Origin of the sequence: Streptomyces phyllanthi (assembly GCF_009377205.1) — a bacterium.
In the GTDB taxonomy this organism is placed as follows: domain Bacteria; phylum Actinomycetota; class Actinomycetes; order Streptomycetales; family Streptomycetaceae; genus Streptomyces; species Streptomyces phyllanthi.
On record NZ_VJZE01000026.1, the window covers coordinates 1 to 41777 of the forward strand.

The 41777-nt window shown below is 68.1% G+C and carries 33 protein-coding genes and 1 pseudogene; 22 read left to right on the forward strand and 12 right to left on the reverse strand.

Features of this window, described 5'->3' with window-relative positions:
• The 4 genes from pqqD to pqqA form a co-directional block, all read right to left on the reverse strand.
• On the reverse strand, positions 1-261 hold a 261-nt coding region (pqqD, locus tag FNH04_RS47410; RefSeq protein WP_322722670.1), incomplete at its 3' end, for a pyrroloquinoline quinone biosynthesis peptide chaperone PqqD.
• Positions 258-980, reverse strand: coding sequence for a pyrroloquinoline-quinone synthase PqqC (gene pqqC / locus FNH04_RS06540; RefSeq protein WP_194236581.1), 723 nt, complete (start codon positions 978-980; stop codon positions 258-260). The genes pqqD and pqqC, both read right to left, overlap by 4 nt.
• Positions 977-1894, reverse strand: coding sequence for a pyrroloquinoline quinone biosynthesis protein PqqB (gene pqqB / locus FNH04_RS06545; RefSeq protein WP_322722671.1), 918 nt, complete (start codon positions 1892-1894; stop codon positions 977-979). Before pqqB ends, pqqC begins: the two co-directional genes overlap by 4 nt.
• Before the next feature lie 9 nt (positions 1895-1903).
• Positions 1904-2017: a pyrroloquinoline quinone precursor peptide PqqA gene (gene pqqA, locus FNH04_RS48930; protein ID WP_386575739.1), complete on the reverse strand. Its 114-nt coding sequence runs from the start codon at positions 2015-2017 to the stop codon at positions 1904-1906.
• A gap of 396 nt (positions 2018-2413) precedes the next feature.
• On the opposite strand from pqqA, the gene FNH04_RS06555 reads away from it, so the two are divergent.
• Positions 2414-3541, forward strand: a complete 1128-nt coding sequence (locus tag FNH04_RS06555; protein WP_152781238.1) for a PQQ-dependent sugar dehydrogenase — start codon at positions 2414-2416, stop codon at positions 3539-3541.
• Positions 3542-3863: 322 nt separating this feature from the next.
• A complete protein-coding gene (locus FNH04_RS06560) occupies positions 3864-5051 on the forward strand; it encodes an aromatic ring-hydroxylating oxygenase subunit alpha (protein WP_152781240.1) in 1188 nt (395 codons plus the stop codon).
• 29 nt (positions 5052-5080) lie between these two features.
• Here FNH04_RS06560 and FNH04_RS49600 read toward each other — a convergent pair.
• A pseudogene (locus FNH04_RS49600) lies at positions 5081-5188 on the reverse strand (IS21-like element helper ATPase IstB); the annotation flags it as partial.
• A 386-nt stretch (positions 5189-5574) separates the two neighbouring features.
• Here FNH04_RS49600 and FNH04_RS06570 point away from each other — a divergent pair.
• The 3 genes from FNH04_RS06570 (at position 5575) to FNH04_RS06580 (ending at position 11581) form a co-directional block, all read left to right on the forward strand.
• Positions 5575-6009: a VOC family protein gene (locus tag FNH04_RS06570; RefSeq protein ID WP_152781242.1), complete on the forward strand. Its 435-nt coding sequence runs from the start codon at positions 5575-5577 to the stop codon at positions 6007-6009.
• Positions 6010-6688: 679 nt separating this feature from the next.
• On the forward strand, positions 6689-8005 hold the full coding sequence (locus FNH04_RS06575) for a cation:proton antiporter (RefSeq protein WP_228031186.1): 1317 nt from the start codon (positions 6689-6691) through the stop codon (positions 8003-8005).
• A 675-nt stretch (positions 8006-8680) separates the two neighbouring features.
• Positions 8681-11581, forward strand: coding sequence for a BTAD domain-containing putative transcriptional regulator (locus FNH04_RS06580; RefSeq protein WP_228031191.1), 2901 nt, complete (start codon positions 8681-8683; stop codon positions 11579-11581).
• A gap of 667 nt (positions 11582-12248) precedes the next feature.
• Here the strand turns inward: FNH04_RS06580 and FNH04_RS06585 are convergent.
• From FNH04_RS06585 to htpG, 3 genes are all read right to left on the reverse strand, one after another.
• Complete coding sequence (locus FNH04_RS06585; protein WP_322722673.1) at positions 12249-13373, reverse strand: ParB/RepB/Spo0J family partition protein; 1125 nt, start codon at positions 13371-13373, stop codon at positions 12249-12251.
• A 693-nt stretch (positions 13374-14066) separates the two neighbouring features.
• Positions 14067-14189, reverse strand: coding sequence for a hypothetical protein (locus FNH04_RS48570; RefSeq protein WP_265580009.1), 123 nt, complete (start codon positions 14187-14189; stop codon positions 14067-14069).
• An 86-nt stretch (positions 14190-14275) separates the two neighbouring features.
• Complete coding sequence (htpG, locus tag FNH04_RS06595; protein ID WP_152781265.1) at positions 14276-16216, reverse strand: molecular chaperone HtpG; 1941 nt, start codon at positions 16214-16216, stop codon at positions 14276-14278.
• Positions 16217-16593: 377 nt separating this feature from the next.
• Between htpG and FNH04_RS06600 the strand changes: the two genes are divergently transcribed.
• From FNH04_RS06600 to FNH04_RS06635, 8 genes are all read left to right on the forward strand, one after another.
• A complete protein-coding gene (locus FNH04_RS06600) occupies positions 16594-17910 on the forward strand; it encodes an aminotransferase-like domain-containing protein (protein WP_228031187.1) in 1317 nt (438 codons plus the stop codon).
• 102 nt (positions 17911-18012) lie between these two features.
• Positions 18013-19140 (forward strand): 3,5-dihydroxyphenylacetyl-CoA synthase DpgA, encoded by a 1128-nt coding sequence (gene dpgA, locus FNH04_RS06605; protein WP_228031192.1) that lies wholly within the window; start codon positions 18013-18015, stop codon positions 19138-19140.
• On the forward strand, positions 19137-19808 hold the full coding sequence (gene dpgB, locus FNH04_RS06610) for an enoyl-CoA-hydratase DpgB (RefSeq protein ID WP_322722674.1): 672 nt from the start codon (positions 19137-19139) through the stop codon (positions 19806-19808). The genes dpgA and dpgB overlap by 4 nt, the downstream gene beginning before the upstream one ends.
• Before the next feature lie 23 nt (positions 19809-19831).
• Positions 19832-21166: a (3,5-dihydroxyphenyl)acetyl-CoA 1,2-dioxygenase DpgC gene (dpgC, locus tag FNH04_RS06615; RefSeq protein WP_386575628.1), complete on the forward strand. Its 1335-nt coding sequence runs from the start codon at positions 19832-19834 to the stop codon at positions 21164-21166.
• A 181-nt stretch (positions 21167-21347) separates the two neighbouring features.
• The gene (locus FNH04_RS06620) at positions 21348-21560 is read left to right on the forward strand and encodes an MbtH family protein (RefSeq protein ID WP_322722675.1); all 213 of its coding nucleotides are present in this window, start codon (positions 21348-21350) and stop codon (positions 21558-21560) included.
• Between the two features lie 11 nt (positions 21561-21571).
• Positions 21572-22372, forward strand: coding sequence for an alpha/beta fold hydrolase (locus FNH04_RS06625; RefSeq protein ID WP_152781273.1), 801 nt, complete (start codon positions 21572-21574; stop codon positions 22370-22372).
• A gap of 146 nt (positions 22373-22518) precedes the next feature.
• Positions 22519-23403 (forward strand): fatty acid desaturase, encoded by an 885-nt coding sequence (locus FNH04_RS06630; RefSeq protein WP_194236576.1) that lies wholly within the window; start codon positions 22519-22521, stop codon positions 23401-23403.
• A 61-nt stretch (positions 23404-23464) separates the two neighbouring features.
• Positions 23465-24172 (forward strand): B3/B4 domain-containing protein, encoded by a 708-nt coding sequence (locus FNH04_RS06635; RefSeq protein ID WP_152781311.1) that lies wholly within the window; start codon positions 23465-23467, stop codon positions 24170-24172.
• A 52-nt stretch (positions 24173-24224) separates the two neighbouring features.
• On the opposite strand, the gene FNH04_RS06640 is transcribed toward FNH04_RS06635, so the two are convergent.
• Together FNH04_RS06640 and FNH04_RS06645 are read right to left on the reverse strand one after the other, a co-directional pair.
• Positions 24225-24920 (reverse strand): response regulator transcription factor, encoded by a 696-nt coding sequence (locus tag FNH04_RS06640; RefSeq protein WP_322722676.1) that lies wholly within the window; start codon positions 24918-24920, stop codon positions 24225-24227.
• On the reverse strand, positions 24917-26155 hold the full coding sequence (locus tag FNH04_RS06645) for a sensor histidine kinase (protein ID WP_152781277.1): 1239 nt from the start codon (positions 26153-26155) through the stop codon (positions 24917-24919). Before FNH04_RS06645 ends, FNH04_RS06640 begins: the two co-directional genes overlap by 4 nt.
• A 217-nt stretch (positions 26156-26372) precedes the next feature.
• Here FNH04_RS06645 and FNH04_RS06650 point away from each other — a divergent pair, with 217 nt between their 5' ends.
• Both FNH04_RS06650 and FNH04_RS06655 read left to right on the forward strand, forming a co-directional pair.
• Positions 26373-27413: a pyridoxal-phosphate dependent enzyme gene (locus FNH04_RS06650; RefSeq protein WP_322722677.1), complete on the forward strand. Its 1041-nt coding sequence runs from the start codon at positions 26373-26375 to the stop codon at positions 27411-27413.
• A 45-nt stretch (positions 27414-27458) separates the two neighbouring features.
• On the forward strand, positions 27459-28694 hold the full coding sequence (locus FNH04_RS06655; protein WP_228031188.1) for a cytochrome P450: 1236 nt from the start codon (positions 27459-27461) through the stop codon (positions 28692-28694).
• Between the two features lie 513 nt (positions 28695-29207).
• Here the strand turns inward: FNH04_RS06655 and FNH04_RS06660 are convergent.
• Complete coding sequence (locus FNH04_RS06660) at positions 29208-30446, reverse strand: cytochrome P450 (protein ID WP_152781283.1); 1239 nt, start codon at positions 30444-30446, stop codon at positions 29208-29210.
• Positions 30447-30479: 33 nt separating this feature from the next.
• Positions 30480-31976 (reverse strand): tryptophan 7-halogenase, encoded by a 1497-nt coding sequence (locus FNH04_RS06665; RefSeq protein ID WP_152781285.1) that lies wholly within the window; start codon positions 31974-31976, stop codon positions 30480-30482.
• A gap of 269 nt (positions 31977-32245) precedes the next feature.
• On the opposite strand from FNH04_RS06665, the gene FNH04_RS06670 reads away from it, so the two are divergent.
• The 7 genes from FNH04_RS06670 to FNH04_RS06700 all read left to right on the forward strand — a co-directional run.
• A complete protein-coding gene (locus FNH04_RS06670) occupies positions 32246-32521 on the forward strand; it encodes a hypothetical protein (RefSeq protein ID WP_152781287.1) in 276 nt (91 codons plus the stop codon).
• Positions 32522-32562: 41 nt separating this feature from the next.
• Positions 32563-32904, forward strand: a complete 342-nt coding sequence (locus FNH04_RS06675) for an MbtH domain protein (RefSeq protein ID WP_152781289.1) — start codon at positions 32563-32565, stop codon at positions 32902-32904.
• A gap of 30 nt (positions 32905-32934) precedes the next feature.
• Entirely contained in the window at positions 32935-34518 is a 1584-nt protein-coding gene (locus FNH04_RS06680) for an MBL fold metallo-hydrolase (protein ID WP_152781291.1), read from the forward strand.
• A complete protein-coding gene (locus FNH04_RS06685; RefSeq protein ID WP_152781293.1) occupies positions 34506-36110 on the forward strand; it encodes a tryptophan halogenase family protein in 1605 nt (534 codons plus the stop codon). Before FNH04_RS06680 ends, FNH04_RS06685 begins: the two co-directional genes overlap by 13 nt.
• Before the next feature lie 2 nt (positions 36111-36112).
• Positions 36113-36607 (forward strand): flavin reductase family protein, encoded by a 495-nt coding sequence (locus FNH04_RS06690; RefSeq protein ID WP_152781295.1) that lies wholly within the window; start codon positions 36113-36115, stop codon positions 36605-36607.
• A 37-nt stretch (positions 36608-36644) separates the two neighbouring features.
• Positions 36645-38588 carry an ABC transporter ATP-binding protein gene (locus FNH04_RS06695; RefSeq protein ID WP_152781297.1) on the forward strand — a complete coding sequence of 648 codons (1944 nt, stop codon included), beginning with the start codon at positions 36645-36647 and terminating at the stop codon, positions 38586-38588.
• Between the two features lie 28 nt (positions 38589-38616).
• Positions 38617-41777 (forward strand): non-ribosomal peptide synthetase (locus FNH04_RS06700; protein ID WP_194236579.1); only part of this gene is annotated, 3161 nt, incomplete at its 3' end.

Sequence of the window (41777 nt, forward strand, 5' to 3'; positions counted from 1 at the left end):
GCCCTCCTCGCGCACGCGGTCGAGGAACCGGGGCACCTCGTCCGCGACGGGGGCGCCGGGGAAGCGGGCCGCCAGCTCGTCGACGATCTCGCCGACCTGCCGGTGGCCGTCGCACAGCCTGAGGACATCCGCGGCCCGGCCGCCGAGGACCACCACCCGTTCCGGCAGGACCAGCAGGTCCGCCCGGCGTACCCGGTCGTGGCGGAGCACGACCGAGCGTGCCAGGGCCGGCCGCCATCCGGTCACGGCCGTGCCTTTCACGGCCGCTCCTTTCCGTCGGCGTGGTCGACGGCGTCGAGCAGTGACCACAGCACGTCGCACTTGAAGGCGAGGGCTGCCACGGCGCGCTCCTGTTCCGCCGCTGTGCGCGCCCAGTCCAGGACGAGGCCCAGTGCCTCCCCGCTGTCCTGGCGGCCCTGGGTCTCGCGGGAGCGGAAGTACGCGAGCCCTTCGGCGTCGATCCACCGGTAGTGGCGTTCGAACGCGGCGACACGGGTGCGCATGATGCCCGGTGCGGACAGCTCGGTGAGGGACGCAGCGACGGCTTCCAGTGGGGAGCGGAGCCGGCAGAAGTTGACGTATCCGTCCACCGCCAGCCGTACGCCGGGCAGCACTCCCTCGCCGGACAGCAGCCGGGACCGGTCGAGTCCCGCGGCTTCGCCCAGCCTCAGCCACCGCTCGATGCCGCCCTCTCCCTCGGCCCGGCCGTCGTGGTCCTCGATGCGCCGCAGCCACATGCGGCGGAGCCGCGGAGTGTCCAGCTTGGCGAGGACCAGGGCGTCCTTGACGGGGATGTGCCGCTGGTAGTGGAAGCGGTTGAGGATCCAGCGGCGCAGCTCGTCGGGGGTCAGTTCACCCTGGTGCATCCGCACGTTGAAGGGGTGGCGGTCGTGGTAACGGTCCCGGGCCACCGCTTTCAGCCGGTCCTCGAAGGCCGTTGTCGTTGCCGTTGCCGTACTCGTGCCGGTACTGATGCTCACAGATCGATCACCATTCCGTCGCCGGCCACCTCGATGCCCCGGTCGGCCAGCCGCTCGTGCTGCGGCGCGCCGGGATCGACGAGGGGATTGGTGTTGTTCAGATGGGTGTAGAGACAGCGGGCACGCAGGGGCGCCAGGCGCTCCGCGGTGCCGCCCGGTCCGTCGATGGGGAGATGCCCCATACCCGTCGCGGTGCGTGTGGAGACGCCCGTACGCCGAGGCTCCTCGTCGTCCCAGAACGTACCGTCGACGATCACGCAGTCGGCCTCGGTGACAGCGGACTGCAGGGCGTCCGGCCAGGCTGCCAGCGCCGGGGCGTAGACCGCGGTCGCCCCGGTGGCACGGTCCGTCAGACACAGGGCCACGACCCACGGGTCCATGGGATCGACGCCGGAGCTGGAGGAGCCCGCCGCGTATCGCGGGCGTTTGCCGGAGACGGGGATCGCGCTGATCGCGACCGTGGAGTCCGCGGTGAGCGGTTCTGGCCGCTCGCGGGGCAGGTTCCGCCAGGTGAGCGGGGTGTACGGGCCGATGACGGCCTCCAGCCGCAGCCGGGTGAGCAGTGCCTCGCGCACGGCGCCGGTGGCGAGCAGTTCCAGGCCGCCCGCACCGGCTTCGCGCAGCCGGGCGATGCCGAGAGTGTGGTCGAGTTCCGCGTCGGTCAGGACCAGCCCGGCGATCGGGGTGCGCCGCGATCCGGGGCCCGGGTGCAGTGCCGGGCAGTCCTCGATCTGGTCCCCGATGTCCGGGGTGGCGTTGACGAGGTACCACCGGCCCTCGGAGGCCTGTACGGCGAGGGAGGCGTGGCGGCGACGCCAGTGGGGGTGGGCGCGTGCCCCGGAGCACCCGGGGCACGCGCAGTTCCACTGAGGTACGCCACCGCCGGCCGCGGTGCCGAGCACCTGCAGCAGCACGGCGGCGGACTAACGGTTGTTCACGAAGTAGGCGGTGACCTCCAGCGCGGTCTCGACGACCACGTAGTCGGGTGTCTGCCAGGCCGGTGCCTCCTCGGTGCCGGGCTGTGCCTGGGCTTCCACCGCCTGCGGTACGGATTCGGTCACGAGCGGACCTGCCTCTCTGCGTGGGGGACCGGTGTGCCCGGTGGTTCGGCTGCGACACCGGCTGACGAAGCGCGCTCTGTTGCAGAATCGCGAGACGAGCCTTCCGGGTCAATGGGGCGACATGGAAATGATCCGACCTCTTCTGGTCGCGGGTCGGGCCTCGAAGTCGTCTGCCGGCGGATGTTCCCCCGTAGATCCTGGTGAGCGGCTGAATCTCGCGAGCTTGCCAGCGTGGTACGGACCTTTGGCTTTATCTCTACTTGACCCCTTGGGGGCACACCTCCTACCTTCTCGAGGAACTGACGTGCCGTCATGTTCCTGCCAAGGATGCTTTGACTCCCGCGCGTCATCCCCCCACGCAAGGAGCTCGCCATGGCAAGCCACCCCCGCGTCACCACAAGACGACTGCCCCCTGCCCTGACGGCGGCAGCGACCGCCGCCGCGCTGGCCGCCGGTCTGCTCGGCACGGCCGCCGGAACCGGCAACGCCACCGCCCGGAGCTCTCAGGGAGTCGACAGAGGCGTCGACTCCGTCCCCTCGGCCATCCGCACGGTCTCCTCCGGCTGGACCGTTCCATGGGGTCTGAGCTGGCTGCCCGACGGTTCGGCGTTACTCACCGAGCGGGACTCGTTCAAGGTCTTCAAGCTCACCCAGTCGGGCACCAGGACCCAGGTCGGTGCGGTGCCCAACGTCGTGACCACCAACGGCGAGGGCGGCCTCCTCGGCATCGCGGTCTCACCGAACTGGAACAGTGACCACTACGTCTACCTCATGCACTCGGCGGCCTCCGACAACCGCATCGTCCGGATGACGTACGACGGCTCCTCGCTCAGCGGCTACAAGGTCCTCGTCACCGGCATCGCCAAGAACAAGTACCACAACGGCGGACGCATCAAGTTCGGCCCGGACGGCTACCTCTACGCCACCACGGGCGACGCGCAGAACAGCAGCCTCGCCCAGGACCGGAACTCCCTCAACGGCAAGATCCTGAGGATGACGACGGACGGCAGGGCCGCGCCCGGCAACCCGTTCGGCACGCTCGTCTACTCCCTCGGCCACCGCAACCCCCAGGGCATCACCTGGGACGCCCAAGGCAGGCTGTGGGAGGCCGAGTTCGGCAACAGCAAGTACGACGAGCTCAATCTGATCGAGTCCGGCAAGAACTACGGCTGGCCGACCTGCGAGGGCAGCTGTTCCACCTCCGGCATGACCAACCCCAAACGGCAGTGGACCGTCAGCGAGGCCTCCCCGAGCGCGGTCGCGTACGCCGACGGCGCCCTCTACCTGGCGGCACTGCGCGGCGAGCGGCTGTGGCGGATCCCGGTCAGCGGCACGAGCGCCGGGACCCCCGTGGCGTACTACACCGGCACGTACGGCCGACTGCGGACGGTGGAGACGGTCCCCGGCAGGAACGCTCTGTGGCTGTCCACCACCAACGCCGACAACAACGGAGGCGAGCCGGACGGCGCGGACAAGGTGTTCCAGGTCGATCTGGGATAGCAGCCGAGTCCTGGCCGAGCAGCCGAGTCCTGGCCGCGGCGAGCGCCCGTACGGGTGGCAGCCCCCTGTCACGCCGTCCGGTGCCCAGGCACTGGTGACAGCGGCTTCAGACGGCCGAGAGGGCGGGCTGGGCGTACTCCCGGCCGTGTGGGGAGGCCGCCTTCGGCGATGCGTCGGCGAGTGCCGGGCGCGAACCGTGGGCCGCACCGAACCCCCTGTCACTCTTCGGGGCGAGCCTGATCCATACGGCTCCAGGGGAAAGGCGAAGAGTGAGCAAGGAGTAGGGCGCAGCTCCGCCCGCGCCAGGACAGGGGAGCAGCACATGACCGGAGCCCACTCCGGAAAGGACGGCGAGAGCGCAGCCGGGTCGGCGAGCGGCTCGTATGCGTTGCCGGATCACCGCTCCACAGTGATCGCCGACCTCCGGCGCACCGGAATCAACCCCGATTTCTGGTACCCGGTCGCGGTATCGGGGAGCGTGCCGAGGAACAAGACGTTCGCTGCCGTGTTCGCAGGGCAGCGGATCGCGTTGTACCGCGGTGAGGGCGGCGCGGTATACGCATTGGAGGACCGGTGCGCTCACCGCCAGGTACCGCTGAGCATGGGCGTGGTGGAAGGTGAGGCGCTGCGCTGCTGCTATCACGCCTGGACCTACCGCGGGAACGGCCGCATCTCGCAGATCCCCTATCTGCCCAAGGGGGGAGACCGGCCGCCGCGCGGTGTGCGCGCCTATCCGGTTCGCGAGGCCTACGGCCTCGTCTTCGTCTTTCCCGGAGATCCTGAGAAGGCCGCGGAGAAACCGCTGCCCGAGCTGCCCGAGTTCGATTCGGCCAAGCACAAGACCATGACGTTCTCGCGCACCGTGCAGTGCCACTACTCGTTCATGCACGAAAACCTGCTCGACATGAACCATCAGTTCCTGCACCGGGGCCTCCTCGGCAGGATCCAGCCCAAGCTCCTCGGGTACGACACCGGCCCGCACTTCGTGGAGGCCCGGTACCTGTTCGTTCCTGTCGGCGGGAGGAAGGACCGCGGCGCCGGTCTGCTGTCCGCCGAAGGTATGAGCGGCGGCTCATCGCCCGACGTCATCACCGTCCGCACCCAGTACCCGTACCAGACCCTGCAAGCGGTTCCCGAGAAGGCCGAACTCCCGGCGTTCTCCCTCTGGGCCGCCTACGTACCCCAGGACGTCGAGCAGCGCACCAACCACACGTTCGGTCTGCTCATGATCGCGAAGCCGCCGATCCCTGGAGCGATTCATCTGGCCTGGCCGTTCATCCGGAGATTCGCCGAGCGGGTCTTCGCCGAGGACCGGATGGCTGTCGAGGCCGAGCAGCGGGCCTGGGACGAGCAGGGCGAGGACTGGAACCAAGAGGTGTTCCCACTGATCCTGCGTGTCCGTGACGTGCTGCGATCCAACGGTGTCCCTCTCCGCCTCGCCCCTGGGGGTACCGGGGGCCCCTGTGAGGGCAGTACGAAGCTCTCGGCAGAGCGGGGTTCCAGAGACTGAGGAGCGCGTGATCGCGGTGGTGGTGTCTGTCAGCAGCCGTCCTGCTGGGCCTTCGAGTGGGCCAGGCAGTAGGAGTCGGCGCCGGTGTCGATGATGTTCCCGCCGAAGGTGAGCCGGTCGTCGATGGCCGCGAACAGCGCCGCGCCGGGAGTCGGTCGGCGAGGTACGGCCGCTGTCGGCGCACCGGGGCCGCACCGTCGCGCCGGGCATCCGGCTGTGCACTCTCGTCGAGGCCGTCCAGCACCTGGGCGCCAGCGGTCGGACCGGGATGAGACCGCCCAGGGCAGCGGATGCACCCCGGCCCGGCCGTCGCGGCGAAGCCCTTGCCCGGCGTGGCTGCCCGGTGTGACGCCGACTTGGCGGCGTCCGGCAGCCGTTGAGGAGGAAGACTCGTGATCCGGACCGCACCGGGACGGTTGCCCGTCCGCATGACACAGCAGCGGCTCGCAAGGGCCATCCTCTGGTCAACATGCCGATTTCGACCGGGAATTGAGCAACAGGCCCCTCCTGCTACGGTGGGCCGATGGCATCGGTCAAGCAGTTCCAAGTCACCTTCGACTGCGCAGAACCTGAGCGCGTCGCTCGTTTTTGGTGCGAGGTGTTGGGGTACGTCGTACCGCCGCCACCGGAGGGGTTTGCCACTTGGGACGATTTCAATCGCTCGCTGCCGCCCGAGCGTCAGGGTTCATCGTTTGTCTGCATGGATCCCTCAGGTGTGGGCCCGCGAATGTACTTCCAGCGCGTTCCCGAAGGCAAGGTCGTCAAGAATCGGCTGCATCTTTGCGTGCGGGTCGGCACCGGACTCGTGGGTGAAGAGCGCCTGGCCACGCTCGAGGCCGAATGCGCACGACTGGTCCCGCTCGGCGCGGTACGCGTGCGACTACTGACTGCTGATGACGACAACGAGTCGTGCATCGTGATGCAGGACATCGAGGGCAACGAGTTCTGCCTCGACTGAGCATCCTCCGAGACGGCGAGGCAGCTTCCAACGCCTACAACTGGTCGCCGGACGCCCCGCCGGCACCAGTTGTGGGCAGATGAGGACAGATGCGGGATAGCCTTTAGGGCCGCGTCCGGCGTGTCAAGTCCGACGTGGCCGGCCGTACTTCCTCCGTTTTCTCGAACGTCGGCTTGAGCGGCATGGCTCGCGGCGGTCGCGGATCTCGGCTCCTGCTCTTGGCTGAGCTTGAACATGCCGTCGGCTCGGGACACCATGATGGGGAACGCCCCAACGCCGGGGAGGATCCTGCGGAAATAGTCGACCGGCTCCTCCATGAGCCAGTCGGCGCCGAATTCCGCCTCGAAGTCCGACGGCGAGGTCTTCTGGTACACCGTCGGGGATGCATGGGCATGCGGGCCGGTAAAGACGCACATCACCGGATCGCCGTTTGCGGAGGCCCCAAGTGGGTTCTGGGCATTCGTGTCAACGCCAACGGATTTCGTCTGATCAGGTCAACCATTCCTGTGGTGTTCGATTCCTGTGTATGGGTCAAGAACGAACATGGCAGCCTCTTTTCTTTCCAATTCACTTCTGCTCACGTGTCACTTTCCTTACTTGGCGCACGGTAGCGGGCGGCCGGTGTGCGGTTGAGGCCGCTTTCCGTCTGTGCCCCTCGGGCACCACTGAATGGAGAGAGTTGATCACCTTGGACCACTCTTCAATTGCCGCCCGCTCCGGCGACGCCATAACCGGAGATATACTTGCGGGTCTTGCCCTGATCTTCGCCGTGGCATTCGTCTTCGCCCGGCTCGCCAAGCGCATCCGGCAACCCGCGGTGATGGGGGAGATCATCGCCGGTCTCGCCCTGGGACCGAGCCTGTTGGGCCTGTTGCCGGGAGACCCCGGCGAAGCGTTGTTCCCGGCGGACGCGCGGCCGATTCTTCAGGCGCTCTCGCAGCTCGGACTGGTCCTGTTCATGTTCGGCATCGGCTATGAATTGGACTTCGCCCGTCTCCGGGGGACCGGCCGCCGGGTCACCTTGGTCTCGCTCAGTTCCATGGCGCTGCCGTTCGCGCTGGGGGCCGGGCTCGCCATTCTCCTGTTCCCCTGGTACGACAAGTCGCAGCTGAGTACCGATGGTGTGCTCGCCCCGGCGCTCTTCCTCGGGGCGGCGATGTCGATCACCGCGTTCCCGGTGCTGGCCCGGATCATCGCAGAAAGCGGTATGCAACGCAGCCGCATCGGTGCCATGGCGCTCGCCTGTGCCGCTGTCCAGGACTTCCTCGCCTGGTGCGTGCTGGCCGTGATCGTGGTCATCGCCACCGCGAGTGGTCTGTGGCCGCTGGCGCAGATGGTGCTGGAGTCAGGTCTGTTCCTGGTCGTCCTCCTGTACGCGGTGCGCCCGGGGCTGCGTTGGCTGCTGGCTCCGGAGCGGCCGTGGAGGGTCGGCGGCTCCCTCATCCACACCATGCTCGTCACCGGACTGCTGGTGTCCGCCTGGGCGACCAACGAGATCGGTCTGCACGCCGTCTTCGGTGCCTTCGCCTTCGGCGCCGTGATACCCCGCGGCCACATCGAGGCGCAGGCTCCTCAGGTCGCCGAGCGCATCGAGCAGACCAGTCTCTTTCTGCTGCCGGTCTTCTTCACCGTGACCGGGCTGTCGGTGGACCTCGGCGGGCTCGGTGGGCACGGCGTGATCATGACCGTCGCCGTTGTCCTGGTGGCTTGCGCGGGGAAGTTCGTCGGGGCCGCCACTTCGGCACGCCTTTCCGGTGCCTCGGGGGCCGAGTCGATGACACTCGGCGTCCTGCTCAACGCCCGAGGGCTCACGGAACTGGTCATCCTGAACGTGGGCCTCGGGCTCGGCGTGCTGGACAGCCGTCTGTTCAGCGCCATGGTCGTCATGGCGCTGGTCACCACGTTCATGACGGGACCGCTGCTTCAGTACCTCGGATTTCATGAGGAGCTCCGACCGGCTCCGGTTCCCAGGAAGAACGCGGATAACGGTGTCTGACGCGAGGCCCGCCCGTGGGCAGCTGTACCTTGCCGCGTCCCGTCCGGCGAAAGGTCTCCGGCGCCCTGTCAGCGGGACAACGTGTCGCAGTCAAGGGGCTCTTGAAGGGATTGCGGCAAGCGCCATGAGGTGAGAGCGGGGCCGTCCAGCCGGCCGCCGGCCGTGGCTCTCCGGGAGTACAACTCCCACATCGGGACAGGTCGCTCACGGCGGTGTTCCCCCCTCTCGCCGCCTTTCGCACTCCGGCGTCCCGCTGCAGCTTCGTCGCGAGGAGCCGCGCCTCGGTTGCTCCGCGATGTTGCGGACGAGCTCGATCCCGTCCGCCGTGCATAGTGACTCCAGCAGGCGTTGTAGGTCAGACTGGGACAAGGTCATCGGGCACTCCCGGGTTGAACTGGCCGTTCACCAGGGACAGTTGCACGGTGGCCTGCCCTATGCGCAGGGAGCGGAGACCGTCACCGGATGCACGCCCCGGGCACCCGCCCGCACACACCCGCACGGTGATCGCCTACATCATCACGCGGGACACCATCCGTGGCCATAAATTGGGCGTCAAGTGACTGTCTTCGGGGGGCCTGCCGCGACCGCCGTCATCCATAGTGGGTCCAGGTGCAGCCGACGCCGACAATATGGAAGCTGCGTCGCCTGTGTTGCATCATGACGATACGGGGGCAGATGTTGGACGGGGACAGTGACAAGAACCCTCATTTCGGGTCGTTGGTGCGTGCGTACCGTCGCGAAATGGGGTTGACCCAACGGGAACTAGCAGCAAGAGCAGGACTCAGTCTCGCCGCGCTGCGCGACTTCGAGCAGTCTCGGCGAAGGCGGCCGCGAGCACATTCGTTGGCCGCGCTGACCGACGGTCTGGGCCTTGACACAGACCAGGCGGCCAGCCTGGCCCGTGCGGCCGCGCTACCACGGCGACACCCCGATGCGATGCCATCGGCACATCGCCCGCAGGACGATTCCGATTCCATGCGGAGCACGCACTCGCCCGAGCATGACAAAGGACTGTGGCTGTCGGTCCTTGGCCCACTCGAAGCCTGGTCGGACGAGAAGCTGCTGCGCTTCGGTTCCCCCGCGCGGCGCGCGGTGCTCGGGCTGCTCCTTCTGGACCCCGGTGTCCTCGTGCACCGCGACGCGATCGTCGACCTGCTGTGGGGTGATTCGCCGCCTCGCACTGCGGTAACCCTGGTACAAGCACATGTCAGCAGGATCCGCAGGGCCCTGAAAGGCGGCCGCCGCTTCGGTGGCAATGACGAGGTGATCGATTCGTCCGGGGGCGCCTACCGGCTGAGCCTTTCGGCCATGGAAGTCGATCTGCTGGACTTCAGGGACATGGCCGCCCGTGCCGCCGCGGCGAGGGGCGCCGGAGAGGACGCGACCGCAGCCGAGTACTACGAGCGGGCGGTGAGCTTGTGGCGCGGTGAGCCATTCGCCGACGTTGCCGTACTCCGGGGACACCCAGGCGTCACTGCGCTCAGGCAGGAACTCGCCGGGGTGCTCTTGCAGTATGCGGAGGTCACCCGCGAGTTGGGCCAGCACAATCGGGTGCTGGTGCGGCTCCAGGCGCTGGCCGACGCCGAGCCGCTCAACGAACGAGTCCATGCCTCTCTCATGATCGCGCTGGCCGGTTCCGGACAGCAGGCGGACGCCATCCGGGTCTACGAGGGCGTGCGGTCGCGCCTCGACCGCGAGCTGGGACTGTATCCGGGCGAGGAGTTGGCCGATGCCTACATGCGAGTGCTACGGCAGGACCTTCGCGCGCCGGACCGGGAGCAGACCCACGCCCGGCTGCCCGCACTCGCCGCCGCTGGGCATCCGGTGCCGAGGCAGCTTCCCGCCGCGCCGCGATGCTTCACCGGGCGTGCCGGCGAACTCGCCTGGCTTTCCGCCCTGGCGGAACAGGACTTGACGCATGCGAAGGGCGTGGTCATCGCGACGCTGACGGGGATGGCCGGGATCGGCAAGACCGCGCTGGCCGTGCACTGGGCGCATCAGATGGCCGCCCGGTTCCCTGACGGGCAACTGTTCGTCAACCTGCGCGGCTCCGGGCCGTCGGGAACACCGGTCGCGCCGACTGACGCGGTGGGTGGCGTCCTGACCTCACTCGGCGTGCCGCCTGCGCGGATCCCTCCGGACATCGACGGGCGGGCTGCCCTGTACCGCAGCCTGCTGGCGGACTGTCGCATGCTCATCGTCCTGGACAACGCTCACGACGCGGAACAGGTCCGTCCCTTGCTGCCGGGATCACCGACCTGTCTGGTGGTGGTGACCAGCAGGAGCTGGCTCACCGGCCTGGCTGCGGAAGGTGCCCATCTGAAGACGCTGGGAGTCCTGCCGGAGGGCGAATCGCGCAAACTGCTGGCCCTGCACCTGCGTGCCAGATCGACGACGGCCGATCCTGTGGTGATCGATGAACTGGCTGCTGCGTGCGGCGGCCTGCCGCTGGCCGTGTGCGATGCCGCGGCTCGTGCCGTCGCGAGTCCCGGCCTGCCACTGGCCACGCTCGCGTCCGAGCTGCGGGACAGCCGGAGGCGGCTGGACGCGCTGGATACGGGGGAGCCGGTCACCAGCCTGAGGGCGGTGTTCTCCTGGTCGCGCGCCAGGCTCGGGAGCCTGGCGTCGCGCCTGTTCCGGCTGCTGGGCGTTTATCCCGGCCCGGACATCACCGTTCCGGTGGCAGCGAGTCTGGCAGCGCTGACACCAGGACAGACGTACCTGGCACTGGGGGAACTGTGCGCCGAGCACCTGCTGACGGAGCACCTACCTGGTCGCTACACCTGTCATGAGCTGCTGCGTTCCTACGCGGCCGAAGAGGCCGGCATCCGCGAGAACCAAGAGGACCGGCGGGCCGCGGTACAGCGCGTGCTCGATCACTACCTGCGTGCCTCCGCCGTGGCGTCGAGCTTCCTCTGCCATGGTCAGGCAGAGGTCCCGTCCATCCCGCCGCGCCCCGGGGTCGCACTCGAGGAGATCGAAAGCCCCGAACAGGCGGCCGACTGGTTCGAGAACGAACAGCACGTCCTGCTTGCCCTCATCAGGCAGGCCGCAGACGGCGGCTACGCCCCGTACGCCTGGGAGTTGCCCTGGACCGCCGGGTGGTTCTTCCGGGACGAGGCATGCTGGCAAAGGCTCGCTACCGCTCAGGAGGCCGCACTGGCGGTCGCCACCAGTCAGGATGATCTCGTCGGCCTGGCGATGGCTCGTCAGCAGCTTGGCTGGCTGAGGTTTCTGCTCGGTGACGTCACCAGCGCAAGTCACCACCTGGACGAGGCCGACGAGCTGACTCAGCAGCTTGGTGACGGTCGGCTCCGGGCACTGTCGGGTCTCAGTCGCGCCCACGTCCTGCCGGCGCAACATCGCATCCTGGAAACGACGGCCCAGGCACGGCAGGTGCTGCGGCTGTCCCGTGGTGTCGGGGACCTGCAGGATGAGATCCGAGCCCTCTACACGATCGACTGGTGCCTCATCCAGCTTGGCGAGCGCCGGCAGGCAGTGCATCTCAGCCGTCGTGCGCCCACGGCATACCGGGAATTGAGGTTGCGCTGCTGCCCCTATTACCGGGGAAGCTGACTTCCTCGTCCCGACCCCCGTGCACCTGCCGGTCCGCGCGATCAAGCCGACCCCCGGGGGTGAACGTACGGAACGCAGGCCGGGAGAAGCGGCCCTTCAGCCTGTCCAGCACGGCGGGCAGTGACACGGGTACGGACGGATCGACGGGAAGCATCGGCGGGGCCCCTCCCCGTGAGGCGGCTACAGGCAGCGCCGATGCTTCTCTCATCTCCCCGGCCCCACAGCAGAGTTGGCCAACCGTCCGGACGCGGCTCCCTCCCAGGTCTGCAAGAACGGCGAAAGTCGAATGCGGCTGCGCTTGGCCGCAGGTTCCCCGCATGTGAGCGGACCACGAGTGCGGACGTGGCCGCCGCCCCACATTGCTGCGGCGGCCACGTCCCGGGGGAAGGCGGCAACCCGTCCCGCGTAGCGGGTGCCCGTCCGGTTCGAGATCGGCTCGCGCGGACCGATCGAGCAGGTAGACCCAATGCCACAGCAGCGGCAGCCCAACGCCGTCCTAGAGGTCCGGTACGCGCGCACCCAGCAGCGAGTCCAGCGCACGGGCCGCTCTGGCAGCGGTGATTCCGTGCGTTCACTGGTGCTCTTCATTCGCGCAGCCCTTTCCTCGGGGTAGCCGCGGCGAGCGGGGACGTCCGGCCGACTGAGGCCACCTCAAGCCGCCCAGAACTCAGGCGGATCTGGTCGGCGGGCGACTCGCGAAGGGGTCGACGATGCGTGCTCGCCTGTCCAGTTCCCGAGCGCAGTCCTGCCACATGCTCGCGTACTGCTGGGCGAGCTGCACGATGATGGCGACACAGTGCGGCGGTACCGTTTCGGCCGCGTCCGGTAGCTGTTTCGCACCGACCGCGTTGATATGCAGGAGCCGGAGCATGCTCTTGCCCTGCTCGTTGTTCCGCAGAGACGGGTCACGCATGAGCTTCTCCACCGTGGCGGCAGGATCCGGCCCTGTCGTCCCAGAGGCCGACCGCGGTTCGATGCGGAGGGGCGGCACGGGGACGGCGGTGCCGTTGTCCTGGTCGGCATCGGCGCCATGGTCGGCTGTCTCGTTATCGGGGTTCGCGCCGGTACTGGCAGCGCTTGCCCGGTCTGTGCGCCCGGCTGCCTTCTCCGGAACAGGTGACTCGCCGCATTCCAGGCGCTTGCGGACGTCGAACGCTGTCGCTGGGGATATGCCCGCAGCGCGTGCCACATCGCGTAAGGACGCGTCCGGCTGTTCGGCCAGCAGCTCCGCGGCTCGTCTTCGACCCGCCCGGCCGTCCAGCGGGCGGACCCTGCCGTCCCTGCCGACCCGCACACTCGGCTGAGGTGCGCTTTCGCCGGAGAGCTTCCTGATGGCGGCGACGGTCTTCGCCGCCAGCCCGGCGGTCTGGCCGATGGCCCGGTCGGACAGGTGGGGATGCGATGCGATGATCCGCTCCGCCGCGGCGCGGCGGTCGGCCCGGGACAGCGGCAGGCCGTGCGTGACATTCTCCTGGACGGCACGCAGGAAGATGTCGGCCTCGTTGCCCTCGAAGAACATGACGTCGATGGTCTCTTGGCCCCGCAGGGACGCGGCCATCAGGCGGTGCATCCCGTCGATCACCTGCATGGAGCGCCGGTCCACCAGGATCGGCGGAAGAGGCGTCTCAGCCTCGGCGAGGCGCATGATGTGGGCCTTGTCTTCGCCGTTCAGCCGTGGGGAGTCGGCCGGTCTGAGCGAGAGCATGGGAACGGACACCACCGTGGTGTTGTCACCGCTGGTGTGCGCGGCCAGGTTGTCGACGGGTGGATGAGAGGGTGCTGCATTGCTCACCGGCTGGGACACACGAGCACCTGGATGAGCCACGGCTGAGCTCCTTCGCATGGTTCGGTTGAGCGTTACTGGTGTTGACGCTACGCGGCGGTGCTGGCGGTCTACTGGTGGTCGGCTGACACCGAATTGCCGTACCTGCTCTTCGGACCGGCAATGTCTTCCCTCTTCAGCAGTGGGCTGTCGTGCGACATGGGCAGCCTGGTTGCCGTAGTACGTAATTGGTCACGTGTGGTTCCACTTGGGGAACGGCTGACCTGGGAAGACGTTGATGAGTGTGTGTCGGGGACGGCTTGCTTTCACCGTGGCGTGTGGAGGAGAGGCACCACGGTGTCGTTGTCGGAGGAGCCGCGGGCACCAGAGGTCGCGGCTCGACGAAGGGTGGAGCAACTTCGGGCGGCGGCAGAGGAGTTGCCCGTCCGGTTGGAGAGTGCCCGGGGGATCTGTCGCGGCTGGTGATCACGCGGGAGACGGTCGCGGTGGTGCCGGCGGAGTTGTTGGCTGCGGAGCCGGAGCCGGAGCCGGAGCCGGAGCCGGAGCCGGAGCCGGAGCCGGAGTTCGGGCCGGAGCAGGATGGGCCGGCGAAGGACGCACCGGAGGCTCGTGCGCCACGGCTCCGGCGCCTGCGGCAGGCCCTGGCACAGCCTGACATCCGCCCCTCGCCCCACCGGTGGCCTTGCCGTAGCGGACCGGCCATCACGCGTGCTCGTCGAGGGTGTGGTCGTCGGTGGTGAACTGCACGGAGCGGCGGGGCTCGGCCGGTCGGGCCTGAAGACCGGGGTGTGTCCAGGAGCGGTGGGCAGCGCCGACGCCGACCACCGCCCCACGGTCCGCGCGCCGATCGGCTGCTGCCCGATCGCGTCGAGAATCTGGTTCGGACCAGCAGCTGCCGTGGAGGGTCGGGCTCAGCCTGCGTCCTCGTGCGTTCCCGGGACTTGCTCATCGGTGAGGGCTGTGAGCAGGCTGTTGAGCTGCTGAACGAACGTGGTGGGATCCTCGATCCGGGCGCTGAGGGTGAGCACCGCCTGGTTGAACAGGACCTGTGCCCACTCGCGGAGATGCTCGCCGCCCTGCGCGCGGTTGAGTCGCTGGATGAGCGGGTGGGTCGGATTGAGTTCCAGTACCGCCTGGCGCGGCAGGCCGGTTCCGCGCATCCGCTGCATGAGGTTGATGTCGATCTCGGGTTCGTTGCTGACGATGCAGGCCGGTGAAGTGGTGAGGCGGGTGGACAAGCGCACGTCCCAGGCCTGCCCGGCCAGATGGGCCTTGAGTTTGCCGAGCAGGTCGGCGTACTCGGCGTCAGCCTGCTCCTTGGTCTGTCTTTCCTCCTCGTCCGCCAGAGCGCCCAGATCCCCGGCGCCCTGGGCGACCGACTGCAGTTCCTTGCCGTCGTACTCGCGCAGGCTGGACACGACCCAGTTGTCGACGCCCTCGCTGAGAAGGAGCACTTCCACGCCCTTGGTGCGGAACGCCTCCAGGTGCGGGCTCGACTTGGCCGCGGTCGACGAGGGAGCCAGCAGGTAGTAGATGTGCTCCTGGCCCTCCTTCATCCGTGCCACGTACGCGTCCAGTGAGGTGTCCGGGTCATCGGTGGCGGACTTGGTGGAGGTGAACCGCAGGAGCTTGGCGATCTCGTTCCGGTTGGAGTAGTCGTCGGCGATGCCCTCCTTCAGGGCGGTGCCGAACTCCTTCCAGAACGCGGTGTACTTCTCCGGCTCGCTCTCGGCGAGCTCGGCGAGCCGTTTCAGCACCTTCTTCACCGCGGTGGTGCGGATGTTGCCCACCGCGCGGCTGCCCTGGAGGATCTCCCGGGAGACATTGAGCGGAAGGTCGGTGGAATCGATCACGCCGCGTACGAACCGCAGGTAGTTCGGCAGGATCTGCCCGGTGTCCTCCAGGATGAAGACCCGCTGCACATGGAGCCGCACCCCGCGGCGTGCCTGGGGCACCCACAGGTCGTGCGGCGCGCGGGACGGGATGAACAGGAGCAGCGTGTAGTCGTAGGTGCCCTCGATCTTGGCGTGCACCCAAGTCAGCGGGTCGGTGGGCTCGCCGGCGATGTGCCGGTAGAAGTCGTTGTACTCGGTGTCGGTGAGCTCGCTCTTCGGACGGGCCCACAGCGCCGACGCCCGGTTGACTGTGATGTCCGTTCCTGCCGTTCCCGCTGCCTCCTCCGCCTTGTCCTCGCGTTCGCCGGGCATCAGGATCGGTACGCGGATGTGATCGGAGTACTTCTCGATGATCGACCGCAGCCGCCACCCGTTCGCCAGGTCGTCCTCACCGTCCCGCAGATGCAGCACGATGGTGGTGCCCCGCTCGGGCCGCTCAATCGTTTCCAGCGTGTACTCGCCTTTTCCGTCCGATTCCCAGCGCACTCCCTCGCTCGGCTCGAGGCCGGCGCGCCGGGTGGTCAGCACCACCCGCTCGGAGACGATGAACGAGGAGTAGAAGCCCACCCCGAACTGGCCGATCATGGCGGCGTCCTTACGCTGGTCACCGGTCAGCGAGCGCAGGAACTCCCCGGTCCCGGACTTGGCGATCGTGCCAATGTTCTGGATCACCTCCTCCCGGCTCATACCGATGCCGTTGTCCGCGATGGTGATGGTCCCGGCGTCCTTGTCGTATCCGATCCGGATTCGCAGCCGCCCCTCCGCCTCGGGAAGCTCCGAACGCGCAAGCAGTTCCAGCCGCAATCGGTCAATCGCGTCCGAGGCATTCGAGATGAGCTCACGCAGGAAGATCTCCTTGTTGCTGTACAGGGAATGGACCATCAGGTCCAGAATCTGTACCGCCTCCGCCTGGAAGTTGAAGACTTCCTGCTCTACCTGCTCCGTTTGGACCGACATCCGACACCTCCATGATCCCCTTGGGAAAGCGCCGAGCGTAACCCGCGTCGCGCTGGGCGGCAAGCATGGGGACCTGCGGCCCGGGAGTATCGGAGCAGGTCGGCGAAAAGTCAATTCGTGCATTATTGATTACTGTGGCGGCGTGTGAGTCGAAGGCGAGTGTATTAAGGATGCCCGAGCGGTGTTCAACTGAGGATTTGCGGCAGTCGAACATTGCCGAGCCGGTCTTGACAGGATATTGCTGGAACGCGACGCTGATCCCAGCGTGACCGGCTGGATCGACCTGCGACCCACGGCCTGATCGAGGCCATGGAAGAAGATGCGGCGGTGAGGGCAGCAAATAGCTTACTTCGATTTGCCGAGGTGGTGGCGGTCCAATGTCGGCGCAGGACATCCCGTATGTTGAGCTGAGTATCGGTGATCTGCACGGCAGTCTGTCTGATCCGCTGCTGGACACGATGAATTTTCTGAACGAGGTCACCTTTCGGTATCCGGAGGCGATCTCGTTCGCGCCGGGCAGGCCTTATGACGGATTCTTCGACGTCGATCAGGTCTTCGCCTATCTCCACGAGTACATCGATCATCTGGCGGCGGGCGGGAGCTCCGCCGACCGGATCCGTGACGCGATCTTCCAGTACGGCCCGACAGCCGGGCGGATCCAGGAACTGATCGCGAACTCGCTGCGCGAGGACGAGGGCATCGACGTCGGGCCGGAGTCGATCGTGGTCACCGTGGGCTGCCAGGAGGCCATGTTCCTGGTGCTGCGGGCACTCATCGCCGGTCCCGGCGACGTTCTCCTGGTGTCCAGCCCGTGCTACGTGGGGATGACGGGCGCTGCCCGGCTGCTCGACATCGAGCCGACGGCGGTGGAGGAGCGCGAGGACGGGCTGTGCTGCGCGGACCTGGAGGAGGCCATCCGGAAGGAGCGCGCGCGGGGCCGGCGTCCCCGTGCCTTCTACGTAGTGCCCGACCACTCGAACCCGGCGGGGACCACGATGCCGGTGCACACGCGCCACGAACTTCTCGACCTCGCCCGCCGCGAGGACATCCTGATCCTGGAGGACAGCCCCTATCGCCTGGTCAGCCCCGCGCCGTACCTGCCGACGCTGAAGTCACTGGACCGCGATCGCAGGGTCGTCCATCTGGGCTCCTACTCCAAGACCGCTTTCCCCGGTGCCCGGGTGGGCTTCGCCGTGGCCGACCAGCTGGTCGCTGATCGGACGGGCGGCACCGGCCCGCTGGCGGCCGAGCTCGCCAAGATCAAGAGCATGGTGACGGTGAACACCTCACCGCTGAGCCAGGCCGTCGTGGCAGGGATGCTCCTCACCTGCCAGGGGCGAGTCTCGGAACTCAACGCCAAGGCGGCCGACTACTACGCCACCGCGATGCGGTCCACCCTGCGGCAACTCGAGCGATGTTTCCCGGCGGACCGGCGAGCGGCCCTCGGGGTGCGGTGGAACACCCCTGCCGGGGGCTTCTTCCTGACCATGCGTGTCCCGTTCCGGGCGGGCAATGCCGCCTTGGCGCGCTCGGCCGAGGAATTCGGGGTCATCTGGACGCCGATGTCGTACTTCTATCCGGGTGACGGCGGGGAGTACGGCATCCGGCTGTCCGTCAGCTACCTCTCCGAAGAGGAGATCACCGAAGGGATCCTCCGGCTCGCCCGCTTCATCGTGGCCGAGACCGAAAAGTGATGAGCAACCAGGTGCCGCCTACGGGAAGGGAAGGCCAATGATCAAGGCAGAGCCGCCTGTGCGGAGTCAGCGGCGCAGATGGGGGTGGACGTACCGATGACCATGTGCGTGGGCCCCGCGAGTTCCGGCGTCCGGAATCCAGCGGCGACTGGTACCGCGAAGATCGCCGGCATCGGGACCGCCGTGGCCGGGGAGGCGTATTCCCAGGAGGAGGTGCTGGAGGCATTCGGCATCGACGACACCAAGGTCCGGTCCGTCTTCCTGAACAGTGCCATTCAGCGGCGCTACCTGACGCTCCCCGCACCCGGGGACGATCGGGCCCGCGTCCAGGAGACCCAGGGAGAGCTGCTCGGCAAGCACAAGGCGCTGGCGGTCGACATGGGAGCGCGGGCCATAGACGCGTGCCTGAAGGACATGGGTGCCGCGCTGGCCGACGTCAGACACCTGTGCTGCGTCACCTCGACGGGATTCCTCACTCCAGGCCTGAGCGCCCTGCTGATCCGCGAGATGGGCATCGCGCCGTCGTGCAGCAGGGTCGATGTCGTGGGCATGGGGTGCAACGCCGGGCTGAACGCGCTCGGCGTGATGGCCTCATGGTCGGCGGCTCACCCCGGCGAGCCGGCCGTCATGCTGTGTGCCGAGGCATGCTCCGCTGCCTACGTCTTCGACTCGACGATGCGGACCGCGGTCGTGAACAGCCTGTTCGGGGATGGCGCGGCCGCCATCGCGATAGTCAGCGGAGACCAGGCGGACGGCCACGCCGACGACCCGCCGGCGCCCGCCGCCGGAAGGCCGCGGCTTCTTTCGTTCGCCAGCCACGTCATCACGGACGCCCTCGATGCCATGCGCTACGACTGGGACGGTGATCAAGGGAAGTTCAGCTTCTTCCTGGACCCGGGCATCCCCTACGTCGTCGGCGCCCATGCCGAGCTCGTCATCGACCGGCTCCTGTCGGGAACCGGTTTGCGCCGCAGCGATATCAGTCACTGGCTGGTCCATTCCGGCGGCAAGAAGGTCATCGACGCGGTCCGTGTCAACCTGGGCCTGACCCGCCATGACCTACGGCACACCACCGGCGTGCTGCGGGACTACGGAAACCTGTCGAGCGGCTCGTTCCTGTTCTCCTACCAGCGGCTGGTCCGCGAGGGCGTCACCAGGCCGGGCGATTACGGAGTGCTGATGACGATGGGGCCGGGATCGACGATCGAGACGGCGTTGGTCCAGTGGTGACACGGGAGAGGGACGACCTGGTCATCCGGGTCGACGGCAGGCGCCCCCTGTCGGCTGAGCTCGTGGCGGCCTTCGAGGTCCTGTGCGACCGCGTGGAGGACCGCGCTGACCGCAATACGGTCATCATGCATGTGTCAGGCGCCCCAGGAGAGCCCTCGAACGAGGCCCTCACCATAGCCCTGGTGAGCAAGTGGGAACGCGCACTGCGACGCTTCGAGCGCCTCCCGGCCGCCACGGTCGCGGTGGCCTCGGACGAGTGCGGCGGGGTAGCGCTGGAGGCGCTCCTGGCCACGGACTACCGCATCGGGACCGCCTCGCTGCGGCTGCTCATGGCCAGGCGGGCGCTGGTGACCTGGCCCGGTATGGCCTTGTACCGGATCGTGCGGCAGGCGGGCTCCGCGGCGGCCCGCCGGGCGGTACTCCTCGGCATCCCCATCACGGCCGCCGACGCGGTCGCGACAGGCCTGATCGACGAGCTGACCGTGGACACGCAGGCCGCGCTGACGGCCGCGATGGAGCTGGCCGAGGCCATTCCCGGCCCAGAACTGGCCATCAGGCGGCAGCTGATGCATGACGCGCCCGCGGTCAGCTTCGAGGAAGCACTGGGCGCGCACCTGGCGGCTTGCGAGCGCGCGCTGCGGCTTTCCTCTGCCGAGGCCGGCCGATGACCGGGCCAGGGAGCCCGCCGGCCGTGCGCGAGAATCCTCAGGCCGTACGCGCGGAGGACTTCTCCTCTGCCCGGCAGTCGTTGGCCGAGGCTGCTCGCCGCGGCGGCGACGTACTCGCGGCCCTGCCCGAGCCCGGCCAACGGTCACCGGAGCAGCGGGCCACCGCGGCCGCCGCCAAGGACGCCGCTCGTGCGCTGCGCTGTCGGTTCATGGACGCCCACGCCGAGGCGGTCTATGACGAGCTCACCGATGGCCGCACGCGTCACCTGCGCCTGGCAGCACTCGCAGAGGCCGCCGCGGGTGCCTTTCCCGGGCTGGTGCCCACCGCTGACCAGCTCGCTGCCGAACGACTCCGGCCGCAGGCCGGCAAGGAGGGGCACGAGATCGACCAGGGCATCTTCTTCAGCCGCGTGCTGCGTTCGCCGGTGGCAGGCCCTCACCTGCTCGACACCATGCTGCGGCCGACGCCTCGCGCACTGCGGCTGCTCCCGGAGTTCATCCGGACCGGCAGCGCCGACCTGGGGTCGGTGAGGCTGCAGCGCACCGGCGGGGTGGCACGGCTGACGATGTGCCGGGACGACTGCCTGAACGCGGAAGACGACCGCCAGGTCGACGACATGGAGACCGCGGTGGACCTCGCGCTGCTCGACCCGGCCGTGAGCGTCGGCTTGCTGCGCGGCGGAGAGATGACCCATCCGCGCTATCGGGGCAGGCGGGTGTTCAGCGCGGGCATCAACCTCAAGGCGCTGCACGCCGGCGGCATCTCGCTGGTGGACTTCCTGCTCCGGCGTGAGCTCGGCTATATCCACAAGCTGCTCCGCGGAGTTCTGGCCGTGGACGGCGGGCGCTGGCACTCGCCGACCATCGAGAAGCCATGGGTCGCCGTGGTGGACGGCTTCGCCATCGGCGGAGGCGCCCAGCTGCTGCTCGTCTTCGATCAGGTGCTCGCCGCGGCCGACGCCTACCTCAGCCTTCCCGCAGCCGACGAGGGCATCATCCCCGGTGCCGCCAACCTCCGGTTGACCCGGCGGGCCGGCCCGCGGCTGTCCCGCCAGGTCATCCTGACCGGGCGCAGGATCCAGGCGAGCGAGCCGGACGCCCGTCTGCTGGTCGACGAGATCGCGGAATCCGATGAACTGGACGCGGCCGCCGAAAGGTGCCTCGCCCGTCTGCAGAGCCCTGCGGTGGTGGCCAACCGGCGGATGCAGACCCTCGCCGAGGAAACTCGCGAGGAATTCCTCCGGTACATGGCGGAATTCTCGCTTCAGCAGGCGCTGAGGCTCTACAGCGACGACGTGATAGGCAAAGCAGGTCGCTTTAACGCGAAGAAGGTGGTCCTTGAGGCGGACGGCGGCTGACCGGCGGGCACCGACGTAGCCGGGCTGCCTCATGGGCGGAGGCGCGCCCGGTGAACGGGCGCGCCCTGGCCGTTCAACTGAACCATTGCGGCAGTTGAACGGTACGGCATTGAATAAATGTGCCGTGAATTGCGATAGTGGAGATGTCCTGACCCGGGAGCGGAAGGTTGCCATGCGAACCGTGAGTTTTGACTTCGATTCACCGGAAGCGCGCTTCAGGGTGCTCATCAACCACGAGGAGCAGTACTCGCTCTGGCCGGCTGATCTGGAGGTTCCGGGCGGCTGGACGGAAACCGGGGTTTGCGCCTCGAAGGAAGAGTGCGACAAATACCTGGAAGCGACCTGGACCGACATGCGACCCAAGAGCCTGCGCATCGCGCTCGACGGCGAATAGTCCCTACCGTCATGCCGTATGTCTTCACTAATGGCATCCGCATCGCCTACGAACGGTTCGGCCGGGGCGAGCGCGTCCTTATGATCATGGGGTCCGCGGCCGCCGGCCGGGTCTGGACCATGCATCAGACGCCCGCCCTGGGCGAGGCCGGGTACCAGGCGATCACGTTCGACAACCGGGGGATCCCGCCCTCGGACGTCCCCGCCGGGAAGTATTCACTGGCCGAAATGGTCGCCGACACCAGGGGAGTGATCGAGGCGCTGGCCCTCGCGCCGTGCCGGATCGTCGGAGCCTCGCTGGGCGCGCTGATCGCTCAGGAGCTGATGATCAGTTCCCCCGAACTGGTTCGGTGCGCCGTGCTCATCGCGACGAAGGCGCGCTCGGACGCCATGCGGAACGCCCAGGCCAAGGCGGAGCAGGCGCTGGAGGAAAGCGGCATCACGCTTCCGCCCGACTACCATGCCGCGACGGCGGCGATCCAGGCGCTGTCGCCCGCGACGCTGAACGACGACCGCACCATCCCGCTGTGGCTGGACACGTTCCGGCTCTCACCGAGCGGCGACGCGGGCGCCGGCCAGGTCTGGGTCGACACCAGCCAGGACCGCAGGAAGGCGCTCCGGGATGTGGCCGTACCCTGCCGGGTGATCGCCTTCGAGCATGACCTCATCACCCCGCCGCACCTGGCCGCGGAGGTCGCCGAGGCCATACCGGACTGTGACTTCATAGAGATCCCGGCCTGCGGTCACTTCGGGTACCTGGAGCGCCCGGACGAGGTCAATTCGGCGATCATCGAATTCCTGGACAAGGCCTGACGATGTCCAGCGCACCCGGTGAACCCTCCAGCCCGTCCACGGGGTCGTCGACCCGGTACGCTGCCGACCGCCCCTTCCGACGGGGATACACCACGCCGCCGCAGGAGCGCCGAGCGGTCGCCGACGCTCACACGACCAAGCTGTGGTTGTCCACCACGCTGGCCATGGTGGATCAGGCCGTCATCGTCACGATCGTCATAGCCTGCGCCTGGCCGGCCCTCTGGACCGGCTGGTCAATCGTGGCCGGGCTGGCCGCGGCCGGATTCGGCGCGGTGCTGCTGGGGCGGCAGTTCCGTGCGCTGGAGTGCATGGCCCACGAGGCGTCCCACTACAACTGGACTCGCGACAACCGCCGCCTCAATGATCTGCTGGCCACCCTGCTCGCCTGCGTTCCGACCGGGTCGCGGCTCGACGTGTATCGCGTGTCGCACCTTCGGCACCACAGGCGCTTCGGAACCCGGGACGATCCTGATCTGGCCAACTACCGGCGGTTCGGACTGGAGGAGCTGGACCGGGCGAGCATCCTGTCGTTCGCGCTGGATTCGCTCAGCCGGATGCCGGCCTACCGGCGCCGGTGGAAGGAGACCTCAGGGGGGCTGGGCAGGCTTCCCGTCATGCCGTTCGTCTGGGCTGTCGTACTGGCGATCGTTCCGGCGGGGATCGTCTGGGGGAGCTGGTCGGCCGCCTTGGCCGCGGCGGGCGTCTGGCTCCTCGGATACGGCGTCCTGCTGCCTGTCGTGCGTTTTCTCGGGGAGTGCAACGAGCACATTTATACCGGCTCGCATACCGTGTTCGATTCGACCATCTCCAACCTGGGGCTGATGCCGCGAATCTTTATCCACCCGCACGGCGACGGATATCACACGGTGCACCACCTGTGGCCGGGCGTTCCGCATCATCAGATCCGGAATCTGCACCGGAGGCTGGTGGTGAATGATCCGGAAGGGTATACGGCGCGGCTGCGCCACCGGACGAGATTCCTTTCTTCACCTGTCCGGGGACTCCAGTCGGAGGGACGCGCAGGCCGCTAGAATCACCGGCGGCAGTCGTGACACGTCTCGATCCCCGGAGGACGGTACAGCAGTGGCGAAAATGATCCTCGCGCCGGAAGTTTCCGAGGCGTTCCCCGAGACCGAGATCCGGCTCGTCTTCGCAGTGAATCTGGATAACTCGTCCCCCTGGCGCGAGGCCGTGGATATTCGGACAAAAGCAGGGGAAGCGGTCGCGAATGGGCGTGCTGCAGCCTTCGGTGAGGAAAGCGATCACATCGCGTCATGGCATGAGGCCTACCGCGCCTTCGGAACCAACCCCCGGCGATTTCGGCCCAGCGTGGACGCCTTGCTGCGGAGGGTCCGCAAGTCAGGTTCACTTCCCTCGATCAGCCCGGCCGTCGATGCCTACAACGCCGTGTCCGTGCTGTGGGGCCTGCCTGCCGGCGCCTTCGACCTCGATCGTGTGGTGGGCGACATCGTGATCCGCCATGCCCACGATGGCGACATGTTCGAGCCGCTCGGTGAACCGGGGGAGTGGGAGAGCGCGCGCGTCGGTGAGGTGGTGTACGCGGACGCGGAAGCAGTGCTGACGCGGCACTGGAATCACCGCGACTGCCACAGGACGATGCTGCGGCCCGACAGCCGGAACGCCCTGTTCATGCTGGAGCGCGTCAGCGGCAAGGTGCCGCTGGACGAGCTCGACCAGGCGGCGGAGCGCCTCGCCGGCATCGTCTCCGCTCATGCGCAGCACGTCGAGACCTACCTGCTCAATCGGACTTCCGCCCAGGTGGCGCTGCGGGTGGCATGACCGCGGGTCTCTGGCTCCCGCGAGCTGGACGCAGGTCGGCCGGGGACTGCCGTCACGTGCGTGGTTCACGGGCCTGCGGGACGATCAGCCCCGTCTCGTAGGCGGTGATGACGGCCTGCGTCCGGTCACGCAGCTCCAGTTTTGTCAGGATCCGGCTCACGTGTGTCTTCACGGTCTCCTCGGTGATCACGAGCCGACCGGCGATCTCCGCGTTGGACAAGCCGCGCGCCAACAGCCGCAGGACCTGGGTCTCGCGTGCCGTGAGCGCGCCGAGCTCAGGAGCGGGCGCGTCCTGAGCCTGTGGGCGGAGCCGGGTGAATTCCGCGATCAGGCGGCGGGTCACGTTCGGCGCGAGGAGCGCCTCGCCACTCGCGACGACCCGCACGGCTTCGAAGAGGGTCTCCGCGGTGACGTCCTTGAGCAGGAAGCCGCTGGCGCCGGCACAGAGCGCGTCGTAGACGTAATGGTCCAGGTCGAACGTCGTCAGGATGAGGACGCGCGTGCTGCCCGGGTGTGCGCCGGTGAGCTGCCGGGTGGCGGTGATGCCGTCCATGCCGGGCATGCGCACGTCCATCAGCACGACATCCGGGGACAGATCCGAGCACAGCTGGAGCGCCTGCGACCCGTCGGACGCGGTGCCGACCACCGTGAAGTCCGGCTGGGTGTCCAGCAGTGCGGCGAATCCGGTGCGGACCACAAGATGATCGTCAGCCACGACGATCCGAATGTCTGGCGGCGAACCGGTCACCGAACGCTCCCCGTCTCGACGTTCACCGTGTCCACCGTGCTGAGCGGGGACTGCTCCACCCTGGCCGGCAACGAAGCTTCGATCAGGAAACCGCCGCTCGGCGCGGACCCGGAGCTCAGCCGGCCGCCGACCGCGGCGGCGCGCTCGCGCATCCCGAGCAGCCCGTGTCCCGCGCCGGACGACGCCGCGGGCGGCCCTGGCCCGTTGTCGCGGATGCGCAGAAGTAACGCCTCTTTGGTGTAGACCAGCTCAACGTCGACCGCAGCGCCCGGGGCATGCCGCCGTGCGTTGGTCAGGGCCTCCTGGACGATGCGGAAGGCGGCCAGTTCGATGCCGGAATCAAGCGTCACCGGCCGGCCCCGCATGATCAGCCTCGTCCCGGCGCCATGGGCGTTCCGGACGTCGTCGAGCAGTTCGTTGAGCTGCCTCAGGCTTGGCTGCGGGTGGCGGTCCTCAGTGTCCTCGATCGCGGTGTCCTCGCGGAGTACGCCGAGCAGCCGCCGCATCTCGGTCAGCGCGGCCCGTGCGGCATCGCCGATCTCGGACAGGCGCTGCGCCCCGGCGGCCGGCATGCCGGGAGTGGTCAGCCGGGCCGTCTCCGCCTGCACCGCGATCACGGAGATATGGTGCGCGACCACGTCGTGCAGCTCGCGGGCGATGCGCGCACGCTCGCCGCGGGCTGTGTGCTCCATCAGACGGCCCATGATGGCCTGCCGGGCCGCCCCGTGCTGTTCGGCGTCGATGTGTGCTCGCTGGGCGGAACCAGCCCAGGCCGCGGCCGGCGAGAGCGAGGCCAGCACGACGGTGAGAATCTCGACCTCACGCTCCGGATGGCTGAACAGCGCCAGTGCGAGGAAAGAGACAGCCGCGACCGGAGTGAGCATCAGGGCGCCGCCGTGCCGTGGACCCCTCCGGCCGAGCCGGTGGAAGACGATCAGGGTGGCGCAGAGAACCGCCACGGTGAGGGTGTGGAAGCCCACCAGTGACAGGACGGTGACAGCGGAGATGCTCGCCGCGGCCGCGGCCGGGGGCAGGAAGGTCAGCGGCAGTGTGCCGGCGAGCCCGAGCAGGCAGAGCACCGGGACGTTCGACAGGCTGCCGTCAGAGATCACGGCTCGCCCGATGGACTCGGCAGTCGCCGCCCCTCCCAGCAGCACGCCCGTCAGGGTCGGGCGCTGCGGACCAGCCCCGGTCTGCAGCCCCTTTCCCGCCCAGCCCCCACTCGTTAAGCCCATGCCCTCATTGTGCCTGTTCCGGCCGTTGGGCGTGCCCTCTTGGCCGGCGAGGCCGCCGTCGCCGACCCGCCGCCGGGCCCGGACCGGACGCCCGAGGAAGGCGGAGGCGATGGACCAAGTGACGAGGTAGCTCCGTAATCGGTCCTGCCCTAGGTTTATTCGCAGGGTTGGGGCCGTTTTATTACGGGCGCTCGTCATTTTGCCGGGAGGTTGGACAGTGGACCGAACTTCGGAGCGTACTGTCGCCGCCTTTCTCCGGAACAGTCTCCGGCCTACCCCTACGGTGACCGCAGCCTTTGAATATCGCGGGAAGCACTGCAAGTTTCTGCTCAAGCTCGAAGGCGAAAATATCACCGGATCGATCAAGGATCGCACGGCAAGCGGCCTCATCCTCATGCTAGAGCGCGAAAGACCACTGACTCCGGGCACCGTTGTCATCGAATCGACATCGGGCAACCTCGGCATAGCGATGGCGTCATTGCTGCGGCAGATCGACTGCCGGTGCATCGCGGTCATCGATCCGAGGACACCGGCCGCGACACGCGAGCGGCTGAGCCTGTGGGGAGCCGAGACCGTGCTCATCGACGAGCCGGACCAGTACGGCGGGTACCTGGTCAGCCGCTTGCGCGAGGTCGCCCGCCTGCTCGACGGCAATCCCGGCTATCGGTGGCCCGACCAGTACCGGAATCACGCCAACCCCCGGATCCACGAGCTCACGACCGGCCGGGAGATCGCCGAGCAGGGCGGCCCCGCCTGTGACGGTGTCTACGTCGCCGTTTCGACCGGAGGCACGCTCGCCGGTGTCTCGTCGTACCTGCGCCGCCACCGCCCTGACATGCGCATCGTGGCGGTCGACGCGGTGGGGTCGCAGGCGATCACCGACAGCACGGGTCGGCGACTGGTGCCCGGCATCGGATCCAGCCTGCGCTCGAGCTTTCTCGACGAGACCTGCTACGACGATTTCGCGGCGATCGGCGCGGCGGAGTCCTTCGCCATGTGCAGGGTCCTGAGGGATGACCTCAAGATCACCGTAGGCGGTTCAAGCGGCAGCGTGATCTACGCGATGGTCACCGGGACCGGTCGGCGGGAAACCTCGCTTCCGATGTGCCTGTGCCCCGACGACGGCACCAAGTATCTGGACACCTTTTACTCCGACCGCTGGTTGGCGGATATCGGCCTGCTCGACCAAACGACTGCTGCGATTGACCGGCTCCGCTCCGACGGGCTGAGTTTCAGACCGGAGAGATCCTCGACCTGATGCGTCATCGATGAGATGCGCATGCGAAGGAGACGACGGAAAACCATGGCCCGATCCTCGGTCGTAGTGCCGAATCTCGTGGACCCGAAGAGTTACCTCGACCATGACATGCTCGAGGTGTGGCGAGTTCTGCGTGCGCAGGATCCCGTGCACTGGCACACGGAGACGTCCGAGGGGCCCGGATTCTGGGTGGTCAGCAGATATGACGACATCGTGCGAGTGCTACGGGACGACGTCAATTTCACGTCCGAGAAAGGCAATGTCCTGGCGACCATGCTCAAGGGCGGGGACATGGGCGCCGGCAGCATGCTGGCGGTCAGTGACGGAAATTATCACACGAGCATGCGCAAGCTCCTGCTCGAGGCGTTCTCGCCGCGCTCCGTCGCGGGGGTCGAACGCCATGTGCGCCGGATCGCGAAGCAGTTGATAGTCGAAGCCATCGAGAAGGGGGAATGTGACTTCGCCCGCGATATAGCCTCCGCCATACCGCTGGAGACCATATGTGACCTTCTCGATATTCCCCAAGGAGACCGGCAGGAAGTCGCCAAGCTCACCAAGTCCGCTTTGGCATCGGATTACGAGAATCCGGAAGCCCATGCCGACATGGCCGCTCGCAGCGCCATCGTGGTGTACTTCCAGAACCTCGTGGCGGAACGCCGCAAAGCCCCAGGGACCGATCCCATCAGCCTGATGGCGACCGCGGAGGTGGACGGCAGGCGCCTCAAGGACCTCGACATCGTCCTCAACTGCTACAGCCTGATCATGGGCGGGGACGAGACCAGCAGACTTGCCATGATCGGAGCCGTCCGGGCCTTCATCCAGAACCCCGATCAGTGGAGGGCGCTCAAGGACCGCGAGTCGTCCGTCGACGTGGCGGGAGAGGAGGTGCTGCGCTGGACCACACCGGCGATGCACTTCGGACGCACCGCCACTGCGGATATCAGCCTGCGGGACCGCACGATCAGGGCGGGCGACCTCGTCACCCTGTGGCTGGTCTCCGGCAATCGTGATGAGGCGGTGTTCCAGAATCCCGATCGATTCGACATCACCCGCTCACCGAACAGGCACCTGGCGCTGGGCTATGGGCGGCACTTCTGCTTGGGCGCCTACCTGGGGAGAATCGAGATCCGCGCGATGCTGGACGGCCTGCGCGCCTTCGTCGGCGCGATCCGGCAGGCCAGGCCTGAACGCTGGATCTATTCGAACTTCCTCACCGGCATGAGCAGCCTCCCGGTGGTGCTGGAGAGAGACCCGGCACCCGCCGTGGGCTGGGAGGAGTAGCCGCGGAGGCCGTGCCGTGCGGCTTCGGCGCCAGGGCCCTTCTGATGGATCTTGGCGACGTCGCGACGCCCAGCACGCTCCCCCAAGCTCTCGGCTTCGCTCGAGCAGGGCATTCCCATGACGCCGCGGCCTGTCCGACCCTGATCCGCCGGACAGGCCGCTAGTGCTGTGACCGGAAAGGTTCACCGGCTCGCGACGCCCGGCACGGCACCTCGCCGCGTTGTCGCATCACCCGAGTACATCCAGTACGCGGGCGATGCTCCGCCTTGCGATGCTCCCCCACTGCCTGAACGGCGTGGGAGGTGCCCCCAGCACCGGACGCCGCGAGCTTTTCGGCAAACCTTTCCGGCCACAGCACTAGGTCCTGTCGTCTGGGTCAGGCCGGCTGTGAGGTGCGGTGCGTTTTAGGCTGAGCCGGGCGGGGTCACGGGCCCCCCGCGAGCGAAGCCGAGAGCTTGGGGGAGCGCGTGCCAGACACCGCGACGCCGGGATGATCCAAACGACAGGGCCTGACTAGGGCCGGAACTTGGTTCTCAGGCGCAGGCTGACCACACCGGCTATCTCGTTCGAGGCGAGGTGCACGGGCTTGTCGGCGAGTTCGAAGGACTCGATGGCGGCGCACAACTCCTCGAAGGAGGTCCGCAGCATCAGCCGGGCCAGATGACTGCCCAAGCAGGTGTGCGGACCGGTCCCGAACACGATGTGCCGGTTCGGCGTGCGTTCGAGATCAAGGCTGTACGGCCGCTCGAACGTGCTCTCGTCACGATTGGCGGAGGCAATCCACGCGGTGACCGCCTCGCCGGCCGCGATCTTCTGGCCGGCGATTGTGGTGTCGTGGCGAGCACGCCGCATGAAGTGGGTCACCGGAGAGGCCCAGCGCAACGCCTCCTCGACGGCCGCCTGCGCCCGCATGGCGTCCGGCCAGAAGCCCTCCCCGCCGTGCTCCTCCGCCAGCACGATGATCGTCGCGCTGACGACGTGCGAGGTGGTGACCACGGCACCCAGGAGCAGGCTCAGGCAGTTGTACAGCAGTTCCTCGTCGGTCAGGCGCCGCCCGGCGATCTCGATCGACATCAGGTAGCTGGTCAGATCGTCGGTGGGATTCCTGCGCCGATCCCAGATGCATTTCGCGAAGTAGCCCATGATCTCGTAATGGGCCGAACCGGCGGTGGGCTTCGTGGAGCCATGAGTGCTGTACCGGGGATCATCCGGTGCGAGGGAGGCGTACGCCAGCCGGAGCAGCGGGTCGATGTCGTCTTCCGGCAGGCCCATCATCATGGCGCAGAGGGCCATCGGCAGCCGCACGAACGATGACGCCACGTCCCACACTTCGCCGTCACGCGCCGGTTCGATGGACTCCTTGACGAACGACCGTACGAAGTCGGTGTAGGCGGGCACGGCGCGTGCGGAGAACGGCCTGCCGACCTGCTCACGGTACTTCCGGTGCCGGGGCGGGTCGGTCGACTGCATCATGAGGCCGGCGGCCGGGTCCGGCGCGTCGAGCATGGAGATGGCGGTCCCGCCCTCGGAGCTGAACGTCTCGTGATCACTGAGCACGCGGTGGACGTCGGCCCGCCGGGTCACGGCCCAGAACCCGTCGCCGTTTCCCCGGTCCTGCCAGAACACCGGGCGCTCGGCCCGGAGCGTCTGCCACACGAGGTGGGCGTCTCCGTTGACGTAGAGGCCGGTGTCCGTCAGATCGATCTGATCGAGCGGAACACGCGCATGTGCGGCTGGCCTGGTTATCCTCATGGGAATCCTTCTGCTGCCGGTCGCGTCCGTGGGTCAGGCGGGCGGTGACCAGCTCAAGCCGTCGGGCGAGGCGATCAGGCCGCCGTCGAAGAGCGGGGTCTCGGGGCCGATGTCCGACCCGAGGTGTGCGCGGATCTGTTCGTTGGCTCCCTCTTGCATGGCGTTCTTGACCACCGAGGCCCGCATCAGCGGCAGGATGCTCGGTTCCGCACTGCGGGCGAGCTCGTCCACCGCCGCCGCGAACTCGCTGGACTGGCTCTTGTAGCGCTGTACCAGCCCTTGCTTCGTCGCCAGGGCGGCCTCGCCCGAGGACACCCCGCCGACCAGGCTGACGAACGATTCCAGCTCGGAACCGGTGCTGTCGGTGACCTTCTTGGCGGACCAGAAGTAGGAGGCCTCGTCGACGTGCAGGTTGTAGAAGGACACGAGGAAGTCATGGAACGCGCTGTACTCGCGGCGGTACCGCTCCTCGAACTCGCGGAAGGCCGTGTCCTCGTCGACCGCCTGGGCGAGCACGCTGTTGATGGAGCGCGCGGCGAGCAGCGCGCCGTAAGTGGCCAGGTGCACGCCGGAGGAGAAGATGGGGTCGATGAAGCACGCCGCGTCGCCGATGAGTGCCATGCCGGGGCGCCAGAATCTCGTGTTCGCATAGGAGTAGTCCTTGCGGACCCGCAACTGCCCGTACTGGCCTTCGGTGACCCGCGTGGCGCCCTGGAGGTACTCGGTGATCAACGGGCATTCGGCGATGAGTGACGTGAGCGCTTCTTCGGGATCGCCCTGGATCCTGTCGGCGAGTTCCCGCCGCACGACCGCGCCGACGCTGGTGAGAGTGGGGCTCAACGGGATGTACCAGAACCAGCCGCTGTCGAAGGCGGCACAGAGGATGTTGCCCGAGTTGGGCTCGGGCAGGCGCTTGCCGCCTTCGAAGTAGCCGAAGAGCGCGAGGCTGCGGAAGAACTCCGAGTACTCCCGGGCCGCCCCGACCCGCTGGTGGATGCGGCTCTTGTTGCCCGAGGCGTCCACGACGTACTTCGCGCGGATCGTTCCCCTGGTGCCTTCGGCGTCGGTGTAGGTCACCCCGCGCACCCGGCCGTCGCTGTCCATCACGTCGACGACGGTGTGCTGTTCGCGGACGTCCACACCCATGTGCCGCGCGTGGTCGAGCAGGATCTGGTCGAATCTGCTCCGCTCGACCTGGTAAGCATGGGAAGTCTCATTGGCTATTCTTGGCGACACCGAGAAGGAGAACGTCCACGGCTCGGGGTTCGAACCCCAGCGCATTGTGCCGCCGTGTTTCTTGGTGAACCCGGCTTTGGCGAGTTCGTCGGCGACTCCGGTGAGGCGGCAGATCCCGTGGACGGTGGACGGGAGCAGCGACTCGCCGATCTGCCACCGGGGGAACTTCTCTTTCTCGAGCAGGACGACACGGTGTCCGCGCATCGCGATCAGCGTCGCCAGCGTGGATCCCCCTGGTCCACCGCCGACAACCACGACGTGGGCTTCTTCGTCAAGGCCCTCGGTGCTGCTCATCGGCTACATCTCGCTTCCGGAAAGAGCGCGGTCTCGGGGCCGGCCGTGAAATGGTCGCAGGCCCCGCGGCATGAGATCACTGAACCATGACACCCAAGAACGCCACCAACAAGACATGGTGACCTCGCGTTCAACCGACGAATCGCGCCAGTTGAACAGGTGCGCTTCCGGGATCCGCGGCTGACGCTCTCGATAGGGAAGCGCCGTTGTCGTAAAGTCCGTCTGGCGCCGAATGGTCCCTGAAGGCGGGAACTTCTGGAGGGTTACTGGTGAAGAAGTACTGCAAAGCCTATTCACTGGGTGAGCTGCGCAAGTTCCCCGGCTGGGCCGCCGGCGCGGCGGCGGAGGAGCACGACATCGCGGATGAGCAGCCGGTCTTTCTGTGTGACGAACTCACCGTGCTGATCAGCCCGGTCGGCAAGGACAAGGACAAGCGGCTCTTCTCCGACGTCACTCCCGAATGGCGGGAGTTCTGTACGGAGGTCCTGAAGTTCGAGATTCCGGAAGACCTGGCCTTCGCCTACGCCGAGTCGGAACAGAGCTGAGCGGACAGCCGGTGAAGACATCGCCCTCGGGAGGGTAATCCATGGATGAACTGACCCAGCGCTTGTCCACCGATCAGCCGGTGGTGGTGGGCGGACCGAACCCCTCGCTGGAGGAGTTCAGGACCCGGCTGGACGAGATTGGGACGGTGTTCATCAAGTTCACGGAGACACGTGGCGGCACCGATCTCGGAATTCAACTGGACCGCTCGGCCTCCGACACCAGCGGAGCCGATTTCGACCAGGGCAGCGGTAGCGTGCACGTCGAGGGAACACTCATTCTCAACGATGACCCCGTGCGCTGCATCGCCGATATCGACCTGACCACCCTCAAGGGAACCGGGCGCCTGAAGGTCGTAGAAGAAGCCGAAGTACTCGTCGACTGAGTAGCACCGGACTGCTGAAGGAGAACCTAAATGGACGAGCCAAGATTTCTTCGTCCGAACGCGATCATAGAACCGCTCGTTGACCGGTTCTATGCCTGGATGCACAATGTGGCCCCGGTCCAGTCGGCGATGAACCTGGCCTTCCTTCAGGTGCCGCTGCTCGAGTCGTACCTGCAGTCTCCACAGGTACACATAAACGCGAGTGTCAACCCCGAGCTGCGGGGCGGCTTCTTCGTCAACATCCCTGAGGAGCGCAGCGGAGAAGTACGTGCGCTGCTGGCCTCGATCAAGCGCGATCGGGCCGAGCAGCTTCGCTTCGCGGAGGCGATCGCCGAGGCCGACGAGCTCATCGGGCGGGAAGCGACCGGGTTCGACCTGACACCGCTCTACCCGAAGCTGCCACCCGAGCTCTCCGGGCTGGTGGAGCTCGCCTACGACGTCAGCAACCAGGCGTCGATCCGGTTCCACGAGCCGGTGGTGTACGAGAGCAGCGTCTATTCCGAGGACCGGCAGTCGGTGCAGCTGTCGCTCGAGTCGGGTGTCGAACGGCCCTTCATCCTCAGTACGCCGCGGCTGCCGTCCCCCGGCGTGCTCGACCTGCCGATCCCGTTCCGCCACCCTGGCCTCGTGGACCTGTTCCGCGCCCGGATCGAACCGACGACGCAGGCCCGTCTGCGCGAGGCGCTGGAACTCGGCGACTCCGAGGCCGAACAGCTCAACGGGCTCCTGACGGACGCGCCCGACCTGGCGAGCGACCGGCACATCGACGCCGGCGGCCGGATCCGCTACTTCGGGCACGCCTGCCTGGTCATGCAGACACCGGAAGCCGCGATCATCACCGACCCCTGGGTCAGCGCCGACAGCACGGCGTCCGGCCGGTACACCTACCGGGACCTGCCCGACTACATCGATCTGGTGCTGCTCACCCACGGCCACCAGGACCACATCGTGCTGGAGACGCTGCTGCAGCTGCGCGGCCGGGTCGGCGCCGTCGTCGTGCCGCGTTCGTCGCGCGGCAACATCTGCGATCCGTCGCTGGCGCTCTACCTGGAGCGCGTCGGCCTGCCCGTGATCGAGGTGGACGACTTCTCCGAGGTGGAGTTCCCGGGCGGAAAGGTGACCGCGGCGCCGTTCCTCGGAGAGCACGCCGACCTGGACATCCGGGCCAAGTCGACGTACTTCCTCGAGCTCGGTGGGCGGAAGATCTTCGTGGGAGCGGACTCCTCCGGCATCGACCCCGGGCTCTACCGCCACATGCGTCGCCATGTCGGGAAGATCGACGTGGCGTTCCTGGGCATGGAATGCGCCGGGGCTCCGCTCACCTGGTTGTACCAGGCGCTGCTGGTCCGGCCGGTGAGCAAGAAGATGAGCGACTCGCGGACGCTCTCGGGTTCCAACGCGGCTCAGGCCAGCACGATCGTGTCCGAGCTGGGCGCCGGCGAGGCCTACATCTACGCCATGGGCGAGGAGCAGTGGCTCGTCGGCCATGTCATGGCGACCTCGTACAACGAGGACTCCGTCCAGCTCAAGCAGGTCGAGGAGTTCATGAGCTGGTGCGCCGCCCAGGGCGTCAAGGCCGACCACCTCTACGGCCAGAACGAATGGCGCTGGTGACCGTGGACAACCGGATCAAGAGCGTCGTCATCCTGGGCGGCGGCTCCGCGGGCTGGATGAGCGCCTGTTACCTCGGCAGCCACCTTCAGGGCAGCGTGCGCCTCACGGTCCTGGAGGCGCCGTCCATCCCCAAGATCGGTGTCGGTGAGGCCACCATCCCGAACCTCCAGCGCGCCTTCTTCGATCAGCTCGGCATCGAAGAGGACGAGTGGATGCCCGAGGTGAACGCCAGTTTCAAGATGGGCATCAAGTACATCAACTGGCGGACACCCGGCCAGGCCGCACCGGTGCCCCGCAAGATGGGCCGGGGCACCGACTACTTCTACCACCTCTTCGGCCTGCTCCCCGAGCTGGACCAGTTCCCGCTCTCCCACTACTGGGCGAACAAGAAGCAGGCCGGCGGCACCGACCAGGATTTCGCCTACGCCTGCTTCAAGGAGCCGCCCCTCCTGGACGCCAACAAGTCGCCGCGGTGGCTGGACGGCCGGCGGGCCACGAACTACGCGTGGCACTTCGACGCCCACCGGCTCGCGGCGTTCCTGAGCCGGGTCGCTACGGAACGGTTCGGCGTCGAGCACGTCCAGGGCGAGATGCAGGACGCCGTGCTCGACGAGCGCGGCCACATCACGGCTCTCAGGACCAAGGACGGCCGGACGCTGAGCGCGGACTTCTTCGTGGACTGCTCCGGAACGCGGGGACTGCTCATCAACAAGGCCATGGCCGAGCCCTTCGTCGACATGAGCGACTATCTGCTGTGCGACAGCGCGGTGGCGGCCTCGGTTCCGCACGACGACGAGCGGTACGGGGTGGAGCCCTTCACCTCGTCGATCGCGATGCGCGCGGGCTGGACCTGGAGAATCCCGATGCTCGGCCGCTTCGGCAGCGGTTACGTCTTCTCCAGCCGGTTCACCGAGCGCGACGAGGCCACCAAGGACTTCTGTGATCTGTGGAGCCTGGACCCGGCGCAGGCCGAGCTCAACCAGATCCGCTTCCGGGTCGGCCGCAACCGCCGCGCCTGGGTGAAGAACTGCGTCGGCATCGGACTGTCGTCCTGCTTCCTGGAACCCCTGGAGTCGACCGGCCTCTACTTCATCTACGGCGCGCTCTACCAGCTCGTCAAACACTTCCCGGACAAGACCTTCAATCCGGTGCTCAGCGACCGCTTCAATCGCGAGATCGAGACCATGTTCGACGACTCCCGCGACTTCCTGCAGATCCACTACTACTTCTCGCCGAGAAACGACACGCCTTTCTGGGCGGCGAACAAGGAACTGCGGCTGTCGGACAGCATCTCGGCCAAGATCGAGGCGTTCAAGGCCGGGATCCCGGTCGACCAGCCGGTGACCGACGTGAGCACGTACTACGGCAACTTCGAGGCGGAGTTCCGCAATTTCTGGAACAACGGGAACTACTACTGCATCCTGGCGGGACTGGGCCTGATCCCGGACGGCCCGCCGACGCTGACCTACCGGGAACGGTCGGTGGCGCGGGCCGAGACCGTGTTCCAGGAGGTCCGCGAGCAGCAGGGTTCGCTCGCGGCGTCGCTGCCCGCCAACCACGAGTTCCTCCGCCGACTGCACGGTAACAACTGATCATGGACCTGGCCGACGGCTTCGTCCGGGGGATGCGGCGGCTGGCGAGCGGCGTGTGCGTCGTGACCACCACCGCTGCCGACGGCAAACGGTGCGGGCTGACCGCCACGGCGGTCTCGTCGCTGTCGCTGCATCCCCCCTCCCTCGTCGTCGGTGTGAACCGGCGGAGCCGGCTGGGGGAGGCGATCAAGGATGTGCCCGCCTTCGCGGTCAACATCCTCGGCACGCAGCACCGCAAAGTCGCCGAGGTGTTCGCCGGGAACGTGGCCGGGATCCGCGGAACCGCACGGTTCGACCACGGTGACTGGCGGCCGAGTGCGGAAGGCGTCCCGATCCTGGGTGACGCCCCCGCGAATTTCATCTGCAAGGTCGACGACATCATCGAGCGAACGACCCATCTTCTGCTGATCGGCGCCGTCACCGGCGTGCACACATCAGACGAAGAATGCAATCTGCTGGTCTATTTTTCCCAGAGTTTCTCTGCCATCAGCACATAGCGATTGTGGAGGACGGGTAGGAGACGGAGTCGGTCGAATGACAGGCAGGACGGTTCCAGCTCCCCCGGGACTGGACGGCAGGGAAGCGGAAGATCGGCCGGGGCCCCGCCAGCGGCTCAGGCCGGGGACGATCCGGCGCATCGTCCCCTACGTCCGCCCGTACCGCTGGCTGTTGCTGTTACTGATGACCGTCACGCTGCTGGGCGCCGGCCTCGCGGCCTTCACCCCGGTGCTGTTCGGGAAGGTCATCGACGAGGGCATCGTGCCGCGCCGGATGGGGGTCGTCGTCGGGTTCGCCCTGACCCTCGCCGGGCTGGCCCTGCTGAAGGCCGGAACCGACTACGTCCGGGCCCGGATGTCGGCCGGGATCGGACAGGGCCTGATCTTCGATCTCCGGGTCCAGGCCTACGCGCACGTGCAGGAGCAGTCGCTGGCCTTCTTCACCCGTACCCAGACCGGTGCGCTGGTGAGCAGGCTGAACACCGATGTCGTAGGGGCGCAGCAGGCGGTGACTGTGCTGCTGTCGCAGACCGCGGAGACCCTGCTGACCCTGGTCCTCGTGCTGGTCGCCATGTTCTACCTGTCCTGGCAGCTGGCCGTAGCCGCCCTGCTGACCATCCCGTTCCTCATCTTCCCCGCGAAGATCATCGGGGGCCGGCTGGAACGGCTCACCCGGGAGACCATGCAGCTCAACGCCGAGATGGGCTCGCTCATGAACGAGCGGTTCAACGTGGCCGGAGCGATGCTGGTCAAGCTGTACGGGCGGCGCGACCAGGAGTCCACCCTGTTCACCCGGCGTGCGCGCCGGGTCCGCGACGTCGGCGTGAGGACCGACGTGACCGGCGAGACGCTCGCCCTCGTCATCGGCCTGGCGAGCACGCTCGCCCTCGCGCTGATGCTCGGTGTCGGCGGCGCCCTCGTCGTCAACGGCGAGTTCCAGGTCGGCACGCTGGTCGCCATGATCACCCTGCTGACCATGCTGTACGGCCCGGTCAACCAGCTGTCCAGCCTGCCGGTCGGCGTCCTGGTCGCGCTGGTGAGCTTCGACCGGGTCTTCGAGGTGCTGGACCTCAAGCCGCTGGTCGCGGAGCGGCCCGAAGCCAAGAGGCTGCGCGTCGGCGCGAGCGCCGGCGCCGCCGCCAACGGCCACGGCGCGGTACCGGAGATCGAGTTCCATGAGGTCTCGTTCCGCTACCCGAACGCAGCGGAGGTCTCGCTGGCCTCACTGGAGTCGATCTCACTCCCCGTACCCGAGCGGAGCGACAAGGCCCTGATCCTCAACGAGGTGAGCTTCCTCGCTCCGGCCGGGCGGCTCACGGCGCTGGTCGGTCCGTCGGGCGCGGGGAAGACCACCATCACCCACCTGGTACCCAGGTTCTACGACCCGGTCTCGGGAACCGTGCGGATCGGCGGGCACGACATCCGCGACCTCACGCTGACGTCGCTGCGCGACTCGATAGGCGTGGTGACACAGGACGCCCACCTGTTCCACGACACGATCCGGGCCAACCTGCTGTACGCGCGGCCGGACGCCTCCGAACCCGAGCTGGTCGAGGCCTGCGACGCGGCCCGGATCTGGGATCTCATCGCATCGCTCCCCGACGGCCTGGACACGATGGTCGGCGACCAGGGCTACCGGATGTCCGGAGGCGAGAAGCAGCGGATCGCCCTGGCAAGGCTGCTCCTGAAGGCCCCACCGATCGTCGTCCTGGACGAGGCGACGGCGCATCTGGACTCGGCGTCCGAAGCGGCGATCCAGAGTGCGCTCAAGACCGCGCTGACCGACCGTACTTCGCTGGTCATCGCGCACCGGCTGTCCACCATCCGCGACGCCGACCAGATCCTGGTCGTCGACGGGGGCCGGATCGTCGAACGCGGCACCCATGAGGTGCTGCTCGAGGCGGGCGGCCTCTACGCGGATCTGTACGACAAGCAGTTCGTCCGGCAGGCCGGCGGCGGTTCCGGTCCCACGATTTCCTGAACGCCGCGTTCAGGCGGAGGTGTTGGCAGTGGCTTCCGATCACCCGTCCGACGGGGAAAAGGCCGATTTCGTCGCAGTGCACGAGCTCATCGCCGCCCGGGCGGCGGCCCACCCGGACGCGGTGGCGGTGGTGTGCGGGGAGCGGTCGCTCACCTACGCCGGGCTGGTGGGGCGGTCGGCCCGGCTGGCCCGGTATCTGCGTGCCCTGGGTGTCGGGCCGGAATCCGCGGTGGGGTTGTACCTGCCCCGCGGTGTGGAGATGGTGGCAGCCGTACTGGCGGTGTGGCAGGCCGGTGGCGCGTACCTGCCGCTGGATCCGGACTACCCGCCCGAGCGGCTCGCGTTCATGCTCACCGACGGCGGCGCCGCCGTCCTGGTCGGGGACCGGACCGCGGTGGGCGTCCCGGACGGCGCCGTCGCGAAAGCGGTGGACGACGGCAGGGTGGTGTGGCTGGACGACCCGGCCGTACGCGCGGATCTGGCCGCGCTGCCCACCGCGCCTCCTGAACCGGTGCCGGTGGACCCGGCAGGGCTGGCCTACACGATCTACACATCGGGATCGACCGGGACGCCGAAGGGCGTCCAGGTGCCCCATGCCGGGCTGGCCAATCTGGTGGCCGGGCTGGGACCCGTGCTCGGGGTGGCTCCCGGAGTGCGCATGCTGCAGTTCGCCTCGTTCAGCTTCGACGCCGCCGTGCTCGACATCGCGGCCACGCTGGCGTGCGGCGGGACACTGGTGGTGGCCACCGGGCAGGAGCGGGCCGAGCCGTCCCGGCTGACCGCGATGCTCCAGGCCGGCGCGGTGCAGGCCGCCAGCGTGGTGCCGTCACTGCTGGGCGTGTTGTCACCGGAGGACCTGCCCGGCCTGGGCACCGTCCTGGTGGGCGCCGAGCGGCTCACCGAGCGGGTGGCGCGGGCGTGGGCGCGGAACCGCCGGCTGGTCAACACCTATGGGCCGACCGAGGCCTCGGTGATGGTCACCACCGGGCAGGTCGATCCCGAGACCCGGGAGGCGCCACCGATCGGCTCCGCCCTGTCCAACACGACCCTGCACGTCCTGGACGAGGAGCTGAGGCCGGTGCCCGCCGGGGGCACCGGGGAACTGTTCATCGGCGGACCGCAGGTGGCGCGCGGCTACGGCCGCCGCCCGGCCCTCACCGCGGAGCGGTTCGTCGCCGACCCGTTCGCGGGGGACGGGACGCGGCTCTACCGGACGGGCGACCGGGTGCGGTGGACCGCGGCCGGTGACCTGGAGTTCGTGGGCCGGACCGATGACCAGGTCAAGGTGCGCGGATTCCGGGTCGAGCTGGGTGAGGTGGAGGCCGCACTGGCCGGCCACCCCGGCGTCCGGACCGCAGTCGTGGCGCTGGCCGGGCACGGGACGCGGTCCCGGCTGGCGGCCTACCTGGTCCCGGCCGATCCCGGCGCGAGCGTCCCCGGCCCCGCCGACCTGCGGAAGTATCTGCGGGGCAGGCTGCCGGGTTTCATGATTCCGGCCTCGTTCACCGAGTTGGCCGCGCCGCCGCTCACTCCGGCCGGCAAGATCGACCGGGCCGCCCTCCCCGACCCAGGCTCGGACCGCCCCGACCTGGACGGCCCGTACGTCGCGCCCGCGACACCCGCCGAGGACCTGCTGGCCGGGATCCTGGCCGAGGTCCTGGGAGTGGACCCGATCGGGGCATTGGACGACTTCTTCGAACTCGGCGGCCACTCCCTGCTCGCCATGCAGGTGATCTCCAGGGTGCGCGGGGCGTTCGAAGTCGAGCTGCCGCTCGCCGCCCTGTTCGACCAGCCCACGGTGCGGGGCCTGGCCGCGGTCGTCGAAGGGCCGTCGGTGCGGACCCCGGTCCCGCCGGTGACGCCTGCGCCCCGTGACCAGGCGCTGCCGCTGTCCTTCGCCCAGCAGCGGCTGTGGTTCCTCGACCAGCTCGAACCCGGGTCCGCCGAGTACAACGTGCCGATGCGCGTGCCGCTGGCGGCGGACACCGACGTACGCGCCCTGGGCGCCGCGCTGGACGCCGTGGTGGCCCGGCACGAGGCGCTGCGGACCCGGCTGGTCGCCGGCCCCGACGGGACGGCCCGTCAGGTGATCGACCCGCCCGGCCCGGTACCGCTGCCGATAGCCGACGTGTCGGCGGCGGCGGAGCCGGTGCGGGCGGCCGACCGGCTGGTCGCCCTCGACGCGGTCGCCCCGTTCGACCTGGCCGCCGGCCCGTTGATCCGGACCTGCCTGATCCGGCTCGGCCAGGCCGGATACGTGCTGTCGCTCACCCTGCACCACGCGGCCTTCGACGAATGGTCGGGCGGGATCCTCCGGCGCGAACTCTCGGCCCTCACCGCGGCGTTCCGTGCGGGGAAGCCGGATCCGCTGCCGCCGCTCGCGGTGCAGTACGCCGACTTCGCGCTCTGGCAGCGGGCCTGGCTGACCGGCGACGTGCTGGACCGGCAACTGGCCTACTGGCGGGACCGGCTGGACGGGCTGCCCGTGCTCGAACTGCCCACCGACCACCCGCGTCCGCCGGTCCGGTCGTCGTCGGGGACGGTCACCCGGTTCGCCGTCCCCCCGGGGACAGCGCGAGGGCTGCGGAGGGTCGCCCGCGAGAGCGGCGCGTCGATGTTCATGGTGCTCTTCGCCGCGTATGCCGCGTTGCTGGGACGGTACTGCGGAACCGACGACGTCGTGGCGGGAACCCCGGTGGCGAACCGGAACCGCGCCGAGACCGAGGATCTGATCGGGTTCTTCGTCAACACCCTGGTGCTGCGCGCCGACCTGTCGGGCGACCCGTCCTTCGCCGACCTGGTGGGCCGGGTGCGAGAGGCGGCGCTGGGGGCCTTCGCCCATCAGGACCTGCCGTTCGAGCAGCTGGTCGAGGCGCTGGTGACCGAGCGGGACAGGTCCCGCACCCCGCTGTTCCAGGCGTTCTTCAACTACGACGTCGAGGACCCGGGCGACGTCGGAACCGATGTGGTCGCGAAGTTCGATCTGCGGCTGATCGTGGTGGACGACGGCGCGGACCTGGTCGGGGTGGTGGAGTACAGCACCGCGTTGTTCGAGGCGGCGACGATCTCCAGGCTGACCGGTCACCTGATCACGTTGCTGGGCGCGGTCGCCGGTGACGCGGAGGTGCGCCTGTCGGGTCTGCCGATGCTCACGGCCGACGAGCGTGCGGAGTTGGTGGAGGGCTGGAG

Bases quoted from the DNA above. Each gene is read 5' to 3' on its own strand.
- FNH04_RS06655 (WP_228031188.1), top strand. From the start codon at position 27,459: ATGGCCCGATCCTCGGTCGTAGTGCCGAATCTCGTGGACCCGAAGAGT.
- FNH04_RS06680 (WP_152781291.1), top strand. From the start codon at position 32,935: ATGGACGAGCCAAGATTTCTTCGTCCGAACGCGATCATAGAACCGCTC.
- dpgA (WP_228031192.1), top strand. From the start codon at position 18,013: ATGTGCGTGGGCCCCGCGAGTTCCGGCGTCCGGAATCCAGCGGCGACT.
- htpG (WP_152781265.1), bottom strand. From the start codon at position 16,216: ATGTCGGTCCAAACGGAGCAGGTAGAGCAGGAAGTCTTCAACTTCCAG.
- FNH04_RS06690 (WP_152781295.1), top strand. From the start codon at position 36,113: ATGGACCTGGCCGACGGCTTCGTCCGGGGGATGCGGCGGCTGGCGAGC.
- FNH04_RS06685 (WP_152781293.1), top strand. From the start codon at position 34,506: ATGGCGCTGGTGACCGTGGACAACCGGATCAAGAGCGTCGTCATCCTG.
- FNH04_RS06570 (WP_152781242.1), top strand. From the start codon at position 5,575: ATGGCATCGGTCAAGCAGTTCCAAGTCACCTTCGACTGCGCAGAACCT.
- FNH04_RS06665 (WP_152781285.1), bottom strand. From the start codon at position 31,976: ATGAGCAGCACCGAGGGCCTTGACGAAGAAGCCCACGTCGTGGTTGTC.
- FNH04_RS06625 (WP_152781273.1), top strand. From the start codon at position 21,572: ATGCCGTATGTCTTCACTAATGGCATCCGCATCGCCTACGAACGGTTC.
- FNH04_RS06695 (WP_152781297.1), top strand. From the start codon at position 36,645: ATGACAGGCAGGACGGTTCCAGCTCCCCCGGGACTGGACGGCAGGGAA.
- FNH04_RS06645 (WP_152781277.1), bottom strand. From the start codon at position 26,155: ATGGGCTTAACGAGTGGGGGCTGGGCGGGAAAGGGGCTGCAGACCGGG.
- FNH04_RS06600 (WP_228031187.1), top strand. From the start codon at position 16,594: ATGTCGGCGCAGGACATCCCGTATGTTGAGCTGAGTATCGGTGATCTG.
- FNH04_RS06560 (WP_152781240.1), top strand. From the start codon at position 3,864: ATGACCGGAGCCCACTCCGGAAAGGACGGCGAGAGCGCAGCCGGGTCG.
- FNH04_RS06635 (WP_152781311.1), top strand. From the start codon at position 23,465: ATGATCCTCGCGCCGGAAGTTTCCGAGGCGTTCCCCGAGACCGAGATC.
- FNH04_RS06660 (WP_152781283.1), bottom strand. From the start codon at position 30,446: ATGAGGATAACCAGGCCAGCCGCACATGCGCGTGTTCCGCTCGATCAG.
- FNH04_RS06555 (WP_152781238.1), top strand. From the start codon at position 2,414: ATGGCAAGCCACCCCCGCGTCACCACAAGACGACTGCCCCCTGCCCTG.
- FNH04_RS06675 (WP_152781289.1), top strand. From the start codon at position 32,563: ATGGATGAACTGACCCAGCGCTTGTCCACCGATCAGCCGGTGGTGGTG.
- FNH04_RS06580 (WP_228031191.1), top strand. From the start codon at position 8,681: ATGTTGGACGGGGACAGTGACAAGAACCCTCATTTCGGGTCGTTGGTG.